Origin of the sequence: Actinoplanes sp. KI2, from assembly GCF_025630775.1 — a bacterium.
Classification (GTDB): domain Bacteria; phylum Actinomycetota; class Actinomycetes; order Mycobacteriales; family Micromonosporaceae; genus Actinoplanes.
In genome coordinates this window covers 56136-110909 of record NZ_JAOSZE010000021.1, presented here as the reverse complement: position 1 = coordinate 110909, position 54774 = coordinate 56136, and the positions used below count along the sequence as shown (strand labels likewise).

General features: G+C 72.5%; 58 protein-coding genes (2 of these 58 running past the window's edge). 34 read left to right on the top strand and 24 right to left on the bottom strand.

Annotation, left to right across the window (positions count from 1 at the left end):
• The 3 genes in view from ODJ79_RS22850 to ODJ79_RS22840 are tightly spaced (at most 17 nt apart) and all read right to left on the bottom strand, a layout consistent with a single transcriptional unit that may run on beyond the window.
• A protein-coding gene (locus ODJ79_RS22850; RefSeq protein WP_263025576.1) for an FtsK/SpoIIIE domain-containing protein crosses the window boundary here: on the bottom strand, positions 1-2007 show its 5' portion. It extends 621 nt beyond the left edge of the window; 2007 of the gene's 2628 nt are visible here — the first part of the coding sequence; it begins with the start codon at positions 2005-2007; the stop codon falls past the left edge of the window.
• Between the two features lie 17 nt (positions 2008-2024).
• Entirely contained in the window at positions 2025-2909 is an 885-nt protein-coding gene (locus tag ODJ79_RS22845) for a hypothetical protein (protein ID WP_263025575.1), read from the bottom strand.
• Position 2910: 1 nt separating this feature from the next.
• Positions 2911-3171 (bottom strand): hypothetical protein, encoded by a 261-nt coding sequence (locus ODJ79_RS22840; protein ID WP_263025574.1) that lies wholly within the window; start codon positions 3169-3171, stop codon positions 2911-2913.
• A 253-nt stretch (positions 3172-3424) separates the two neighbouring features.
• Between ODJ79_RS22840 and ODJ79_RS22835 the strand changes: the two genes are divergently transcribed.
• Together ODJ79_RS22835 and ODJ79_RS22830 are read left to right on the top strand one after the other, a co-directional pair.
• A complete protein-coding gene (locus ODJ79_RS22835) occupies positions 3425-4360 on the top strand; it encodes an oxidoreductase (protein WP_263025573.1) in 936 nt (311 codons plus the stop codon).
• On the top strand, positions 4357-5427 hold the full coding sequence (locus ODJ79_RS22830; RefSeq protein ID WP_263025572.1) for an AraC family transcriptional regulator: 1071 nt from the start codon (positions 4357-4359) through the stop codon (positions 5425-5427). Before ODJ79_RS22835 ends, ODJ79_RS22830 begins: the two co-directional genes overlap by 4 nt.
• A gap of 686 nt (positions 5428-6113) precedes the next feature.
• Here ODJ79_RS22830 and ODJ79_RS22825 read toward each other — a convergent pair.
• Both ODJ79_RS22825 and ODJ79_RS22820 read right to left on the bottom strand, forming a co-directional pair.
• On the bottom strand, positions 6114-7274 hold the full coding sequence (locus ODJ79_RS22825) for an MFS transporter (protein WP_263025571.1): 1161 nt from the start codon (positions 7272-7274) through the stop codon (positions 6114-6116).
• A 163-nt stretch (positions 7275-7437) separates the two neighbouring features.
• The gene (locus ODJ79_RS22820) at positions 7438-7821 is read right to left on the bottom strand and encodes a hypothetical protein (protein WP_263025570.1); all 384 of its coding nucleotides are present in this window, start codon (positions 7819-7821) and stop codon (positions 7438-7440) included.
• A gap of 133 nt (positions 7822-7954) precedes the next feature.
• Between ODJ79_RS22820 and ODJ79_RS22815 the strand changes: the two genes are divergently transcribed.
• Entirely contained in the window at positions 7955-10474 is a 2520-nt protein-coding gene (locus ODJ79_RS22815; protein WP_263025569.1) for an ATP-dependent Clp protease ATP-binding subunit, read from the top strand.
• Positions 10475-10492: 18 nt separating this feature from the next.
• Here the strand turns inward: ODJ79_RS22815 and ODJ79_RS22810 are convergent, their stop codons facing one another.
• The gene (locus tag ODJ79_RS22810) at positions 10493-11485 is read right to left on the bottom strand and encodes a LysR family transcriptional regulator (protein WP_263025568.1); all 993 of its coding nucleotides are present in this window, start codon (positions 11483-11485) and stop codon (positions 10493-10495) included.
• Positions 11486-11585: 100 nt separating this feature from the next.
• Positions 11586-12131 (bottom strand): hemerythrin domain-containing protein, encoded by a 546-nt coding sequence (locus ODJ79_RS22805; RefSeq protein WP_263025567.1) that lies wholly within the window; start codon positions 12129-12131, stop codon positions 11586-11588.
• A 63-nt stretch (positions 12132-12194) separates the two neighbouring features.
• Between ODJ79_RS22805 and ODJ79_RS22800 the strand changes: the two genes are divergently transcribed.
• Positions 12195-13502 (top strand): M20/M25/M40 family metallo-hydrolase, encoded by a 1308-nt coding sequence (locus tag ODJ79_RS22800; RefSeq protein WP_263025566.1) that lies wholly within the window; start codon positions 12195-12197, stop codon positions 13500-13502.
• Positions 13503-13520: 18 nt separating this feature from the next.
• The gene (locus tag ODJ79_RS22795) at positions 13521-14192 is read left to right on the top strand and encodes a hypothetical protein (RefSeq protein ID WP_263025565.1); all 672 of its coding nucleotides are present in this window, start codon (positions 13521-13523) and stop codon (positions 14190-14192) included.
• Between the two features lie 270 nt (positions 14193-14462).
• Here the strand turns inward: ODJ79_RS22795 and ODJ79_RS22790 are convergent, their stop codons facing one another.
• Positions 14463-14654, bottom strand: a complete 192-nt coding sequence (locus ODJ79_RS22790; protein WP_263025564.1) for a DUF5703 family protein — start codon at positions 14652-14654, stop codon at positions 14463-14465.
• Positions 14655-14659: 5 nt separating this feature from the next.
• Positions 14660-15682, bottom strand: coding sequence for an aldo/keto reductase (locus ODJ79_RS22785; protein WP_263025563.1), 1023 nt, complete (start codon positions 15680-15682; stop codon positions 14660-14662).
• 174 nt (positions 15683-15856) lie between these two features.
• Between ODJ79_RS22785 and ODJ79_RS22780 the strand changes: the two genes are divergently transcribed.
• The 4 genes from ODJ79_RS22780 (at position 15857) to ODJ79_RS22765 (ending at position 19095) form a co-directional block, all read left to right on the top strand.
• Entirely contained in the window at positions 15857-16909 is a 1053-nt protein-coding gene (locus ODJ79_RS22780; protein ID WP_263025562.1) for an LLM class F420-dependent oxidoreductase, read from the top strand.
• Positions 16909-17583, top strand: a complete 675-nt coding sequence (locus tag ODJ79_RS22775; protein WP_263025561.1) for a histidine phosphatase family protein — start codon at positions 16909-16911, stop codon at positions 17581-17583. The genes ODJ79_RS22780 and ODJ79_RS22775 overlap by 1 nt, the downstream gene beginning before the upstream one ends.
• Before the next feature lie 95 nt (positions 17584-17678).
• Entirely contained in the window at positions 17679-18272 is a 594-nt protein-coding gene (locus ODJ79_RS22770) for a DUF3090 domain-containing protein (protein ID WP_263025560.1), read from the top strand.
• Positions 18273-18279: 7 nt separating this feature from the next.
• Entirely contained in the window at positions 18280-19095 is an 816-nt protein-coding gene (locus ODJ79_RS22765) for an SCO1664 family protein (RefSeq protein ID WP_263025559.1), read from the top strand.
• Between the two features lie 592 nt (positions 19096-19687).
• Here ODJ79_RS22765 and mshC read toward each other — a convergent pair.
• Complete coding sequence (mshC, locus tag ODJ79_RS22760; protein WP_263025558.1) at positions 19688-20926, bottom strand: cysteine--1-D-myo-inosityl 2-amino-2-deoxy-alpha-D-glucopyranoside ligase; 1239 nt, start codon at positions 20924-20926, stop codon at positions 19688-19690.
• A 208-nt stretch (positions 20927-21134) separates the two neighbouring features.
• Here mshC and ODJ79_RS22755 point away from each other — a divergent pair, with 208 nt between their 5' ends.
• On the top strand, positions 21135-21509 hold the full coding sequence (locus ODJ79_RS22755; RefSeq protein WP_263025557.1) for a hypothetical protein: 375 nt from the start codon (positions 21135-21137) through the stop codon (positions 21507-21509).
• Positions 21510-21590: 81 nt separating this feature from the next.
• Here ODJ79_RS22755 and ODJ79_RS22750 read toward each other — a convergent pair whose 3' ends face one another.
• Together ODJ79_RS22750 and ODJ79_RS22745 are read right to left on the bottom strand one after the other, a co-directional pair.
• A complete protein-coding gene (locus ODJ79_RS22750) occupies positions 21591-22385 on the bottom strand; it encodes a GntR family transcriptional regulator (RefSeq protein WP_263025556.1) in 795 nt (264 codons plus the stop codon).
• A gap of 84 nt (positions 22386-22469) precedes the next feature.
• Positions 22470-23339 (bottom strand): PAC2 family protein, encoded by an 870-nt coding sequence (locus tag ODJ79_RS22745; RefSeq protein ID WP_263025555.1) that lies wholly within the window; start codon positions 23337-23339, stop codon positions 22470-22472.
• Between the two features lie 210 nt (positions 23340-23549).
• On the opposite strand from ODJ79_RS22745, the gene ODJ79_RS22740 reads away from it, so the two are divergent.
• The gene (locus ODJ79_RS22740; protein WP_263025554.1) at positions 23550-24134 is read left to right on the top strand and encodes a phosphoribosyltransferase; all 585 of its coding nucleotides are present in this window, start codon (positions 23550-23552) and stop codon (positions 24132-24134) included.
• Between the two features lie 37 nt (positions 24135-24171).
• Here ODJ79_RS22740 and ODJ79_RS22735 read toward each other — a convergent pair whose 3' ends face one another.
• Complete coding sequence (locus ODJ79_RS22735) at positions 24172-24675, bottom strand: GNAT family N-acetyltransferase (protein ID WP_263025553.1); 504 nt, start codon at positions 24673-24675, stop codon at positions 24172-24174.
• Positions 24676-24731: 56 nt separating this feature from the next.
• Between ODJ79_RS22735 and ODJ79_RS22730 the strand changes: the two genes are divergently transcribed.
• Positions 24732-25304 (top strand): BPS1 family protein, encoded by a 573-nt coding sequence (locus tag ODJ79_RS22730; RefSeq protein ID WP_263025552.1) that lies wholly within the window; start codon positions 24732-24734, stop codon positions 25302-25304.
• A gap of 14 nt (positions 25305-25318) precedes the next feature.
• Here ODJ79_RS22730 and ODJ79_RS22725 read toward each other — a convergent pair whose 3' ends face one another.
• The gene (locus tag ODJ79_RS22725) at positions 25319-26026 is read right to left on the bottom strand and encodes an SDR family NAD(P)-dependent oxidoreductase (RefSeq protein WP_263025551.1); all 708 of its coding nucleotides are present in this window, start codon (positions 26024-26026) and stop codon (positions 25319-25321) included.
• Positions 26027-26080: 54 nt separating this feature from the next.
• On the opposite strand from ODJ79_RS22725, the gene ODJ79_RS22720 reads away from it, so the two are divergent.
• Both ODJ79_RS22720 and ODJ79_RS22715 read left to right on the top strand, forming a co-directional pair.
• Positions 26081-26656, top strand: a complete 576-nt coding sequence (locus ODJ79_RS22720; protein ID WP_263025550.1) for a TetR/AcrR family transcriptional regulator — start codon at positions 26081-26083, stop codon at positions 26654-26656.
• Positions 26657-26732: 76 nt separating this feature from the next.
• A complete protein-coding gene (locus tag ODJ79_RS22715; RefSeq protein WP_263025549.1) occupies positions 26733-27671 on the top strand; it encodes a hypothetical protein in 939 nt (312 codons plus the stop codon).
• Between the two features lie 16 nt (positions 27672-27687).
• On the opposite strand, the gene ODJ79_RS22710 is transcribed toward ODJ79_RS22715, so the two are convergent.
• The 3 genes from ODJ79_RS22710 to ODJ79_RS22700 form a co-directional block, all read right to left on the bottom strand.
• A complete protein-coding gene (locus ODJ79_RS22710) occupies positions 27688-28167 on the bottom strand; it encodes an SRPBCC family protein (protein ID WP_263025548.1) in 480 nt (159 codons plus the stop codon).
• Entirely contained in the window at positions 28164-28607 is a 444-nt protein-coding gene (locus ODJ79_RS22705) for a metalloregulator ArsR/SmtB family transcription factor (RefSeq protein WP_317620690.1), read from the bottom strand. Before ODJ79_RS22705 ends, ODJ79_RS22710 begins: the two co-directional genes overlap by 4 nt.
• A 68-nt stretch (positions 28608-28675) precedes the next feature.
• Positions 28676-29431 (bottom strand): YqjF family protein, encoded by a 756-nt coding sequence (locus tag ODJ79_RS22700; protein ID WP_263025547.1) that lies wholly within the window; start codon positions 29429-29431, stop codon positions 28676-28678.
• Between the two features lie 126 nt (positions 29432-29557).
• On the opposite strand from ODJ79_RS22700, the gene ODJ79_RS22695 reads away from it, so the two are divergent.
• The 3 genes from ODJ79_RS22695 to ODJ79_RS22685 all read left to right on the top strand — a co-directional run bounded on the left by ODJ79_RS22695 (position 29558) and on the right by ODJ79_RS22685 (position 31615).
• Positions 29558-30220, top strand: a complete 663-nt coding sequence (locus ODJ79_RS22695) for an HAD family hydrolase (RefSeq protein ID WP_263025639.1) — start codon at positions 29558-29560, stop codon at positions 30218-30220.
• A gap of 63 nt (positions 30221-30283) precedes the next feature.
• Positions 30284-30775: a hypothetical protein gene (locus ODJ79_RS22690; RefSeq protein WP_263025546.1), complete on the top strand. Its 492-nt coding sequence runs from the start codon at positions 30284-30286 to the stop codon at positions 30773-30775.
• A 24-nt stretch (positions 30776-30799) separates the two neighbouring features.
• A complete protein-coding gene (locus ODJ79_RS22685; RefSeq protein ID WP_263025545.1) occupies positions 30800-31615 on the top strand; it encodes a DUF4097 family beta strand repeat-containing protein in 816 nt (271 codons plus the stop codon).
• A 711-nt stretch (positions 31616-32326) separates the two neighbouring features.
• Here the strand turns inward: ODJ79_RS22685 and ODJ79_RS22680 are convergent.
• The gene (locus ODJ79_RS22680; RefSeq protein ID WP_263025544.1) at positions 32327-33430 is read right to left on the bottom strand and encodes a RecB family exonuclease; all 1104 of its coding nucleotides are present in this window, start codon (positions 33428-33430) and stop codon (positions 32327-32329) included.
• A 75-nt stretch (positions 33431-33505) separates the two neighbouring features.
• Between ODJ79_RS22680 and ODJ79_RS22675 the strand changes: the two genes are divergently transcribed.
• The 3 genes from ODJ79_RS22675 to ODJ79_RS22665 all read left to right on the top strand — a co-directional run bounded on the left by ODJ79_RS22675 (position 33506) and on the right by ODJ79_RS22665 (position 36464).
• Positions 33506-34669 carry a site-2 protease family protein gene (locus ODJ79_RS22675; RefSeq protein WP_411267360.1) on the top strand — a complete coding sequence of 388 codons (1164 nt, stop codon included), beginning with the start codon at positions 33506-33508 and terminating at the stop codon, positions 34667-34669.
• A gap of 22 nt (positions 34670-34691) precedes the next feature.
• Positions 34692-35747: a tRNA (adenine-N1)-methyltransferase gene (locus ODJ79_RS22670; RefSeq protein ID WP_263025543.1), complete on the top strand. Its 1056-nt coding sequence runs from the start codon at positions 34692-34694 to the stop codon at positions 35745-35747.
• A 126-nt stretch (positions 35748-35873) separates the two neighbouring features.
• Entirely contained in the window at positions 35874-36464 is a 591-nt protein-coding gene (locus ODJ79_RS22665) for a hypothetical protein (protein ID WP_263025542.1), read from the top strand.
• Between the two features lie 89 nt (positions 36465-36553).
• On the opposite strand, the gene ODJ79_RS22660 is transcribed toward ODJ79_RS22665, so the two are convergent.
• Positions 36554-36841 carry a ferredoxin gene (locus ODJ79_RS22660; protein ID WP_263025637.1) on the bottom strand — a complete coding sequence of 96 codons (288 nt, stop codon included), beginning with the start codon at positions 36839-36841 and terminating at the stop codon, positions 36554-36556.
• 180 nt (positions 36842-37021) lie between these two features.
• Between ODJ79_RS22660 and arc the strand changes: the two genes are divergently transcribed.
• The 6 genes from arc to prcA all read left to right on the top strand — a co-directional run bounded on the left by arc (position 37022) and on the right by prcA (position 44089).
• Entirely contained in the window at positions 37022-38803 is a 1782-nt protein-coding gene (gene arc / locus ODJ79_RS22655; protein WP_263025541.1) for a proteasome ATPase, read from the top strand.
• A gap of 62 nt (positions 38804-38865) precedes the next feature.
• A complete protein-coding gene (locus ODJ79_RS22650) occupies positions 38866-40161 on the top strand; it encodes an acyltransferase family protein (RefSeq protein WP_263025540.1) in 1296 nt (431 codons plus the stop codon).
• 44 nt (positions 40162-40205) lie between these two features.
• On the top strand, positions 40206-41723 hold the full coding sequence (gene dop, locus ODJ79_RS22645; protein WP_411267359.1) for a depupylase/deamidase Dop: 1518 nt from the start codon (positions 40206-40208) through the stop codon (positions 41721-41723).
• 126 nt (positions 41724-41849) lie between these two features.
• Complete coding sequence (locus ODJ79_RS22640) at positions 41850-42059, top strand: ubiquitin-like protein Pup (RefSeq protein WP_263025539.1); 210 nt, start codon at positions 41850-41852, stop codon at positions 42057-42059.
• 300 nt (positions 42060-42359) lie between these two features.
• Positions 42360-43199, top strand: coding sequence for a proteasome subunit beta (gene prcB, locus ODJ79_RS22635; RefSeq protein WP_263025538.1), 840 nt, complete (start codon positions 42360-42362; stop codon positions 43197-43199).
• Positions 43200-43246: 47 nt separating this feature from the next.
• Entirely contained in the window at positions 43247-44089 is an 843-nt protein-coding gene (prcA, locus tag ODJ79_RS22630; protein ID WP_263025537.1) for a proteasome subunit alpha, read from the top strand.
• A 114-nt stretch (positions 44090-44203) separates the two neighbouring features.
• On the opposite strand, the gene ODJ79_RS22625 is transcribed toward prcA, so the two are convergent.
• From ODJ79_RS22625 to ODJ79_RS22615, 3 genes are all read right to left on the bottom strand, one after another.
• Complete coding sequence (locus tag ODJ79_RS22625; RefSeq protein ID WP_263025536.1) at positions 44204-45037, bottom strand: patatin-like phospholipase family protein; 834 nt, start codon at positions 45035-45037, stop codon at positions 44204-44206.
• Positions 44941-45366 carry a hypothetical protein gene (locus ODJ79_RS22620; protein ID WP_263025535.1) on the bottom strand — a complete coding sequence of 142 codons (426 nt, stop codon included), beginning with the start codon at positions 45364-45366 and terminating at the stop codon, positions 44941-44943. The genes ODJ79_RS22625 and ODJ79_RS22620 overlap by 97 nt, the downstream gene beginning before the upstream one ends.
• 78 nt (positions 45367-45444) lie before the next feature.
• The gene (locus ODJ79_RS22615) at positions 45445-46383 is read right to left on the bottom strand and encodes a dTDP-glucose 4,6-dehydratase (RefSeq protein ID WP_263025534.1); all 939 of its coding nucleotides are present in this window, start codon (positions 46381-46383) and stop codon (positions 45445-45447) included.
• Positions 46384-46522: 139 nt separating this feature from the next.
• Here ODJ79_RS22615 and pafA point away from each other — a divergent pair, with 139 nt between their 5' ends.
• Positions 46523-47881 carry a Pup--protein ligase gene (gene pafA, locus ODJ79_RS22610; RefSeq protein ID WP_263025533.1) on the top strand — a complete coding sequence of 453 codons (1359 nt, stop codon included), beginning with the start codon at positions 46523-46525 and terminating at the stop codon, positions 47879-47881.
• Between the two features lie 26 nt (positions 47882-47907).
• Positions 47908-48102 (top strand): hypothetical protein, encoded by a 195-nt coding sequence (locus ODJ79_RS22605; RefSeq protein WP_263025532.1) that lies wholly within the window; start codon positions 47908-47910, stop codon positions 48100-48102.
• Positions 48103-48109: 7 nt separating this feature from the next.
• Here ODJ79_RS22605 and ODJ79_RS22600 read toward each other — a convergent pair whose 3' ends face one another.
• Positions 48110-49189 carry a DUF3866 family protein gene (locus ODJ79_RS22600; protein WP_263025531.1) on the bottom strand — a complete coding sequence of 360 codons (1080 nt, stop codon included), beginning with the start codon at positions 49187-49189 and terminating at the stop codon, positions 48110-48112.
• An 11-nt stretch (positions 49190-49200) separates the two neighbouring features.
• Entirely contained in the window at positions 49201-50226 is a 1026-nt protein-coding gene (locus ODJ79_RS22595) for a cation diffusion facilitator family transporter (protein WP_263025530.1), read from the bottom strand.
• Between the two features lie 60 nt (positions 50227-50286).
• On the opposite strand from ODJ79_RS22595, the gene ODJ79_RS22590 reads away from it, so the two are divergent.
• From ODJ79_RS22590 to ODJ79_RS22565, 6 genes are all read left to right on the top strand, one after another.
• Positions 50287-51273 carry a helix-turn-helix transcriptional regulator gene (locus tag ODJ79_RS22590; RefSeq protein ID WP_263025529.1) on the top strand — a complete coding sequence of 329 codons (987 nt, stop codon included), beginning with the start codon at positions 50287-50289 and terminating at the stop codon, positions 51271-51273.
• A 52-nt stretch (positions 51274-51325) separates the two neighbouring features.
• Positions 51326-52297, top strand: coding sequence for a helix-turn-helix transcriptional regulator (locus ODJ79_RS22585; RefSeq protein ID WP_263025528.1), 972 nt, complete (start codon positions 51326-51328; stop codon positions 52295-52297).
• A gap of 9 nt (positions 52298-52306) precedes the next feature.
• Positions 52307-52549, top strand: a complete 243-nt coding sequence (locus ODJ79_RS22580; protein WP_263025527.1) for a hypothetical protein — start codon at positions 52307-52309, stop codon at positions 52547-52549.
• Between the two features lie 162 nt (positions 52550-52711).
• A complete protein-coding gene (tatA, locus tag ODJ79_RS22575; RefSeq protein ID WP_263025526.1) occupies positions 52712-53044 on the top strand; it encodes a Sec-independent protein translocase subunit TatA in 333 nt (110 codons plus the stop codon).
• Positions 53045-53053: 9 nt separating this feature from the next.
• Positions 53054-54016, top strand: coding sequence for a twin-arginine translocase subunit TatC (tatC, locus tag ODJ79_RS22570; protein ID WP_263025525.1), 963 nt, complete (start codon positions 53054-53056; stop codon positions 54014-54016).
• A 14-nt stretch (positions 54017-54030) separates the two neighbouring features.
• A protein-coding gene (locus ODJ79_RS22565) for a diacylglycerol/lipid kinase family protein (RefSeq protein ID WP_263025524.1) crosses the window boundary here: on the top strand, positions 54031-54774 show its 5' portion. It continues 156 nt past the right edge of the window; the window shows 744 of its 900 coding nt (coding positions 1-744); its start codon is at positions 54031-54033; its stop codon lies beyond the right edge, outside the window.

The window sequence follows — 54774 nt, the reverse complement described above, 5'->3', positions numbered from 1 at the left end:
AGATCGTGATTGGACGTCGATGGTGTCACCCAGCAGTACCACCGGCGCGGGCGAACCCTCGGCGGGGCCGAGCCGGCGGAAGTCCGGGCTGTCGGCGAGCCGGGGCCGGGCGTCGCCGTCGAACAGCCGGGGCGGCCCCTGGTCCCGCGGACGGCTGCGCCACAGGCGGTGCTGCAGCGCGTTCCACCGGTCGCGGTCGCCGGCCGCCGGGACCCGGACGATCTTGTTGGCCTCGGGGGTGCCGGAGTCGGCGTTGACCACCGCGTGGTAGCGCGGCAGCGAGTCGGCGGCGTTGTTCGTCTCGGGCAGCACGCGGCGGGCGCGGGGCAGGGCGAGCCGCAGCGAGAACTGCGCGACCAGCGCGGGCCGGCCCCACAGCGCCTCGATGCCGGAGACGTCCTGGCTGGCCAGGATCAGGTGGATGCCCTGCGAGCGCCCCCGGCGGGCGAGGTCCTCGAGCAGGTCGGCGGCCTCGCCGGTGACCGCGTCGCGGCCGGCCAGCAGCACCTGGAACTCGTCGACCACCGCGACGATCCGCGGCCACTGGCCCTCCGGGTCCTCGGCGCGCAGCTCGGCCAGGTTGGTCACCTCGTACCGCTTGGCCGCGTCGGCCCGGCGGCGCAGCTCCTCGCCGAGAAAACGCAGCAGCGCCAGCCCGAACTCCCGGTCGTTGTTGACGTTCACGCCGACCAGCCGCACGTGCGGCAGCCAGCTCGGGTCGCGCCGCCCCGGCGCGAACCGGGCGAACGACACCCCCTCCTTGAAGTCGAGCAGGTAGAAGGCCAGCTCGGCGGGGGAGTAGCGGGCGGCGAGCGCGCCCATCCAGGCGTAGATCAGGTTGGTCTTGCCGGTGCCGGACGGCCCGGCGATCAGCGCGTGCGGCGGGTAGTCGGAGAGCGTCACGGTCACCGGCACACCGAGCGGGCTGTCCCCGAGCGGCGCGGTCAGCCCGGTCGCCGAGCTCTCCTTCCACAGCTCCTGCGGGAGCAGGCTGTCCAGCGCCACCGGTGCGGGACCGGCCGCGACCGCCTCGGCGATCCGGCGGCAGGCCGCGGCCACGACCGCCTGCGGCGGGCCGTCGTCCAGCCGTACCGGAAGAGCGCCCGCGCTGCTCATCCCCGCATGATCGCCGTCCTGCGCGGTGATGAACTCGATGCCCGGCCCGGCCTGCACCGGCAGCCCCTGGATGATCAGGTGCACGCCGGCGGCGGCGCCGGTGCGCAGCAGCCGCTGCAGCTGGGTCTGCTCGGGCCGGCTCAGCTCGCCCGCGCCGAGCAGCACCGCCACCCGCCACGGCTCCGGCCGCCGGTGGGTGGCCGCCGCCAGCTCCCGCAGCGACGTGTACTCCCCGGCCAGGACCGTCTCGTTGATCCGGCGTACGTGGTCGACCAGCTCGTTCAGCAGCCCCGGCAACCCGCCCGGGCCGACGAAGGTCAGCACGCCGGCCGGCGCGAGCGTGGCGAACCGCGCCAGGCCCCCGCCGAGATGCTCCGGGTCGTACCCGGTGATGGTCAGCGCCCCCGGCGCGGCGGTGCCCAGCGCCCGCAGCAGCAGCCCGGCCACCACCTCATCGCCGGGCCGCCGCTCACCACGCACCACGATGTGCCCGTGGTCGAGGAACGGCACCAACGCCGGCACCTGCTCGGGGTGCGGCAGCAGCAGCCGGCCGATCCGCAGCTCGGCCGCGGTGTCCAGGGGGGTCGGCTGCCAGTCGCCCCACGGGTCGCCGGCCGCGCCCGGCGCCGCCCGGTCGGCCGCCGACGCGGCCGCCTCGGCGAACGCGGCGAGATCCTTGCGGTGCCGGTCGTCGATCTCGTGCAGCCGGCCGTCGAGGGTCTCGGCCACCTTCTTGCGGCGGGCGATCGCGGCGGCCACCACCCGCTCCCGGCGCTCGCCGGCGTTCGCGTACGCGTCCTGCGCCGCGGCGAGCGCGTTCTCCGCCGCGCCGAGCGCGTGCGAGAGCGCGGCCCGGATGTCCATCACCTGCTGTGCGGTCGAGTCAGCCATGGGGTGTCAGCACGCTCTCATCGGGCGTCGGCGGCCTCGGGGCGGCGCACCGGGTCGGGGGCGTCCGGCTTGAGCGAGGCCGCGTCGCGACCCAGCCGGGCGAGCAGCACGCCGGTCAGCACACCCGCCGTCACCGCGCTGTCGGCCGGGTGCGCGGCCTGCCCCGGCGGTTGCTTGACCGGGGCGCGGCAGATCCGGGCGAGCAGCGTGTCGAGCACCGCCGGGGAGGTGCCCGGCAGCAGCGAGCGCACCCGCCCGGCCGAGGCGGTGCGCAGCCGCTCCACGTCGTCCGGCCGGGGCTCGTGCCCGAGCAGGTCGCCGGCCAGCCGGTGCAGCACCGGCGAGGTCATCGCGGACAGCGCCAGCCCGGTCGCCGCGCTCGCACCGTGCAGGTCGCGCCCCACCTTCGCCTTGTCACCGGCGCGCACCCCGGAGGCGACCCGGCGCAGCAGCTCGGCAGTGTCCTCGGTGGCGGCCGCCTTGGTCCGGTCCTCCTTCGGGGCGGGCTCGCCGGTCAGCTGGGCGACCCGCTGCTGCCACCAGGGCCCGAGCTTCTCGCCCGGCGGTGGCGCCTCGCCGCCCGCCGCCTTGACCGCCGGCTGTTCGAGGCCCGCCTTCCAGGTCTGGTCGGGCGGGGCGGCGGCATCGGCGGCCAGCCCGAGGCCGGCCAGATAGGTCGCGAGGGAATCCTGCGTCACCCGCAGCGCGGCGGCGGCCCGCTCGGCGGCCTCCAGGGCGTTGCCCAGCTGCGGCACGCCCATCGGGTCCTGCGAGGTCTCGCGCACCCACATCAGCAGCTCGGTGGCGCTGCGCAGCTTTTCCATCGCCACCGTGACCAGCCCGGTGGGCAACTCGTCGGAGGCGGCGCGAACCTGCGCGCCGAGGTCCTGGATCAGCGACATCTCAGAGGTTGGCCGTGTAGGTCTGCGCCTGCTCGACGGCGGCCGCCGTCACGCCGATGCACTCCTCGAGCTGCTGGTCGGCCTGCGACAGTGAGGCATACGCCGAGGTCACCGCGTCGTGCCCGCTGCCGTCGAGCGCCGCGGCCAGGCTCTGCTGGGCCTCGCCCAGCTTCTCCCGGGCCGCCTGTATCGCCGCCTGCCCCTCGCTGACCTGCTGGAGCGCGGCGTCGACGGCCGCTTTGACCTCGGCGACACTGGCCACCCGTGCAGCCTCCTGCTGTGCGGAACCCGACTTCGGCCCTCAGCCTACTGCCCCCTTCCTGCCCTGCCGTCCCCGCACACCCCATTCGCGGGACAGGCCGGAACCCTTACCGAAGCACCGCCGCACACCCCGTCCGCCCGTCGAGTCCAAGATCCGACGGTGAGTGAAAGTGAGTGAGCCGTGGCGCCATCTGCCAACCAGTTGGCGCGATCGGCCACTGCATCGGGCCGGCCGGGACCGTAGCGTCATTGTCATGTCCTGGAGCATCGAAGACATTCCCCGGCAGAACGGCCGGGTGGCCGTCGTGACCGGCGCCAACGGCGGCCTCGGCGAGATCACCGCCGGCGCCCTGGCCGGCAAGGGCGCCCACGTCGTGATGGCCGCCCGCGACCAGGCGAAGGCGACCGCGGCCCGAGACCGGCTGCTCGCCCAGCACCCCGGCGCCTCGGTCGAGATCGTCGAGCTCGACCTCGGCGACCTGGCCTCGGTCGAGCGCGCCGCCGATGCCATCCTCGCCGCGCACCCGGCGATCGACCTGCTGATCAACAACGCCGGGGTGATGGCGATGCCGCAGCGGCGCACCGCCGACGGCTTCGAGTCCCAGCTCGGCATCAACCACCTCGGGCACTGGGCGCTCACCGCCCGCCTGCTGCCGGCCGTGCTCCGCGCCCCCGCCGCCCGGGTGGTCACCCTGACCAGCGGCGCGCAGCACCTGGGGCGCCCGCTCGACCCCGACGACCCGTTCCTCGACCGCAACTACAAACCCTGGCTTGCGTACGCGAACAGCAAGCTCGCCGACCGCCACTTCGCGCAGGGTCTCGACCGCCAGTTCCGGGCGGCCGGGGTGCCCGCCCGGGCGCTCACGGCCCACCCCGGCCTCTCCGACACCGGCCTCCAGTCGCACACCGTCCACGAGGGCGGCGGCGGCCGGCTGGGCCCGTTCTTCCTGACGCTCACCCGCCGGATCGGCATGACCCCGGCCCGCGGCGCCCTGTGCCAGCTACGCGCCGCCACCGACCCGCACGCCACCGGCGGCACGATGTACGGCCCACGCTGGAACAGCAGCGGCCCGCCGGTGCGCCGCCGCCTGATCCGCCCCGGCGCCGACCACGCGATCGCCGTGCTGTGGTCGGTCTCCCGGCGGTTGACCGGCCTCGACATCGACGTGTCCCGGGTGGTGGCCGCTTGACCGTCGCCCGCTTCGCGCTCAGCCCCGCCACCGTCGCCCTGCTGGCCGACCTGGGCGTGCCGGTCCCCGCCGTACTGCGGGTGGCCGGCCTGCCCGAGGACCTGTTCCTGAGCCCGCAGGTCAACCTGACTCCCGCGCAGTTCTACGCCTTGTGGACGGCGCTGGAGTCGGTCACCGGGGACCCGGCGATCGGGGCCAGTATGGCGGGCCACATCTCGGCCGAGATCTTCCAGCCGCCGCTGTTCGCTGCGCTGTGCAGCCCCGATCTGCGGCACGCGGCCGAGCGGATGGCCGTGCACAAGCGCCTGATCGGCCCGCTGGCCCTGTCCGTCACGGACGTCGCCGTTTCCGGCTCGGGCGTTGTTTCGGGTACGGGCGTTGTTTCGGGCTCGGGCGTTGTTTCGGGCTCGGGCGTGGACGGGGGCGTGCGGCTGACCGTGACGTGGCCGGAGAGCCCGCCGCCGCCGAACGGCCTGGTCGCCTTCGAGCTGGCCTTCATCGTGATGCTGGCCCGGCTGGGCACCCGCGCCCGCGTCCTCCCGACGGCGATCACCATGCCGGCCCCGCCCGGCGGTGAGGCCGGGAAGGCGTACCGGGAATTGCTGGGAATGCCCTTCACCGTCGGGACGTCGACCAGCGTGACCTTCTCGGCCGCCGACGCTTCGCGACCGTTTCTCACCGCGAACGACGAGATGTGGCGCGTCTTCGAGCCCGAGCTGCGGCGCCGCCTGGCCGACCTGGACCGCGTCGAGTCCACCTCGGACCGAGTCCGGGCCGCCCTCCTGGAGCTGCTGCCGGCCGGCCGCACCGACGCACCGGCGGTCGCCCGGCGACTGGCCCTGAGCCCCCGAACCCTCCAGCGCCGCCTGGCCGACGAGGGCACCACGTTCCAGACCGTCCTCGACCGCACCCGGCTCGCGCTCGCCCACCACTACCTGGACCGCCCGGACGTCACCGTCGCCGAGGTAGCGTTCCTGCTCGGCTACGACGAGCCCAGCTCGTTCTACCGGGCATTCCACCGCTGGTCCGGCACGACACCGCAGCAGGCCCGAGCCGCGGCGCTGTAAGCAGCGCCAACCAGCCCCGATGATCACGGATTCAAGGTCTGTCGTGCTCGTCTGTCGTGCCCGTTGCGCTCGCCTGTCGAGCCCGCCTGTCGAGCCCGCCTGCCGGGCCCGCCTGTCGAGCTCGCCTGTCGAGCTCGCCTGTCGAGCTCGCCTGTCGAGCCCGCCTGTCGAGCCCGCCTGCCGAGCCCGCCTGCCGAGCCCGCCTGCCGAGCCCGCCCACCAAGCCCGCCCACCAAGCCCGCCCACCAAGCCCGCCCTCCCAGGGGGTGCCCCCGTCGGTCATTCTGACGAAGAAATCGCGATGTTGCGCGGACGAGGCCGGGTGCTCTGTGGACAACGAGATTCTGTGGAAACGCCACGTGATCACCAGGACATGTGCTACGGCATCCGCGGCGAGGACGACGGCGCACCTCGGCCGGTGCGCGACGGCCCGGCGGCTACGCGAAGGGCCGCGATTGCCCGCGGCCACGCGGTGGGCCGCGATTGCCCGGCGGCCGCGCGGTGGGCCGCGATTGCCCGGAGCGGCGCGATTGCCCGGCGGGCACACGGAGAGCGCCAACCCCGGCGGCCGAGCGGAGAGCTGCCACTGCCCGACGTGCATGTGGACAGGCCCCCGAAGTCGTCCGGAGCGGGCGCCCAGCGGGCACGCCCCAGACCGCCCCAACCACACGGGCGGCCGACCCGTGTCAGGCCGGTACAGAGCGGGAGTAGGCGACCACCCCCATCGCGACGACCGCGAACAGCGCCGCGATCGGGGCGAACGCGAACCCCGTGCGCACGCTCACGTCCGTGAGCGGCCCCGCCACCGCCGCCCCCGTCGCGCTGCCGACCGTAAAAGCCGTGAAGATCCAGGCGAAGGCCTCGACGGCCGTGCCCGGTGGGGCCAGCCGGTCCGCCGCCAGGAAGCACGCCGTCAGCAGCGGGGGCAGCCCGACACCGCTGATCGCCTGCAGCAGGGCCATCCAGCCGGGCGCGGGCACCAGCAGCAACGGGAGGTAGCCGAGCGCGAAACACCCGGCCAGCAGCGGCAGGCGGGACGGGCCGCCGGGCCTGGCTCGGGTGTAGAGCAGGCCGCCGGCCAGCGCGCCCATGGCCTGGCAGGCCAGCAGCCAGCCGGTCAGGCCGCGGTCGCCGGACGCCTCGGCGTAGCCGGTCAGCACCACCGGAATGCTGCCGACGGCGGCGCCGGTGCAGGCCACGCCCAGGACCAGGACGACCAGGCGGGGGATCCGCAGCGGGCCGGCCCAGTGCCGGACGCCGACGTCGCCGCCGCGCCAGCCGCGTACGACGGGAGCGTTGGCGAAGGCGGCCACCCCGCCCAGCTGGAGGGCGGCCGCGGTGAGCAGGGCGGCCGTGGGGCCGGCAGCCGCCGTGGCGGCCAGGGTGACCAGGGGGCCGGCCACGAAGATGACTTCCTGCAGGGCGATGTCGAGCGCGTACGCGGCGGTGATGTCGGCGGCCGGCACCAGGTCGGGCCAGAGCGCGCGCAGGCAGGCCTCCAGGGGCGGGGTGCCGAGGCCCGCCAGGGCCGCGCCGGCCAGCAGCGGCGCGGGCCGGCCCGTGCTGAACGCGGCGATCAGGTAGCCGGCGGCGGAGAGCGACGCGGAGGCGTACAGGACGGGGGGTTGCCGCCACCGGTCGACCGAGCGGGCCAGGACGGGGGCGCCGGCGGCCATGCCGGCGGTGAAGACGGCGACGACGATGCCGGCGACGGCGAGGCTGACGGACTGTCGCGCGTGGAGCAGCAGGGCCAGGGGAGCGGCGGCGAGCGGCAGGCGGCCGATCTGGCTGGCGATGAGAACGACGGGCACCTGGGGTGCGCGCAGGACCGCGGAGGCGGTGGGCATGACGTGGGACTCCCGGCTGAGGAGAAGAGAAAGGGGGATGGGGTGGGGCCGGGAGCGGTCAGGGAGCGAAGTCGCCGCGATCGTGGTCGTTGCCGTAGAGCGGGAGGTCGGGCGTGACCCAGTAGGCAAGCGCCAGCAAGCAAGCCAAGGTCACCGCGACAGCCTATCGCCGGGGGACGCTGGACGGGCCCCGCACCTCGCCGCCGAGGGCGAGGACCCGTTCGCGCAGCCCGCGGTCGGCGGTGACGACCACGGTCCGGCGGGTGCGGGCGGCCACCCGTACGAGATCGGCGATCTTGTCGTCCCCGGAGCCGGTCGCGCGCTCCACCCGTACCCCGTTGTCGGCCTGCGGGATGTCCCTGGCCTTGCCCTCGACGACCAGGGTGACCTCGACGGGGCCCGGAATGTCCGGCAGGCCGGCCGGTGGCACCGCCGCCAGGCGGTCGCGGAGCCGGATCGCCGCGCCGGCCCGGTCGCGCCACCATCCGTCGGGGACGGATCCGACGACGTTGGCCCCGTCGACGATCACGAGCGGTACGGTCGTCATGAGAGTTGAGTCTCCCCATATCAAGTTTCTGTGAGATCTGGGAATCAATCTATGTCGAGGGTCGCTGATAGGGGGCGTGCGGGGCGGGTAAGCCGACCGCACACGAGCTAGGTATCAGGAGAGAAGAAGACTTATGAGCATCGGACCGATCGGCCCGGCCGGGCCCGGGAACTGGGACGACCTGTTCGCGCGCTTCTTCGGGGCGGCCGAGCCGCGCCGGCAGCAGCAGCAGCGCATCGACATCACGAAGTACATGAGCGGGGACGCCCGTGAGGTGCTCTCCGCCGCCGCCCGTCGTGCCGCCGAGCTCGCCGACCCCGACCGCCTGGTCGCCGACCTGGACACCGACCATCTGTTGTGGGGCGTTCTCCAGCAGGACGCGATGAAGCAGACCGTTCGCCGCGCCGGCGCCGACCCCGACCAGCTGCTGGCCGCCCTGGGTCGCCCAGCGGGGGTCCGGGAGAATCCGCCGGAGCAGGTGGCGCTGACCCCGCAGGCCAAGCGGGCCCTGCTGGACAGCCTGCAGATCTCCCGCGCGCTCGGCGCGTCGTACGTCGGCCCCGAGCACGTCCTGATGGCGCTCGGCCTCAACCCGGACTCCGCGGCCGGCCGGCTGCTGGCCGGCAAGCTGGACCCGCACAACCTGCAGCCGCAGGCCGCCGAGCCGCAGCCGGGCGGCCCGGGGCGCAGCGGCCCGACCGGTTCCAGCGGCAAGACCCCGACGCTGGAGCAGTACGGCGTGGACCTCACCGAGCTCGCCCGGCGCGGCGAGGTCGACCCGGTGATCGGGCGCGCCTCCGAGATCGAGCAGGCCGTGGAGATCCTGTCCCGGCGTACCAAGAACAACCCGGTGCTGATCGGCGAGGCCGGCGTCGGCAAGACCGCCGTCGTCGAGGGCCTGGCCCAGCGCATCGTGGACGGTGACGTGCCGCAGACCCTCGAGGGCAAGCGGGTCATCCAGCTCGACCTGGCCGGCCTGGTGGCGGGCACCCGCTACCGCGGCGACTTCGAGGAGCGGCTGCGCAAGGTCATCGACGAGATCCAGAGCGAGGGGGACGGCCTGGTCGTCTTCCTCGACGAGATCCACACGCTGGTCGGCGCGGGCGGCGGCGGCGAGGGCGGCGGCATGGACGCCTCCAACATGCTCAAGCCGGCCCTGGCCCGCGGGCAGCTGCGGGTGATCGGCGCGACCACGCTCGACGAGTACCGCAAGCACATCGAGAAGGACGCGGCGCTGGCCCGGCGCTTCCAGCCGGTGCTGGTCGGCGAGCCGAGCGTCGAGGACACCGTGGCGATCCTGCGCGGTCTGCGGGACAACTACGAGGCCCACCACCAGGTACGCATCACCGACGAGGCCCTCGATGCCGCGGCGGAACTGTCCGACCGCTACATCGCCGACCGGTTCCTGCCGGACAAGGCGATCGACCTGATCGACCAGGCCGGCGCGCGGGTGCGGCTGCGGGTCAAGACCCCCTCGGCGGACACCCGCGAGGACGAGCGGAGGCTGGAGCAGCTCTCCCGCGACCGCGACCAGGCGGTGGCGGCCGAGAACTACGAGAAGGCGTCGCAGCTGCGCGACGAGATGAACGAGATCCGGGCGCGCCTGCAGCAGGCCACCGTCAGCGAGGACGGCGTGCAGCAGGTGACCGCGGCGGACATCGCCGAGGTCGTGTCCCGGGCCACCGGCATCCCGGTCACCCAACTCACCGAGGAGGAGCGGGACCGCCTGCTGCGCCTGGAGGCGCACCTGCACGACCGGGTGGTCGGCCAGGACGACGCAGTCGAGGCGGTCGCCGAGGCGGTCCGCCGGTCGCGGGCCGGTCTGGGCGACCCCGGCCGGCCGGTGGGCAGCTTCCTGTTCCTCGGCCCGACCGGCGTCGGCAAGACCGAGCTGGCGCGTACGCTGGCCGAGGCGCTGTTCGGCGACTCGGACCGGATGATCCGGCTGGACATGAGCGAGTTCCAGGAGCGGCACACCGTGGCGCGGCTGGTCGGCGCCCCGCCCGGGTACGTCGGCTACGACGAGGCCGGGCAGCTGACCGAGGCGGTGCGGCGCCGCCCGTACAGCGTGGTGCTGCTCGACGAGATCGAGAAGGCGCACCCGGACGTGTTCAACATCCTGTTGCAGGTGCTGGACGACGGGCGGCTGACCGACAGCCAGGGCCGGACGGTGTCCTTCAAGAACACCGTGCTGATCATGACGAGCAACCTCGGCTCGGACATCATCAGCGGCACCCGGCGCAGCGTCGGCTTCGGCGCGGCGGACGCGAAGTCGTCGGCCGACGAGGAGCTGCGCGAGCGGCTCGACCGGCGGCTGCGCGAGCAGCTGCGGCCCGAGTTCATCAACCGGATCGATGAGATCATCATCTTCCGGCAGCTGGAGACCGCCCAGCTGCGGCAGATCACCGAGCTGATGCTGCAGGAGACCCGCCGCCGGCTGAGCAACCAGGACATCCACCTGGAGATCAGCCCCGAGGCGGTGGACTGGCTGTCGGACAAGGGCTTCCAGCCCGAGTTCGGTGCCCGGCCGCTGCGCCGGACGATCCAGCGCGAGCTGGACAACCGGCTGTCCAAGCTGCTGCTCTCGGCCGACCTGAAGAAGGGTCAGACGGTGAAGGTGGACGTCGCCGACGGCAAGCTGGTCTTCAGCTAGGACAAAGCAGGGCCCCGCTCAGCGACCGCTGAGCGGGGCCAGCGCGTCCGGCGTCTCGCCGAGCTGCGGGTGGTCGGCCATCCACTCCACGTACATCGGGTTGCGGTTGACGGCCTCGTGGTACGCCTCCCGCGCCATCTCGATCAGCCGTGGCGCGCTGCGCGCGGCGGGCGAGTCGGGGTGCCAGCCCAGCACCTGGCGCCAGCGCAGCGGCGCGCCGCGCATCGGCCGGTGGGTGAGCCCGGCCGGCGGGCGGAAGGTCGGCTGACACAGGCCCACGGCCAGCCCCGACTCGACCATGTCCACGCAGCTGCGCACGTCGGTCTCGAGCACCCGGCGCGGGGTGAAGCCGGCCCGGGCGCAGGCGGCCGCGAAGCAGTCGGCCAGGCAACCGTCGCCGGTCGAGCCGACCCACTGCTCGTCGGCCAGTTCGGCCAGGTCGACGTCGACGTCCTTGGTGTGCGGGTGGTCCTCGGGCATCAGCACGCTTACCGCGTCGACCGCGATGGTCTGCCAGAACAGGCCGTAGTCGGCCGAGGGGATCGCGTCGCCGCACACGCCGACCTGCGCGTAGTCGAGCTTGCCCGCGAGGACCATGGTGGCCAGCTCGTCGACCCAGTACGACGCGTGGGTGGTGATCTGGGCGTCCGGCTGGGCCATCGACAGCCGGTTCACCAGGCCGGCGAGGACCGGGCCGCCGATCGCGCCGATCCGGTAGCGGCTCATCTCCTCGGCGCCGGCCGCACCGGCCAGCCGCGCCGCCTCGTCCTGCAGGCCCTTCATGGCCGGCAGCAGCACGCGGGCGCGGGAGAGGACCAGCTCGCCGAGGGCGGTGGGGCGGGCGCCGCGGCGGTCGCGCTCGAACAGCGGGCCGCCCAGCGTGCGCTCGATCCGCTGCAGCTGCGCGGTCAGGGCCGGCTGGGCGAGTCCGAGCTGCGACGCCGCCTTGGTCACGCTGCCGGTCTCCGCGATGGCGACGACGACCTTGAGGTGACGCAGCTCCAGGTTCATAGCGTGACGTTAGGACCTTTACGACATCGAAGGCTAGCCCTGCTGCCTGGTGAAAGATCCAACACTTGTGACAAATCGGTTAACGAACCCGGCGGTAACGTCATAAATCGCTGAGGTACGTCGTGCGTCCGGTCACCGCGTCGCGCAATTTGTCGACCACCGCGACCGCCGGATCGACGACCTTGTTCCACGGCGGGGTGGACGGGGTCCTCGGGTGCGGCCGGGTCGGTGCGGCCTCCTCGGCGGTCTCCACCCGGTTGCCGAGGCGGATCAGGTCGTCGATCGGGACCATCTGCGCCAGCACGGGGAAGAGCTCCTCGGTGTCCGCCGCCACGTGCCGGCGTACGGCCGCGATCAGGTCCTTGCCGGGATTTTTCATCAGAAGCAGCAGCTGGTGGTCCTCGGCCAGCTCCCGCGCGGCAAGATCCTCCCCGCCGGGGACCGCCTGGCACAGGGCGGGGTAGAGGTACTGCTCCTCGGCCGACAGATGCCGGGACAGCTCGGCGACCAGGACGTCGGTCACCCGGGGGTCCTCGCCCAGCCGGTCGCACAGCGCGAGCAGGTCGCGATGCTGCTCGGACAGGACGTCCAGCACGTTGCGGCCGGTGGCCTCGCCGCCGACCGGGGGGAGCGGGGGAAGATTCACTGACGACACGGGCCCGCCGGTACCCGAGCCGGGGATTTATCAAACACCTGGTAAGAAGGGGCGATGGAGACCACCGCCGCCGACGAGGTCACGACCATCTGCCGTGACCTGCTGCGCATCGACACCACCAACACCGGCGACCAGGACACGACCGTCGGGGAACGGGTCGCCGCCGAGCACGTGGCGGCGCTGCTCGACGAGGCGGGCATCACCTACGAGCTGCACGAGTCCGCGCCCCGCCGGGCCAACCTGGTCGCCCGCATCCCCGGCGCCGACCGCAGCCGCGGCGCCCTGCTGGTGCACGGCCACCTCGACGTGGTCCCGGCCGATCCGCGGGAGTGGTCGGTCGACCCGTTCTCCGGGGAGGAGAAGGACGGCTACCTCTGGGGCCGCGGCGCGATCGACATGAAGGACTTCGACGCCATGATCCTGGCCGTGGTCCGGGAGTGGAGCCGGGTCGGCTACGTTCCCCCGCGCGACGTCGTGCTGGCGTTCACCGCCGACGAGGAGGCGGGGATGGCGTACGGGTCGGGCTTCCTCGTCGAGAAGCACCGCGATCTGCTCGACGGCTGCACGGAGGCGATCGGCGAGGTCGGCGGGTACTCGTACACGGTGAATGATGATCTTCGTCTCTATCTGGTCCAGACGGCGGAGAAGGGGCTCGACTGGCTGCGCCTGCACGCGACCGGCCGGCCGGGGCACGGCTCGTTCATCCACGACGACAACGCCGTGACGGCGCTCGCCGAGGCGGTCGCCCGGGTCGGCCGGCACCGCTTCCCGGTGGTGGTCACCCCGACCGTGCGCGAGTTCCTGCTGCGGGTCGGCGACGCGCTGCACATCGACATCGACCCGGACGATCCCGAGGTCGCGGTGGCCAAGCTCGGCCCGATCGCCAACCTGATCGGCGCCACCATCCGCAACACCGCCAACCCGACCCGGCTCGAGGCCGGCTACAAGGACAACGTCATCCCCGGGCGGGCGTCGGCCACCATCGACTGCCGTACGCTGCCCGGCCAGGCCGAGTCGTTCCTCGCCGAGCTGCGCGAGGTGATCGGCCCGGACGTCGAGATCGAGCACAACCACCAGCAGCCGGCCGTGGAGACGGAGTTCGGCGGCCCGCTGGTCGACGCGATGGGCGCCGCACTGCGCGCCGAGGACCCGGGCGCCCGCACGGTGCCCTACCTGATGTCCGGCGGCACCGACGCGAAGGCGTTCGCCACCCTCGGCATCCGCTGCTTCGGCTTCGCGCCGCTGCGCCTGCCGCCCGATCTCAACTTCGCCGCGCTGTTCCACGGCATCGACGAGCGGGTTCCGGTGGAGGGACTAAAGTTCGGCGTGCGTGTGCTCGACCGACTGCTTCGTACCAGCTGATCCCGGAAGGACCCATAAATGACCGACCAGAACGCCGAGCTCGACGCCGCTCTCGACGAGGTCGTGGCGGCGGCGCGGGCACACCTCGCGGCGGTCAAGGCGGCCGCCGGCCGCATCGACGACGACGACGTCTGGCAGGCGTACGTCGCCCTGAACAACGCCTCCTTCGCCTACGACGAGAAGCTGCTCGACGCGTACGGCGAGGTCACGCCCTGGGACGTGGAGTCGATCGACCCGGACGAGGCCGACCAGCGCTTCGGCCTGGGCGTGGACGGCTTCGACGCGGCCGAGTCGACCGACCCGTACCCGCAGGTGGTCTCGGTGCGGCAGCGCCGCGACTACCGGGTGCCCAGCGTCGGCGCGCTGCTGCGGGTGGCCGACGTGGCCCGGCGCAACTCGGTGCCCGACGATGAGGACGCCGGCCCGGTGGAGACGGTCGGCGAGGCCGTGCTCGAACTGCTGCAGGCCGGCGACGGCTCACTGGCGTCGCTGGACGTGCCCGAGCTGGAGCCGCTCGACGGCCTGCTGACCGTGAGCGAGATCGGCGAGCCGCTCGACCTGGAGGCCTTCGAGGACTCCGACGGCGACGGCCCGTTCCAGCCGCGCGAGGGTGACCTGCTGGTAGGCCGCCTCGACGAGCACCCGTTCCTCCCCGACGAGGAAGAGGACCACGCCGGTCACAACCACTGACCGCGACCACCGCACCGTGGGGTCTCCGGGGCTCGGCCCCGGAGCAGGCATAGCGGAGTGGTTCCGGTCCGCGCTTTCCGCGGACACACCCCGCTTGGGGTCTCCGGGGCTCGGCCCCGGAGCAGGCATAGCGGAGTGGTTCCGGTCCGCGCTTTCCGCGGACCCACCCCGCTTGGGGTCTCCGGGGCTCGGCCCCGGAGCAGGCATAGCGGAGTGGTTCCGGTCCGCGCTTTCCGCGGACACACCCCGCTCAACCACGCAGCCGGGTCTCTAGTAGCTGAGACCCGGCTGCGGGGTGGCCTGGATTCTGCGGCGGAGCATCACCTTGCGGGTCCCGTCCCGGAAGAGCTGGACCCGGGCGAGCTCCCAACCGGAGAACTCCGCCTGGATGGCGAGCTGCGCCGCCGCGGTCAACTTGTCGACATTCGAAGGCAACCGCAGCGGCGCGTATTCGTAGTCCATGGCGTCTAATATGCGCCGCTGACCGGCGTGTCGCCACCCTCCGGGCCGGGGTATCCCACGCCTTCTCGCTCCGGATACCCCAGGTCGAGGGCCGACACGTCGTCGAGCGCCACCGCGATCTCGGCCGGCAGCGTCAGCTCCTCGCTCAGCAGCGCCCCCTGCAGCTGACCGGCGGTGCGCGCCCCCAGGATCGGCGCCGCCACCCCAGGCCGATCGCGCACCCAGGCGATGGCCACCTCGAGCGGCGACACGCCGAGCCCGGCCGCCGCGGTCACCACCGCCTGCACGATGCTCGAGCTGCGCGGCTCCAGGTAGGTCTGCACGAAGGGCGCCAGGTGCTCGGTGGCCGCCCGCGAGTCGATCGGCCGGCCGTTGCGGTACTTGCCGGTCAGCACGCCCCGGCCCAGCGGCGACCAGGCCAGCACGCCTACCCCGAGGGCCGCCGAGGCGGGCAGCAGCTCGCGCTCGATGCCCCGCTCGAGCAGGGAATACTCCATCTGGGCGGCGACGATCGGCGCCCGGCCCGGGTAGGCCGCCTGCCAGGTCGCGGCCCGGGTGGTCTGCCAGGCGGCGAAGTTGGAGACGCCCACGTAGCGCACCCGGCCGCTGCTCACCGCGTGGTCGAGCGCGGCCAGGGTCTCCTCCAGCGGGGTGGCCGCGTCGTACCCGTGGACCTGCCACAGGTCGACGTAGTCGGTGCCGAGCCGGCGCAGCGACGCGTCCAGCGAGCGCAGCAGGTTGCCCCGCGACCCGTCCCGGCGGCGGTAACCGTGCGGAGTCAGGCCGGCCTTGGTGGCGATCACCACCTCGTCCCGCGGCACCAGGTGGTCGAGCAGCGAGCCGATCACCAGCTCGGCGTCCCCGTCGCCGTACACGTCGGCGGTGTCGATCGTGGTGCCGCCGGCCTCCAGATAGAACTTGAGCTGGGCAGCGGCATCATCGGGGTCGGTGTCACGTCCCCACGTCATGGTGCCGAGGGCGAGCCGGGAGACCGCCAGCCCGCTTCGGCCGAGCGGTCGCTGCTGCATGAGTGAACCTTATTCATCAGCCCGCCACGGCGAAATGCCATGAGCAGGTCAACCCGGTCGGATGCCGGACCGAAATCACGCTGCGTGGGTGGATAGGCTGCGACGAAGGATCAGGGGATCGTCTCCGGGCCGGTCGACGACGACCGGCGGGGCGGTCGGATGGGGGAGGACCACGTGCGGCTCGGACTCAGCCTCGGTTACCAGGCGGCATGGACCACACCCGCCGATCATCTGGCGATGGCCCAGGAGGCGGATCGGCTCGGCTTCGCGGTGGCCTGGTCCGCCGAGGCGTACGGGTCGGACACCGTCAGCATGCTCGCCTGGATCGCCGGCCAGACCCAGCAGATCGACCTGGGCGCGGCCGTGATGCAGATCCCGGCCCGCACCCCGGCGATGACCGCGATGACCGCGGCCACCATCGACACGCTCTCCGGCGGCCGGTTCCGGCTCGGGCTCGGCGTCTCCGGCCCGCAGGTCTCCGAGGGCTGGCACGGCGTGCGGTTCGGCAAGCCGCTGCAGCGCACCCGGGAGTACGTCGACATCGTCAAGATGGCGATCGCCCGCGAGCCGGTGTCGTACCAGGGCTCGTACTACACGCTGCCGCTGCCGGACGGGCCCGGCAAGGCGCTCAAGCTCGGCTTCCACCCGCCGCGTACGCAGATCCCGATCTACCTGGCCGCGGTCGGGCCGAAGAACCTGGAGCTGGCCGGCGAGATCGCCGACGGCTGGCTGGCGATCTTCTTCGCGCCGGACGCGGCGGGGGAGTACCTGCAGCACATCGAGCGCGGCCGGGCCAAGCGCGGGCTGGGCCTGGCGGGCTTCGACGTGGCGCCGACCGTGCCCGTGGTGATCGGCGACAACGTGGCCTGGTGCGCGGACGTGATCCGGCCGTACGCGTCGCTGTACGTCGGCGGCATGGGCAGCCGGGAGCAGAACTTCTACAACCAGCTCGCGGTGCGGATGGGCTACGCCGACGAGGCCGCGAAGGTGCAGGAGCTGTACCTGGCCGGCAAGAAGGCGGAGGCGGCCGAGGCGGTGCCGCAGGAGTTCATCGAGCGCACCGCGATCCTGGGCAACAAGATCCAGATCAAGGAACGGATCCGGCAGTACGCCGCGGCCGGCGTCGGGACGCTCTCGATCAGCCCGTACGTGGGCGACCTGAAGAGCGGGATCGACACGCTGCGGATCGTCGCCGAGGCGTACGAGGAATCGGGTGTGGCGGAGTAGTGGCCACTGTTCTTCTGCTCCGGCACGGGCGGACCACGGCCAACGCGAGCGGCCTGCTGGCCGGTCGTCAGCCGGTCGACCTCGACGGAACCGGCATCGACCAGGCAAAGCGGGCAGGAAGCCGGTTGACCGATCTGCCCTTCAAATCGGTGATTTCGAGCCCACTGCTCCGATGCCGCCGAACGGTGGAGATCGCCCTTCCGGACGCGGAGATCGTCGAGGACGAGGGCCTCACCGAGTGCGGGTACGGCGACTGGGAGGGCAGGCAGCTCAAGGACCTCGCCAAGGAGCCGCTCTGGCAGGTGGTCCAGCAGCACCCGAGCGCCGCGGCCTTCCCGAACGGTGAGGCCATGTCCGACATGTCGGCCCGGGCGGTCGCCACCATCCGGCGCTGGGACGCGAAGATCGGCGCCGAGCACGGGCCGGACGCGCTCTGGCTCGCCTGCAGCCACGGCGACGTGATCAAGGCGATCATCGCCGACGCGCTCGGCATGCACCTCGACCAGTTCCAGCGGATCGTCGCCGACCCGGCATCGATCAGCGTCATCCGGTACACCCCGACCCGGCCGTTCGTGGTGCGGGTCAACGAGGGCGGCGACCTGGCCTCGCTGGTCCCGCCGAAGGCGGAAGCGGCCGCCTCGGACGCCTCGGTCGGCGGCGGCGCCGGAGGGTGACCACCGGGTCACCGCAGGTCGATCCCATTGCGCCCTAGGCGAACCCGGGTAAGCGGGGTGAGCGATCGGTGCGGCGGCTCGATAGGGTTGTTGCCATGACCCACCAGGTGCACTCCTTCGAGCCGCCCGAGCGGTTCGTGGCCGGTACGGTGGGCGAGCCGGGCGACCGCACCTTCTTCCTGCAGGCTCGTGGCGGCGGCCGGGTGATCAGCGTCGCGCTGGAAAAGGTGCAGGTGTCGCTGCTCGCCGAGAAGCTCGAGGAGCTCCTTCTCGAGGCCAACAAGCGGTTCGGGGTCAACCTCCCCGAGGCGCCGATGGTGCACGGCCCCGACAACGAGCCGCTGGACACCCCGGTCGACGAGGAGTTCCGGGTCGGCACGCTCGGCCTCGCCTTCGACGTCGACAGCGGCACCGTGGTGATCGAGGCGATCGAGGCCGGTGAGGCGGAAGTCGAGATCGAGCTCGGCCCCGACGCCCCCGGCGAGACCGATGACGATGACGACGATGACGACGAGCCCGACGACGACCTCGACCGGCTCCGGGTGCGCCTGAGCCCCGAGGCCACCCGGGCCTTCATCGACCGCGCCCGGCGTGTCGTCGCCGCCGGCCGGCCGCCCTGCCCGCTCTGCGGCCAGCCGCTCGACCCGGCCGGCCACCTCTGCCCCCGGCACAACGGCTATCACCGGTGACCTGCGCGTGACCACCGAGCCCGCAGCCGCGCTCGCCGAGAGCGAAGCCCTCGACCTGCTCGCCCACGGGCAGATCGAGATCGAGGGCCGCCTCGTCGCCGCGTCCAACACCACGCTGCGGGCCGAGATCACGCTGGACGGCCTGACCCGCCGCTGCGTCTACAAACCGGTCCGCGGCGAGCGCCCGCTGTGGGATTTCCCCGACGGCACCCTGGCCGGCCGTGAGGTCTCCGCGTTCCTGGTCTCCCAGGCCACGGGCTGGGACCTGGTGCCGCCCACGATCCTGCGCGACGGCCCGCTGGGCGTCGGCGCTCTGCAACTCTGGATCGACGAGCCCGACGACGCCGAGTCCCTGATCGGCTTCGTGCCCGCCTACGACGTCCCGCACGGCTGGCTGCCGGTGGCCAACGCGCGCGACGAGGACGGCGACGCCTACGCCCTGGCGCACAAGGACGATCCCCGGCTGGCCCGCCTGGCCGTCTTCGACGCGGTCATCAACAACGCCGACCGCAAGGGCGGCCACGTCCTCTACCCCGCGACCGGCTCGATCCACGGCGTCGACCACGGCGTGAGCTTCCACGTGGAGAACAAACTGCGCACCGTCCTGTGGGGCTGGACCGGCAAGTCCCTGTTCGCCGATGCGGCCGACGTGCTGCGGGCGCTGGGCGCACAGCTGGACGCCGCGCTCGGCGCCACCCTCGAGGAGCACCTCACCCTCTCCGAGGTCCAGCACCTGCGCCTGCGCGTCCGCCGCCTGCTCCGCGCCGGCCGTTTCCCCAAACCCCCACAGGACTGGCCGGCAATCCCCTGGCCGCCCGTCTAAATCTTCGAGAGGGTACGAGGCCGAGGCGCCCCAACCGCACAGCCGCCGCCCCCGCCGCAGCGCACCGGCTGAGTGCGACTCACCCTCCGCGAGCGGCCGCCGGGTTGTTCCCGCCGGGTTGCGCAAGCAGCGTCCCCCGTGCGCCAGCCCGCCCCCATCCGCCCGCCCCTCGATCGCCAACGCTCCAGCTCGCCTCCGCGCAGGCCTGATCTTGGAGAGTTCCGGTGCGTGCGGAACGGCGGCGCCTCTAGATCGCCCGCGCGCCCCTGATCTTGGAGAGTTCCGGTGCGTGCTGAACGCCAGCGCCTCTAGATCGCGGCGGGGGAGGGGGAGGGGAGCACGGAGAGTGGGGGAGCAGCGGGTGGTGTGCCGCAGTGGCGGGGCAGGTGCTGGGGCAAGGGGAAGCCGGGCTTGGCCGCCCGGTCGCCGCGACCGGCTGCTCCCATCGTGAGCGGGCAGCTGCCGGGCCATGGGAAGCCGGGCTTGGCCACCCGCTCACCGCGACCGGCCGCTCCCACCGTGACCAGGCAGCTGCCGGGCCATGGCAGCCCGCCCGGCCGTCGACCAGCGCGCGCGGGACGCCGGGATCACCTCAGAGTTTGACGCCGAGCAGGGCGTCCACCGTGCGGGACATCAGCGCCGGGGCCGACTCGTCGTCGCCCGTGGCGGTCAGGGCCGCCTCGCACCAGGCGTCGACCACGGCCAGCACCGCCGGGGTGTCGAGGTCGTTGGCCAGGCTTTCCCGCACCGCCGCCAGCAGGCCCTCGCCGGACGGGCCCGCCGGGGCCGCGGCCGCCGCCCGCCAGCGGGCCAGGCGCTCCTCGCCCACCTTGAGCACGTCGTCGGTCCACTCACGGTCGGCGCGGTAGTGGCCGGACAGCAGCCCGAGCCGCACCGCCATCGGGTCGACCCCGTCGGCGCGCAGGCGGGACACGAAGACCAGGTTGCCCTTGGACTTCGACATCTTCTCGCCGTCCAGCCCGATCATGCCGGCGTGCACGTAGTGCGCCGCGAACGGCTGTGCGCCGGTCAGCACCTCGGCGTGCGCCGCCGAGCACTCGTGGTGCGGGTAGATCAGGTCGTTGCCGCCGCCCTGGACGTCGATCGTGTTGCCGAGCAGGCCCAGCGCGATCGCCGTGCACTCGATGTGCCAGCCGGGGCGGCCCGGGCCGAGGTCACCGCCGTCCCAGGCCGGCTCGCCGTCGCGGGTGCCGCGCCACAGCAGCGGGTCGAGCGGGTCGCGTTTGCCGGCCCGGTCGGGGTCGCCGCCGCGCTCGGCCGAGAGAACGGTCATCTCCTCGCGGGGCAGGTTCGACTCGTACCCGAAGCGCGGTGCCGCGGAGATGGCGAAGTAGACGTCGCCGGTGCCGTCGTCGAGGGTGTAGGCCGCGCCGGCCGCCAGCAGCTCGCGCACGTGCCCGGCGATCGCCGGGATGGACTCGACCGCGCCCACGTAGTGCTGCGGCGGGATGATCCGCAGTGCCTCCATGTCCTCCCGGAACAGGGCCGTCTCGCGCATGGCCAGGACGACCCAGTCCTCGCCGTCGCGCGCGGCCCGCTCCAGCAGCGGGTCGTCGATGTCGGTGACGTTCTGCACGTAGTTGACCTCGAGCCCGGCGTCCCGCCAGAGCCGGTTGATCAGGTCGAACGTGATCATCGTGGCGGCGTGCCCCAGGTGGGTCGCGTCGTACGGCGTGATGCCGCAGACGTACATCGTCGCGACGCCCTCGGGCGCGGTGGCTGCCACCGCCCGCCGGGCCGAGTCGAACAGGTGCGGCGCCACCGCGTCACCAGGCAGGGTCGGCACTTCGTGCCCGGTCCACGTGTCCATGGTCCGGAAGCCTATCCACCGGATGTGACAGAAACCCGAGCGTGAGGTTTACCTCACGCCGGAGTCGCGGACCGAAATACCCTAAGACATTCCCGACTTATTTGCGGGTAAAAAAATGACTTATCGGATTTTCCCGGAAACCGCCACTTTGATCCGCTCGGAGGCACAGACTTTCGGAGGTCCTATTTTCGTTCGAAAGGGATTTATCATGCGACGTCCTGCTTTGTACCTTGCTGGCCTTGTTCTGGCCGCCGGCGCGAGCCTTGCCGGGGCGGGACCCGCCTCCGCAGCGCCCGCAGCGCCCGCAGCGCCTGCGACGGTCGCCGCGCCCGCGTCCGCCTCGCACGGCGCCTGGATTCCCGGCGGCTGGTGTGGCGGCCTGGGCTGGGGCTGGGGCAACGGCTGGGGGCCCGGCTGGGGCAACGCCTGGAACGACAACTGGAACGACTGGGGCGACGGCTGGGGCAACGGCAACGGCTGGGGCCACGGCTGGGGCTGGCGAGGGTACTGCCACAACCACCGGTGGGGCTGGGGCCCCTGGGGTGGCGGCTGGGGTGGCGGCGGCTGGGGTGGCGGCTGGTGATCGGAGACCAAGCCGACACTGAGTAGACCGACGACATCGACCCGGGGTGCCCGCACAGGGCCCCCGGGTCCGTCGTTTTGCTCAGGCGAGCGCCAGTCCCGGGTCCGAGTCGGTGGCGGCCGGGACGGGCGCCGGGATGCGGTACTCCTCGGTGAGCGTCGTCATCGGGCCGGGCCAGGTCGCCTGGGCCACCTCGATCGGCTTGCGGGTCTCGTCGAAGGCCACGTGCAGCAGGTGCAGCACCGGCGTGTCCGGCCGGATCTGCAGGATCTCGGCCTCGTCCCGGCTCGGCTGGCGGGCGCTGATCGTGTCGGTGGCCGACGCGTACCGCTTGCCGAGCGCCTCCTCGGCCTCCTGGTAGAGCGGCCGGCCGAACGCCTCGGCCCGTTCGAGGGAGGTCCCGGAGGTCTCGGCCACCCGGAACCACGACGCGCCCAGCTCGACGGTCGCGTCGTCGGCCCGCACGACATGACGCCGCACCAGCAGCTCGGTGCCGTCGCGTACGCCGAACGCATCGGCCACCTCCGGCGGCGCGGGTTCGCGGCCGACCGAGACCAGCTGCTGCCGGTACCGGGCCGCGAGGTCGGCGTGGTAGCCGCGGTGCGCGCCGTACCGGCCGCGGGAGAGCCGGTTGAGCCGCCGCCGGGTGCCGCGGACGTACGTCCCCGAGCCCGGCTTCGTGATCAGGACACCCTCGACCCGCAGCTGGTCCACGGTCCGTTGCACGGTCTGCTTGGCCACCCCGAACATCTCCGCCATGGCCGGGATCGAGGGCAGCCGCTCACCCGGCTGCCAGTCCCCGCGCCGGATGCGCTCCTTGAGCTGCGTCGCGATCTGCCGATGCGGAAACTCCGCCGCGCCCGGATTGATGGTCATCGTCGACCTCCCGCAGAGACCCTAGGTTCCTAGGATGCCGTACGGGCCGTGCCGCGGGGCGCAGCGACACGCCCGGAGACGGGTCTACCAGGAACCGGCCGTGGGGCCGGCCGAGCCGCCCCGCCGCCGCAGGTACTTCTCGAACTCGCTGGCGATCTCGTCCCCGGTCAGCGGCTGAATGCCCTCGTCGCCGACCCGCTCCTCCAGCTCACGCACGTACTCGCCGAGCTCGGCGTCCTGCTCGGCCGCGGCACGGACCCGCTTCTCCCACTCGTCCGCCTCCTCGGCCAGCTCCGCCATCGGCACCGGCAGGTCGAGCACGTCCTCGAGCCGGCCCAGCAGCGCGAGCGTCGCCTTCGGGCAGGGCGGGTTGTTCGCGTAGTGCGGCACGTGCACCCAGAACGACAGCGCCTCGAGCTCGGCCCGGCCGGCGGCCTCGTGCAGCACGCCCACGATGCCGGTGGGCCCGTCGTACCGGGTAGGCACGACCTTGTACTTGTCCGCCATGTCGCTGTCGGTGGCCGATCCGCTGATCGGCAGCGGCCGGGTGTACGGCACGTCGGCGAGCAGGGCGCCCAGCAGCACGATCCGGTTGATCTCGAGGCTGTGGCACACCTCGAGAACCTGCTCGCAGAACGTCCGCCAGCGCATGCTCGGCTCGATGCCGCGGATCAGCACCACGTCCCGGTCGGCGCCGGGCGGGCTGGCCACGGTGAAGCGGGTGGTCGGCCACTCGATCTTGCGGGTCTCGCCCTCGGCCATCGTGATGGTCGGCCGGCTCACCTGGAAGTCGTAGAAGTCCTCGGGGTCGATCGTGCTGATCTCCCGGGCCTGCCAGACCTGCTCGAGGTGTTCCACGGCCGCGGTGGACGCGTCCGCAGCGTCGTTCCAGCCCTCGAAGGCGGCGATTGCCACCGGGGAGCGAAGCACCGGGAGGCCGTCGAACTCAGTCATGTCTGACAGCCTACGTGCGCCCCGCCTGCATCACCCGGCGGCCGTACCGCGCTCGGCCCGGGCGCGCGGCGATGAAACGCATCAAAACGAAGTGCCCGGAGAACGCCGCACGGGATTGCCGGAAATGCGAGGTTAAGGCGACGGCCGAATCCTCCACCGTTCACGCGGTCGTGACAGGATCACCGGCAACCGGCGCGGAGGGGGCACGACGTGGACGCGAGCCACGTGGCGGACGAGCTCGAAGCGGTGATCCTCACCGAGGACCAGATCCTGGCCCGGGTGGCCGTGCTGGCCGTGGAGCTGTACCAGGACCTCGCCGGGCGTACCCCGGTACTGGTCGGCGTCCTGGGCGGCGCGGCCACCTTCACGGTCGATCTCGCGCGGGCGTACCCCGGCCAGGTCGAGATCGGCTGGATGGCGATCAAGTCGTACAGCACCCGCAACCGCGCCTCCGGCTCGGTCCGCGTGCTCAAGGACCTCGACATCGACATCGCCGGCCGGGACGTGGTGATCGTCGACGGCGTCATCGACACCGGCCTCACGATGACCTGGCTGATCAGCAACCTGGCCCAGCGCAACCCGGCGACGATCTCGGTCTGCGCCCTGCTCCGCAAGCCCGACGTGGCCCGCTTCGACGACACCCCGACGCACATCGGCTTCGACGTCGGCCCGGGCCTGATCGTCGGTTACGGCCTCGATCACCAGGGCAGATATCGCAACCTGCGCTGCGCGGCCGTCCTGGCCGTCGAAACACCATCGAAGGGTACGAGGCTGACGCCGTCCCCGGCCGCATGACCGCCGTCCCCGCCGCGGCGCATCGGCCGGTTGCCACTCACCCTCCGCGTGCGGCCGCCGGGTTGGCCCGCGACCAGGGCTCCGGAAGCACCCGGTCCAGCACGGCCACCCCGGTCAGCACCTCGAAGCCGTGCCGCGCGTACAACTCGACGGCGTTCGTGTTGGCGGTCTCGGTCTGCAACGAGAGCCGGTGCGCCCCGGCCGCGCGGGCGTCGGCGGCGACCCGCGTCAGCAGCCGCCCCGCCACGCCCTGCCGCCGCACCGTGGGCGCCACGTAAAGGTCCCGCACCAGCCACACGGTCCGCAGGGTCAGCGCCGCCGGCGCCACCGCGGTCGAGCAGATCCCGTACGCCTGGTTCCCGTCGCCCGCCGCGTAGATCCGCCCCTTCCCGGACAGCACCAGCTCCCGCATCCAGGCGGCCACCGCCTCGGGCGCCGGGTTGGCCCCGTAGTGCTGCCGGTACTCGTCGAAGAGCGCCGCCGCCCCCGCGAACAGCGGATCGGCGAGCGCGGTGACGCTGACCACCCGCAGCCCGGCCATAGCGCCATAATTCCGTTCATCGACGCAGAGAGCGGCAAAAACTGCATACTGCAACGGTGACCGCCGCACGCGAGCGACAGCCGCACCTCGACCAGGTCCTGGGGCCGACCGACGACACCGTGAAGTTCTTCCAGCCGCGGGCCATGGTCTTCGTGACGATGCTCTGGGTCATCGCCGCGGTCTGGGCGACCGCCCTGGCCCTGCACCTGCTGGTCCGCGTCGCGACCGGCTACGTCCCGTCGGGCGGCACCATCGTCATCTACGTGGAGATCGCCCTGATCGTCCCGGTGGTGATGGCCTCCGTGATCCTCCTGGTGGCCTGGCGCCGCCTGGGCTGGCTGTACTGCTCCATCCGCGGCCTCGACTTCGCGGCCACCGGCCGCAGACCGGTCCACCTCCCGTGGGCCGGCGTGGCCGCGGTCTCGCTGCGCGGCTGGGGCCCGTTCACCGAACTGGTGATCACCCCGGTGTCCGAGGACTTCGCCGCGATCGGCACCACCCCCGGCCGCCGCCCTCGCATGCGCCGTCGCGGCGGACAGGTCGCCTACCTGGTGGACGTGGGCCTGATGTCGCCGGGCCCCGAGGTCCTGCTGGCCGAGCTGCACTGCCGCCTGCCCGACAAGACCTGAGCCCGGCCCGGCCGTCAGGCCGCGGGATGGACGACCTCCGGCTCGCGGGCCTTGTGCTGCATGGTCCAGAGCAGCTCCGCGAGGTCGGCGGGGTCGACCGACGGGATGGCCGGCACCGGCTCGCCGGCGGCCTCGGCGGCCGTCAGCCAGGCGTGGAAGGGCGTGTTCTCGATCGCCGCGCCGATGTACAGGCCGCCGACGTACACGCCCCGATCGGCCACCTCGGCGTGCCAGGCCTGCAGCAGGTTGCGCTGGGCGGCCAGGGCGAGGCCGCCGGCGATGGCCGGGTTGCCCCGCAGGGCGCTCGCGCCCTGGGCGCTGAGAATCGCACCCTCGCCCCGGGCGAGCATGGCCGGCAGGAACTCGCGGACCAGCGCGAGCAGCGCGTGGACGCCGAGGGTCATCAGCTCGTCGACCCGCTCCGAGGTCAGCTCGAGCACCGGCACGAAGCCGTCGGCGGCGGCGCCGTAGTAGAGCACCTCGGGGTCGCCGGCCGTGGCCCGGATGCGCTCGGCCAGCGCCGGGATGGCGCCGACGTCGGTGAGGTCGGCGGCGATCGGGTACGCCCGCGCGCCCTCGGCGGTCAGCTGCGCGGCGAGCCGGTCGAGCGGCTCCGGGCGGCGGGCGACGAGCGCGACGGCGTAACCCTCCCGCGCGTACCGGCGGGCGACCGCCTGGCCGAGACCGGGCCCCGCTCCGATGACAGCGATGGACTTCGTCATAACCTGACCCTAGGGTTAAGTTGACTCCAGGGTCAAGTTGGTATCGTTGCGTATGTGAAAGCCAGTGCAGCCGTGTCGTTGCGCGCCGACGCGGCTCGCAATGTCGCCCAGATCCGCGCCGCCGCCATCGCCGCCTTCCGGGGGCGCGGGCTGAGCACGCCGCTGGAGGAGATCGCCCTGGCGGCCGGGGTCAGCAAGGCGACGATCTACAACCGCTTCGGCGGGCGGGAGGGCCTGATCGACGCCGTGATCGGCGACCTGGTCGCCGCCGAGATGGACACGATCATGGGCCGGGCGCGGGCCGTCGGCGACCCCTGGCGGGCCCTGGTCACCTACGTCGGCGACCGGCGCGACCTGCAGTTCCGCGAGCCGGCGTTCACCGACGCGCTGCTGATGACCTACCCGAACTCGCCGCGGTTGGTCGCCCTCGCCAACGCGGCCACCGACACGACCGTCCACCTGCTCCGGCGAGGCCACGACGCCGGCGTGCTCCGGCCCGGCTTCACCGCCGCCGACCTGTACTACGCCGATGTCGCCAACGGGCTGGCGCTGCGCGCGCTGGGCGAGCAGACGCGCGAGGACTACGACCGCCGTACCCGCTTCTTCATCGACAGCCTGGCGTCCCGGTGAGGTGAGGGCGGAATCTTCAAGCCCGGCGCGGGGCGGCCGATGGGTGGCCTGGTTTCGGACGGGCGGGAGGCGGCGGGTGGCCGGCACGGTGCGGAGGCGCACGGCGGTGCGCTGCTCGGCGGGGTTCGCCGCCGTCGCGGTCGTGCTCGCCGCCGCCGGCTCCGCGCCCGCGCCGACCGAGGCGGACAGCGCCGTGGCCAGGTACCTGGCCTGCCTGCGCGAGGCGCGGAAAATCGCCGACCGGTATCGCGGGGACGGCATCAGGGTCAACGTGGCCTGCCTGTGGCCGGACGACGTTCCGATCGACCCGAAACTGTTCCCGCCCGTCGCGGTCAAGCCGGCACCGACCCCGGTGGTGACCGTGGGACACCGGGGTTGCGTCACCGGGCCCGGCCGGCCGGTGACCGCCACGGCCCTCACCAGCGCGTCGGCCACGGCGCCGGGCGAGGAGATCTGGTACGAGTGGCAGCCGCTCGGTGGCGTCGACAGCGACACCACCGGCACGGGCGGTCCCGTTCTGGAGTTCCGTCCCGGCGACCTCGCGCCGGGCCACAGTTACCGCTGGCGAGCCCGAGTCCTCGACACCGGGGAGGAGAGGGACGACTCGGACACTCCCTGGAGCATGGCCGACTACGAGCGGGGGTGGTCGCCCTGGTGCGAGTTCACCGTGTCCGCGGCCGCCGTCGACTACACCGGGATGGGCGACGTCAGCCTGGAAGCGCTGACCGAGCTCGGCCTGCGGCCCGACCGCACGTACACGGTCAGCCTGTCCGGCCGCCAGCAGCGCCTGCTGCGCGCGGGCACCGACGTCGGCCGGACCGGCGCCCGGATGACCCTGACCGGCCCCCGCTGGACCGACCTGCTCGTCCAGCTGAGCCAGTCGGCCGTCTTCCTGGCGGAAAACATCGACGGGGACGAGGACTTCACCACCCCGCCGGAGAGCATCGCCTACCGCAAGCTGGTGGACACCATCTCCGTCGAACTGGGCGGCCCCCGCCACCCCCGTCTGAGCTGAACCGCTGTCGGCCGGGTCAGCGCTGCGCTTCGAAGTGGTCCTTCATCGCCGGGTAGTAGTCGTCGAAGCTGGGCATCGGCGCGTCCTCGCGGGCGGCGACCAGCGCGTCCAGGTAGTACTCCCAGCCCGGCCCGATCTCGCCGGCGGCTTCCGTGCTGGTCAGGTGCTGGGTGAAGCGCAGCTCGGTGACGCCGGCCCGCTCGGTGAGGGTCAGGTCCAGGCGCCACCGGTCGGGCTCCTCGCCGGCGGAGACGGCCAGGTGGCTCGGCGGGTCGCAGGCGTCGACGGTGAAGTCCATCCAGGGCTTGCCTTCCTCCTGGGCCATCTGGACCTTGATGGTGCGGCCCGGGGCGGCGTCGCCCTCCCACGGGCCGAACCAGCGGGCGGTCCGGGACGGGTCGGTCAGGCTGGCCCAGACGTCGTCGATCGGGGCGCGGAACGTGCGGGTCAGCACCAGGTCGTTGCCGAACAGGCGGCCGGTCGGGGTCGGACTCATGCGGTCTCCTTGTGCGAAGCGGGTGATGCGTGTGAAGCGTGCGAAGGGTTCGAAGGGTTCGAAGGGTTCGAGGAGTGTGCGGGCTGAGCCGGGTCCGAGGGCCGGTGCCCGGCGGCGGCCTGCCGCTCGCGGCGGGTGCGATGGACCTCGGTCTCCAGCGCGTCGAAGTGGTGCTGCCAGCCGGCCGGGCGGGTCAGCCGGGTCAGCCAGCCGGCCAGCTCGTCGAGCGGGGCGGTGACCAGCTCGTAGACGCGGCGGCGCCCGTCGGCCGTGTCGCGCACCAGGCCGGCCTCGCGCAGCACGCGCAGGTGCCGGCTGACCGCGGGCCGGCTGATCGCGAACCGGTCGGCGATCTGGCCGGCCGAGAGCGGCGCGGCGCGCAGCATCAGCAGGATCTGCCGCCGCACCGGGTCGGCGATCGCGCCCGCCACCTCGTCCACGCCGGAAAGCGTAACCACTGTGTTACGCGTCAGGCAACGGCCCGGGCCGGATTGCGGTTGGGCGTCTGCTACCCGTACGAGGGAAGGGGTTTTCCGAAAGTGACCGGTACGCCGGGGGAGTACAGGACGCTGGCCGGCGGCCCGGCCGGAGCCGGCAGGCCGGTGGCCGCGATCAGGGAGTCGTCCAGCGAGAGCAGCTCGGCGCGGTGCAACGGCCATGGTGGATGGTCGTTGGGCAGGTGCACGGTGCGGCCCCAGGCGCGCGTGTGCAGACCCCAGCGGGCGGTGACGAACAGCTCGAGCGGAGTCGGGTCGGCAATGGCGTCGCCGACCCGCACGGACAGCGACGAGGTGGCGCCGCGCGGGGCCGGCCAGCGGCGCCGGGACGTGTAGGAGAGGACGTCTCCGGCGCGGCTTATCCGCATGCGGGACCACATGTACGGCAGGCGTAGCCAGGCGCGGGCGGTGAGGACCGGGAGCAGGCGCTCGGCGTCCAGCGACAGGAAGACGACCGCGCGGTGGCCGTTGCGGTCCACGCTGTACAGCCGGACGTTGGTCTCGGCGAACGTGCCGAGGTACGGCACACCGGGCCCGCGCAGGAAGCCGACGCCCTCCATCCGGAAGGCGATCAGACCGACGTACGTGACGCCGTCGAGAACGTCGGGCCGGCACCCGGCCGGCAGCAGCGGGGCGACCAGCGCGGGGTCGGCCGGCCAGTGCAGGAACGTCAGGTCCGCCCAGCGCTGCACCAGCAGCGACCGGCCCACCGGGCGGGGCGTGGTGGGGGTGACCTCCTCGGTGCCGCCGGGCGGGATGAGCGTCATGGCCCGAAGCTAGTCCGTTTCCCGGTCGGCACGATCGGGCAACTCTGCCACTTGCGTCACAGTCGCCCCGGGGACCCGCCGGTGCGGGGAGAATCGGGAGCGATGAACGGACAACAACCTGCTGCGGTGCTCTTCGACATGGACGGCACCCTGGTGGACAGCGAGAAGGTCTGGGAGATCGCCCTCCACGAGCTCGCCGCCTGGGCAGGCGGGAAGCTCTCGCCCGCGGCCCGCGCCGCGATGGTCGGCAGCAGCATGGCCGCCAGCATGCGGATCTTCCGGGAGGACCTCGGGCAGCCGGACCGCCCCGAGGAGCCCGACGTCAACTGGCTGACGTCGCGGGTGTTCAACCTGTTCCGCGAGGGACTGGTGTGGCGCCCCGGCGCCGCCGAGCTGCTGCGCGCGGTGAAGGCGGCCGGCATGCCGACCGCGCTGGTCACCTCGACCGGCCGGCTCCTGGTCGAGGCCGCGCTCGACACCCTGGGCCGGGAGAACTTCGACGTCGTGGTCTGCGGCGACGAGGTCACCATGCCCAAGCCCGACCCGGAGCCGTACCGGGCGGCGGCCACGCTGCTCGGCGTCCGGATCGAGGACTGCGTCGCGATCGAGGACTCGCCGACCGGCGTGGCCAGCGCGGTCGCCTCGGGGGCGGTGGTGCTGGCCGTGCCGGCCGAGCTGGAGCTGCCGGCGACCGACGGGGTCCACCTTCGCCGCTCGCTGGTCGGCGTGGATCCCGGCTATCTGGCGAACCTGCTGGTCACGCGGCGACTGCTGCCGTCCGAAAGCTGACCCGCCACGATTGGCGTCATGCTGACGCTTGACTGACGTCACTGGTGACGTCATAGTGGTGGCATGGACCTGACGCCGTACCTCGAGACCCTCCGGGCCGACCTCGCCACCGCCGCGGCGCCCGGCGGGTCCGAGATCACCCGCGCCGCCGAGCTGCTCGGCCACTCCCTGGAGTCGTCGGCCCGGCTCGCGCTGCTCGAGGCGCTCTCCGACGCGGCCGCCGAGATCACCACGCGGCTCTCCGACACCACCGTCGAGGTGCGGCTGCGCGGCCGCGAGGCCGACCTGGTCGTCACGAGCCTGGCCCCCGAGTCGGCCTCCGCCGCCCCGGCCGCGGCGCCGCCGCCCGTCGACGGGGGCGACCTGACCCGGCTCACCCTGCGCATGCCCGAGGCGCTCAAGACGCACGTCGAGCAGATCGCCGCGACCGAGGGCATCTCCGTCAACGCGTGGCTGGTCCGCGCCGTGACCGCGGCGATCAGTTACCCGCCCGCGCCGCCGGTGCCGCCCCGCGGCCGCCCCGGCAAGCAGATCAAGGGCTACTTCCAGGCCTGACCCCTCGAACCCAAGGAGATCATCATGTACGAGTTCGACCGCTCCACGCCCGTCACTGTCGTCCTGCGCGCCCACGGCGGCGCCGTCGAGATCGTGGCCGAGGACCGCCTCACCACCGAGGTCGACGTCCAGCCGATGAGCGCCGGCGGCGCCGAGGCCGCGCAGCAGACCCGGGTCGTCCTCGAGGACGACACGCTGCTGGTCCAGGTGCCCGGCGCCGAGGCCTGGTCCTGGCGGCGCAGCCCGAAACTGCGGATCACCGTCCGGGTGCCGACCGGCAGCTCGGTGGCCGGCAAGACCGCCTCGGCCGACGTCCGCGCGCTGGGCGTCTTCGGCGACGTGCGGCTCGACGTGGCCTCGGCCGACATCGACCTGGCCGAGGCGACCGGCGACGTCTCCCTCGAGGCCGCGAGCGGCGACCTGACGGTGGCCCGGGTCGGCGGCTCGCTGCGGGCCAAGTCCTCCTCCGGCAGCCTGCGCATCGGTGACGTCACCCGTGACGTCAATGCGGAGTCGGCAAGCGGCACCATCCGCGCCGGCGCTATCGACGGCTCGGTGCGCGCCTACACCGCGAGCGGGGACATCGAGATCGGCTCGCTGCGCCAGGGCAGGGCCGACGTCCGCTCCGCCTCCGGCGACATCACCGTCGGGGTGGCCGCCGGCTCCGCCGTCTGGATGGACGTGAACACCAGCTCCGGCAAGTCCATCACCGACCTGACCGCCCGCGGCGACGTCCCGCCCACCGACTCCCCGGCCGAACTGGAGCTGCGTATCCGCACCGCAAGCGGCGACATCCGCATCCACCGCGCCACCCCGGCCCGCCCCCGGGCCGCCGCCTGACCCCGCCCGGCCCTTCCTGCCCGGCCCTTCCCGCCTGGCCTGCTGTTTCCGGCCTTTGTCGCCGGGCCTGTCCCGCACAACCTGGAAGGAGAGCTCCCGATGCTCCCGGCCACCCACCACAGCCTCGAATCCCATGCTTCGCGAGCGTGCCGGCGCCTCCCCGGCCACGCGTGCGCCCGCCTCAGCCGGGCGAACTGGCCCCGGAGCCGCGGGCCGACGCCCAACCCCCGGCGTCGCTGACGTCACCCCTGCCGAGAGCCCGGTGCACCCGACCGGGCTTTCGGCGTGCCCGCCGCCGGGGGAGCACCCGGCCCGTCCCCGCCCGAGTGGCGTGACGTTGCCCGGCGTGCGGCGGCTGGCCTGTGACCGGCTCGTCGGGGCGGCAGCGCGATGTCCACGCCGGCCCACCGAGCGTAGTGGGCGTTGCCGTGTGGACGGTCCAGCCTGGCGCGCTGCGGGCCGGTACGCGGCCCCTCGGCGTGGTGGGCGCGCCCTGCGGGTCCGCGGGCGGCCGTGGGGCGTGAGGCATGGCGGGCGTTGCCGTGTGGACGGTCCGTCCGGCCTGCCACGCTGCGGGCCTGTGCGGGCCCCTCGGCGTGGCGGCGGCGCCCTGCCGGTCCGCGGGCGGCCGTTGGGCGTCGGGCGTGGCGGGCCCGCGGGAGGCCGTCGGGCGTGGCGGGGCGTTGGTTTGTGAGCGGCTCCTCGGAGGCATCACCCCAGGCGGTCGTCGTCGGCCGGGGTGAGGTCGATGCTGACCGGCTCGTCGGCCGGGAAGGGCGGGGGTGTGCCGCCGAACTCCGGGCAGTGCGCCTGGTGGCTGCACCAACCGCACAGCCGGCTGGGGCGGGGGCGGAAGTCCTGCTCGCGTTTCGCCCGCTCGATGGCCTCGGAGAGGGCGATCAGGGTGCGCTCGAAGCGTTCCAGCTCGTCGGCGTCGGGGCTGTAGTCGCAGACCTCGGCGTCCTTCAGGTAGAGCAGGCGGAGCACGCGGGGGACCACGCCCCGGGTGCGCCACAGGACGAGCGCGTAGAACTTCAGCTGGAACAGCGCCCGGCCCTCGAACGCCTCGCGCGGCGCGCCGCCGGTCTTGTAGTCGACCACGCGCAGGTCGCCGTCGGGGGAGACGTCGAGCCGGTCGATGTAGCCGCGGATCAGCAGGGTGTCGTCGACCGTCGTGGAGACCAGCGCCTCGCGCTCGGCGGGCTCGAGGCGCCGCGGGTCCTCCACCGCGAAATAGCCGTCGAGCAGGGCGGTGGCGCTGCCCAGGAACGCCGCCAGCCGGGCCGTCTCGCCGGGCGCAGGCACCTCGATCAGCGCCGCCTGGCCGGTGGGGTCGGCCTCGGCGAGCAACGTGGCGGGGTCGTGACCGGTGGGGTCGGCCTCGGCGAGCAGCGCGGCGGGGTCGTGACCGGTGGGGTCGGCCTCGGCGAGCAGCGCGGCGGGGTCGTGACCGGGGACCTGGCCGGTGGCGTCGGCCTCGGCGAGCAGGGCGGCGGGGTCGCGGCGCGGCGGCGGGGCGGTGGCGGCGGCGAAAATGCCGGCCAGCTCGGGCTCGGCCGCCAGCAGGGCGGCCCAGGACGGCTCGACCAGCGCGGCCGCGGCCGCCGGTGTGCGCTCGGCGGCGGGCAGGTCGAACAGGCGCTCCAGCACCGCGTGCACCAGGGTGCCGCGGACCTGGTCGGCGGACGGCTGCTCGGGCAACTTGTCGATGGTGCGGAAGCGGAACAGCAACGGGCAGGTCTTGAAGTCGGCCGCCCGCGACGGCGACAGCGAGGGGCCGGTGGTGGGCAGCGGGGAGACCGTCTGTGCCGTCATGCCAGAAAGGCTAGGGCAGGGGTATGACGAAACGGCGTGGCGACCCCGCGGCGGCGGGTCCGTAGCATCGTCGGCGTGGAGCAGAGCATGCCGCGGCCCCGAGGTCCCGGCCGGCCGGGACGGCCGGTGGGGCACGTGCTGGACATCCCGATCTATGTGAACGGGTCGATGCTGGCGCTCGCGGCGCTGGTCACGGCGGTCTACGGCAACTACGTCCGGGCCGAGCTGCGTCTCCCCGAGCCGTGGGGCTACCTGCTCGGCATCTGCTTCGTGGCCTGCCTGCTCGGCTCGGTGCTGCTGCACGAGCTCGGCCACGCGCTGACCGCCCGCAGGTTCGGCATCGGCGTACGCGGCATCACCCTGGAACTGCTCGGCGGCTGGACCGAGATGGACCGCGACGCACCCACCCCGCGGGTGGACGCGCTGGTCAGCCTGGCCGGCCCGGCCGTGTCGCTGGTGCTCGGCGGGGTGGCCACCGCCGCGGCCGTGGCGCTGCCCGACCGGACCCCGGCCGGGCAGATCGCCTTCCAGCTGGCCGCCAGCAACGTGCTGGTCGCGGTCTTCAACGTGCTGCCGGGGCTGCCGCTGGACGGCGGCCGGGCGCTGCGGGCCGGGATCTGGGCGCTGACCAAGAACCGGAACCTGGCCACCGAGGCGGCCGCCTGGGCCGGCCGGATCCTCGCGGTCGCCTGCATGGTCGTCGCGCTGTGGCTGTACCGGCTGCAGACGCTCACCCTGTTCGGGCTGCTGTTCGTGGTGCTGGTGGTGTTCACCCTGTGGCAGGGCGCCGGGCAGTCGATCCGGCTGGCCCGGATGACCCGCCGCTTCCCGATGATCGACCTGGCCCGGCTGGCCCGCCCGCTGCTGACCGTGCCGGCCGGCACCCCGCTCGGCGAGGCGCAGCGCCGCCGCTCGGAGGACCCGAGGCCGAACGTGGTGCTGGCGGTCGCCGACTCGGCCGGTAATCTCACCGCACTGGTCGACCCGGTGGCCGCCGAGCGCGTCCCGGTCGACCGTCGCCCGTGGGTGGCCGTGGACACCGTGTCCCGGTCGCGCGACGCGGTGCCCGCGCTGCCGCTCGGGCTCACCGGGGAGCAGGTGGTGCGCGCGCTGCAGGCCCAACCGGCCGGGCAGTACGTGGTCACCGCGGGCGAGGACGTGGTGGGTGTGCTCCGGGTCGGCGACGTCGCCGAGGTGCTGGAGCCGCGCCGCCTCGGACGACCGTACCGATCAGCGTAGATTTCGACCGGAGAGAAGCTCAGTGACCAGTTCGACCGCCCCCGACCGCGCCTTCCAGCCGGGCGACCGCGTCCAGCTCACCGACCCCAAGGGCCGGATGCACACGATCGTGCTGGAGCCCGGCAAGGCGTACCACACGCACCGGGGCGCCCTGGAGCACGACGAGCTGATCGGCCTGCCCGAGGGCAGCGTGGTGACCTCGGCCGGCGGCACCCCGTACCTGGCGCTGCGCCCGCTGCTGAGCGACTACGTGCTGTCCATGCCGCGCGGCGCCCAGGTGATCTACCCGAAGGACGCGGCGCAGATCGTCGCGATGGGTGACATCTTCCCGGGGGCCCGGGTGCTGGAGGCCGGCGTCGGCTCGGGCGCGCTGACCTGCTCGCTGCTGCGGGCCCTGGGCGACCACGGCGAGCTGCACTCGTACGAGCTGCGCGAGGACTTCGCGGCGATCGCCCGCAAGAACGTGGAGGCGTTCCTGGGCGGCCCGCAGAAGGCCTGGACGCTGCACGTCGGCGACGTCGCGGACAACCGGGAGACCGGCTTCGACCGGATCGTGCTGGACATGCTGACCCCCTGGGAGGCGCTCGACATGGTCGAGCGGTCGATCGTCCCGGGCGGCGTCTTCATCGGCTACGTGGCGACCACCCCGCAGCTGTCCGAGCTGGTCGAGGCGCTGCGCGAGCGGGGCGGCTGGACCGAGCCGCGGGCCTGGGAGTCGCTGGTCCGCGACTGGCACGCCGAGGGCCTCGCGGTGCGGCCGGACCACCGGATGATCGCGCACACCGCGTTCCTGGTCTCGGCCCGCAAGCTCGCGCCGGGCGTCCTGGCGCCGCCGCGGCGGCGGAAACCGAGCAAGGGCGCCGAGGCGTACGCGCTGCGGCGAGCCGCCCAGGCAGCGACGGCGGCGGCCGCGGCCGAACCGATCAACGCGGCCGCGCCCGAACCGATCAACGCGGCCGCCTCGGAACCGGTCGACACGACCGCGACGGAACCGGTCAAAGCGGTCGCCTCGGAACCGGTCCACACGACCACGACAGAACCGGTCAACGCTCCGGAAACGGGCGAAACGGATCGATGACCTTTACCCGGCCGAGCGATGTGACCAGACCCGGTCCGGTCGGGTAGCTTCCTTTGAGTCAGAAGAGCCTTCAGCCCGGTCAAAGGGTGGCGGCGGGGAGTCGGACGGGAGGATCGGGTGGGCACGATGAGTTCTCCGCCGTTCGGTGGCAGCAACGAGATGCCGGCGGTGTTCCCCGACTGGTCGCCGTACCAGGACCTCGACTCCGCCGCCCGGGCCTACCTGCGCGACCCCGAGGTGGCCCTCGATGCGCTGTTCGGCGTGCTCCGCGGCGCCTCGGTGCTCTGCTTCACCCTGGAGCGCTTCGTCAACGAGGTGAACGGCGTCTGGCAGGAGGTCGTGATCTGCGACGGCAGCCGCCTGGTGCTGTGGCACGGCGAGGACGTGGCGCCCGGCGACGGCCCGGTCGGCTCGATGACCTCGTCGCTGCGGGTGGTGCCGCTGTCCACGGTCACCGAGGTGGGCTGCCGGCGCCGGCTCACCCGCACCCCCAACGGCCAGGCCCGGGTCGACAGCATCGACGTCTACCTGCTGCTGAGCTCGATCGACGACGCGGCGCCGCCGCCCGGCATGGACGAGGGCGAGGGCCGGTCGGCGATGCGGCACGACGCGCTGCGCTTCGGCAAGACCCTGGACGACGGCGGTCCCGGGCAGATTGCCCGACTTGAGGAGTTTTCCAGGGTGGTGGCCTCTTTGGTGGGCCGGCCGACTTTGTAAACCCCTGTTTCGCCCTTGTGACATTTACCGCCAACTTGGGACGGCTCGCATTGCCTGGCGCGCGGAAAACGCGTACGGCAGAGGGGTTGTCAATCGGCGTTCGGACCGGCGACCGCGACCTCGTCCGACGCCCGCAGAACGTGGATGCAGTCCCCGGGGCACTCGTTGGCCGCGTCGATCACCTCGAGCCGCAGACGAGGCGGCACCGCCGTGCGCTCTCCGGGGGATCGCAGCAGCTCACCGCCCTGATCCTTGACGTACGCGAGGCCGTCGATGTCGAACTCGAAGACCTCGGGCGCGTACTGCACGCAGAGCCCGTCGCCGGTGCAGAGGTCCTGATCCACCCAGACCCGTAACTGGTCGGAGTCGGCCTGCATCGTCACCACGAACCTCCCGGAATTGGCCCCGGCCGACCGTACCGGATGCCTCCGACAACCTACTTGCGCCCATCGGCCTAATGGATCAAGACTCGGTGACGAGGGTGTTGCACCGGTCGAAATCCGGCCCGCAGCAGCTAGTGTTATCGCAAGACGTTCGAGCCCCCGGGGAGGTGGGACGTGGCACGTAGCGACGAGGCGGATTCACGCGCCGCACGTTGGGAGAAAGAGGCCAACGATCTCTCCAGCCAGGTCGCGTTCCTCCAGGAGGAACTGGCCCTGGTTCGGCGGAAGTTGACCGAAAGCCCACGACACGTCCGGCAGCTCGAGGAACGGCTCGCGGCAACGCAGGCGCAGCTGGCCCGAGTGACCGAGAACAACGACCGGCTCGTGGCGACCCTGAAGGAAGCCCGGGCCCAGATCGTCACTCTCAAGGAAGAGATTGACCGGCTCGCCCAGCCGCCCAGCGGCTACGGCGTGTTCCTGGCCGCACACGAGGACGGCACCGTGGACGTCTTCACCGGCGGCCGCAAGCTGCGGGTGGCGGTCTCGCCGTCGCTCGAGGTGGAAGAGCTGCAACGCGGGCAGGAGGTCCTGCTCAACGACGCGCTCAACGTGGTCGACGCGTTCGGGTTCGAGCGCAGCGGCGAGGTCGTGCTCCTCAAGGAGGTGCTGGCCGGCCCGCACGGCGAGGTCGGCGACCGCGCCCTGGTCGTCTCGCACGCCGACGAGGAGCGGATCGTCTTCCTGGCCGACTCGCTGGACATCTCGCGGCTGCGGGCGGGCGACTCGCTGATGATCGAGCCGCGCTCGGCGTACGCGTACGAGCGGATCCCGAAGAGCGAGGTCGAGGAGCTCGTCCTGGAGGAGGTTCCCGACGTCGACTACACCGACATCGGCGGCCTGCACAGCCAGATCGAGCAGATCCGCGACGCGGTGGAGCTGCCCTTCCTGCACGCCGACCTGTTCCGGGAGCACCAGCTGCGCCCGCCCAAGGGCATCCTGCTCTACGGCCCGCCCGGCTGCGGCAAGACCCTGATCGCCAAGGCGGTGGCCAACTCCCTGGCCAAGAAGATCGCCGAGCGCCGCGGCGAGGAGAAGCACACCAGCTACTTCCTCAACATCAAGGGCCCGGAACTGCTGAACAAGTACGTCGGTGAGACCGAGCGGCACATCCGCCTGGTCTTCCAGCGGGCCCGGGAGAAGGCCGGCGAGGGCACCCCGGTGATCGTGTTCTTCGACGAGATGGACTCGATCTTCCGGACCCGCGGCTCGGGCGTCTCCAGCGACGTGGAGAACACGATCGTCCCCCAGCTGCTCAGCGAGATCGACGGCGTTGAGGGCCTGGAGAACGTGATCGTGATCGGCGCCTCGAACCGGGAAGACATGATCGACCCGGCGATCCTGCGCCCCGGCCGGCTCGACGTGAAGATCAAGATCGAGCGCCCGGACGCCGAGGCGGCGAAGGACATCTTCGCCAAGTACATCCTGGCCGGCCTGCCGCTCAGCGAGGACGACCTCGCCGAGCACGGCGGCAACGCCGACGTCACGGTCGCCGCGATGATCGAGGCGGTCGTCCTGCGGATGTACACCGAGTCCGAGGAGAACCGCTTCCTGGAGGTCACCTACGCCAACGGTGACAAGGAGGTCCTGTACTTCAAGGACTTCAACTCCGGCGCGATGATCCAGAACATCGTGGACCGTGGCAAGAAGATGGCGATCAAGGAGTTCCTCACCTCCGGCCGCAAGGGGCTGCGCCTGCAGCACCTGCTGGACTCGTGCGTCGACGAGTTCCGGGAGAACGAGGACCTGCCGAACACGACCAACCCCGACGACTGGGCCCGCATCTCCGGCAAGAAGGGCGAGCGGATCGTCTACATCCGTACGCTCGTCTCCGGCGGCAAGGGCGCGGAGGCCGGCCGCTCCATCGAGACGGCGACCAACACCGGTCAGTACCTGTAAAAAGATCGATCGCAAACGCGGGCGGGGGGTCACCCTCCGCCCGCGTTCTCGTTGCACCTGGCGTGACCAGCCGCTCTCCCGTACGCCTGGCGTGGCTCGATGCCCTGCGCGGCTATGCCGCCCTGGTCGTGGTGATCTTCCATCTGAGCCCGGTGGTCCTCGGCAGCGAGCGGCACCTGGCCGTCTACCGGCACTTCGACCTCGGCAAGTACGGGGTGCTGCTGTTCTTCCTGGTGAGCGGCTACGTCATCCCGATGTCGCTGGAACGGCACGGCAGCCTGCGCCGGTTCTGGATCGGCCGGCTCTGCCGCATCTACCCGGCCTACCTGGCCGCGATCGCGCTCGTGCTGCTGCTGAGCTGGGCCGGTTGGCTGGCCTGGATCTCCAGCCTGCGCCACCAGCCGGCCACCGTGGTGCTGGCGCACCTGACGATGATGTCCGACCTGGTCGGCGTCCGCGGCGCGGTCCGGGTGTTCTGGACCCTGTCGTACGAGATGACGTTCTATCTGGTCGTCTCCGGGCTGTTCGTGTGGCGGCTGCACCGGCACAGCGCCTGGTGGGCGGCCGGCCTCGGGCTGACCGCCCTGCTCGCCGGCGCGAGGCTGCCGGACGACCTGCTGGGCGCGACCCTCGGCGCCCGCCGGACCACCGCCGCACTGCTCGCGGTGCTGGTCGGGCTCAGCGTCCTGGCGTACCTGAGGGATCGGCTCGTGCCCGCGGCCGGTGTCGCCGGCATCGCGCTGGTCCTGCTGCCCGCGGTGAACGCCCACCCGGCCAGGGAGAGCACCGTGATCGCCTCCTGGCAGGGCCTGCTGCTGCTGGCCGTCATGTTCGCCGGGACCGTCGTCTACCGCTGGCAGCACGGGCAGATCGGCCGCGGCGAGGCGGCCGCGGCGCTGACGGTCGTCGCGCTGAGCGCGGTCGGTGCGCATTGGACACACCTGGGCACCGGCGCGGCCTTGCAGCTCTGGTCGGCCAACGTCGGCGGGGTCGCGGTCACCTTCCTGTTCGCGTACGCCATGCGAAACCGAACTGTGCCATCCGCGTTCACCTGGCTCGGCCGGATCAGCTACTCCCTGTACCTGCTGCATGTGATCGTGCTGCTCGCGCTGCCGCACGTCGTCCCGGATATCGGGACGCACGGGATGGCGTTCCGGGCCGCGGTCGGCGTCGGATACCTCGTCGTGGCCCTGGTGGTCGCCTGGCTCGCGTACCGGATGGTGGAACGGCCGGGGCAGCGGCTCGGCCGGCGGCTCACCGCGCGGCTCGAGCCCCGCCCGGTCCCGGCGGCCGTTCTCGCCACCCAGCGTGCCGCGCCGAGCACGGGGCAGGGCGAGAACGAGCGCGAGAGCGTCTAGGCTCGATGCATGAGCAGCAGCGTGGCGGGCGGGATGGTGGTCGCATGAGCGTTCGACGGATCATGGGTACCGAGGTCGAGTACGGCATTTCGGTGCCCGGGCAGCCCGGCGCGAACCCGATGGTCACCTCGTCGCAGGTGGTGAACGCCTACGGCGCCCGTCCCGAGCTCAACCGGGGTGGCCGGGCCCGCTGGGACTACGAGGAGGAGTCGCCGCTGCGCGACGCCCGGGGGTTCACCTACTCCGGCGCCGCGTACGACCCGGCGGACGCCCTCGCCGACGAGGACCTGGGCCTGGCCAACGTGATACTGACCAACGGCGCCCGCCTCTACGTGGACCACGCGCACCCGGAGTACAGCACTCCGGAGTGCACCAACCCGCTCGACGTGGTCAAGTGGGACAAGGCCGGCGAGCTGGTCATGGCCGAGGCCTCGCGCCGCGCCGCGACCATCCCCGGCGCCCACCGCATCCAGCTCTACAAGAACAACACCGACAACAAGGGCGCCTCGTACGGGTCGCACGAGAACTACCTGATGCGCCGGCAGACCCCGTTCGCCGACATCGTGGCCCACCTGACCCCGTTCTTCGTCACCCGGCAGCTGTTCTGCGGCGTGGGCCGGGTCGGCATCGGGCAGGACGGCTCGGGCGCCGGCTTCCAGCTCTCCTCCCGGGCCGACTTCTTCGAGGTCGAGGTGGGTCTCGAGACGACGCTGAAGCGGCCGATCATCAACACCCGGGACGAGCCGCACGCGGACGCCGACAAGTACCGCCGGCTCCACGTGATCATCGGGGACGCGAACCTGTCGGAGATCGCGTCCTATCTCAAGATGGGCACCACCTCGCTGGTCCTCGCCATGATCGAGGAGAAGGTGTTCACCGGCGAGCTGGGCGTGGCCGACCCGGTCAGCGAGCTCAAGTCGGTCAGCCACGACCCGGCCCTGCAGCACCTGATCCGGTTGCGCGACGGCCGCCGGCTCACCGCCCTGGACCTGCAGTGGGCGTACTACGAGCGGGCCCGGGCGTTCGTCGAGGACCGGTACGGCGCCGACGCCGACGACCAGACGCTGGACGTGCTGGACCGCTGGGAGGACGTGCTCGACAAGCTCGGCCGCGACCCGATGCTCTGCTCGGACTCCCTCGACTGGGTCGCCAAGCTCCGGCTGCTCGAGGGCTACCGGGAGCGGGAAAACCTGGGCTGGTCCTCGCCGAAGCTCCAGCTGGTCGACCTCCAGTACGCCGACGTACGCCCGGAGAAGGGCCTCTACCACCGCCTGGTGGCGCGCGGCTCGATGAAGACGCTGCTGGACTCCGAGGACACCCACCGGGCCATGTACGAGCCGCCGGACGACACCCGGGCGTACTTCCGCGGCCGGTGCCTGGCGCAGTACGCGTCCGAAGTGGTCGCCGCCAGCTGGGACTCGGTCATCTTCGACGTCGGGCGCGAGTCGCTCGTCCGGGTGCCGATGATGGAGCCGGAGCGGGGGACCAAGAAGCACGTCGGGGCGCTGTTCGACAAGTGCGAGAGCGCCAAGGACCTGTTGGAGGTCATCACCGGGCGCTGAGACGCACCGGGGCAAGATTTTTCCTGGAAAGGGGCCCCGCCCCGGCGGGGCTTTTTGTCGCAGGGTCGAGGTAGGTTTTTGGTACCCGATGTTGTGCGACTTCGGGTGGCTAGAAGGGGGACATCCATGGCAACCCGAGACACCGGCGGCCAGTCGCAGAAGAGCCGCAGCTCTGAAGAGGTCGAGGACGTCACCGTCGAGGCCAACCCGGAGGTGGCCGAGCGCCACGCCGAGATCACCGAGGACGTCGACGACCTGCTCGACGAGATCGACTCCGTCCTGGAGGAGAACGCCGAGGAATTCGTGCGGGGCTATGTGCAAAAAGGCGGCCAGTAAGTCATTTGTCCGTTCCTAGGGAGCGGACAAGGCGGTTTCGCCCTCAGCCGAATCGGTCGGCGGCTCGGATCGACCGGACGCGGACAATCCGGGCAACAACCACAAATTGCGGGCCCTCGCGCGCCGCGTCAGGCAGGCTGGTCCTGACCGTGGACCGGCGTGCGCGGGCCGCATTTCGTCTTGCGGCGAACACGTCGATCACGATCATCGCACCGGTCGCGCGGGCGGGATATCGTTCGTCAACTGCGGCGGCGCTCCGGGGGTGGACGCCGGTGCGATCACGTATCTGAGAGGAACCACGTGGCCAAGGACTTTGATCCATCCGGGCGACTGCCGGATCTCTTCATGAACGTGGGGACGTCCTCCTTCACGCAGTTCCTGACCCAGGCGTCCCCCGAGCTGCTGCCGGGTCGCCGGCCGCTGCCGCCGGGGATGGCGGCCGACCTCGCGCCGCACGGCACCACCATCGTGGCGATCGCGACGGCCGAGGGCGTGGTCATGGCGGGCGACCGCCGGGCCACCATGGGCAACCTCATCGCCAGCCGGGACATCGAGAAGGTGCACCCCGCCGACTCGTACTCGCTGATCGGCATCGCCGGCACGGCCGGCATCGGCATCGAGCTGATGCGGCTGTTCCAGGTCGAGCTCGAGCACTACGAGAAGATCGAGGGCATCATGCTGTCCCTCGACGGTAAGGCGAACCGGCTGGCCGGCATGGTGCGGGGCAACCTCGGCGCGGCCATGCAGGGCCTCGCGGTGGTGCCGCTGTTCGCCGGCTACGACCTGTCGCCCGCCGACTCGTCGCGGGCCGGGCGCATCTTCAGCTTCGACGTGGCCGGCGGCCTCTACGAGGAGACCGGGTACGACTCGATCGGCTCCGGCTCGCTGTTCGCCAAGGCGGCGCTCAAGAAGAAGTACCGGCCGGGCGTGAGCACCGAGGACGCGATCCGGCTGGCGGTCGAGGCGCTGTACGACGCGGCCGACGACGACACCGCGACCGGCGGCCCCGACGTGACCCGCAAGATCTATCCGGTGGTGATGACGGCGACCGCCCAGGGCACCCACCGGCTCACCGAGGAGCAGATCACGGCGGTGGCCGAGTCGGTCGTCGCCGGCCGCATGGAGAACCCGGGCGGCTGAGCCCTTTTAAACCACGCTGAATCCGGGACGAAAGGGAGTAGCCACCCGTGGCCATGCAGTTCTATGCATCACCCGAGCAGGTCCAGCGCGACCGCTCCGAGTACGCCCGCAAGGGCATCGCCCGCGGCCGCTCCGCCGTGGTGCTCACCTACGAGGGCGGCATCCTGCTGGTCGCCGAGAACATCACGACCCTCCGGAAGATCAGCGAGATCTACGACAAGATCGGGTTCGCGGCGGTCGGCCGGTACAACGAGTTCGAGAACCTGCGCCGGATGGGTGTCCGGATGGCGGATCTGAACGGGTACAGCTTCGACCGGCGGGACGTGACCGGCCGGGGGATGGCCAACGCGTTCACCCAGACGCTCGGCGCGATCTTCTCGGAGACGCAGAAGCCGTACGAGGTGGAGATCTGCATCGCGCAGGTCGGCGCCACCCCGGAGGCCGACGAGCTGTACCGGATCACGTACGACGGTTCGGTGATGGACGAGCCCGGCTTCATGGCCATGGGCGGCCAGGCCGAGGCGATCTCCAACGTGCTGCGCGAGCGGCACGACACCGCGGCCGACCTGCAGAGCGCCCTCGCCCTGGCGGCCGAGGCGCTGGGCAGCGTCGGCGGCGAGAACGGCCAGACCCGCCGGCTCGACGCCAAGCAGCTCGAGGTGGCGGTGCTCGACCGGCGGCGCAAGGGCCGCGCGTTCCGGCGGATCGCCGGGGCGCCGCTCATCGAGCTGCTGGCCGGCAGCACCGACGTGGCCGAGGCCGACCTCGGCGAGGTGGACGCGGCCCCGCCCAACCCGGGCGAGGACAAGCCGACCGTCTCGGCGGCGCCGGTGGTCGAGCCCGAGACCGCGGACGATCCGGCCGACGAGGTGAACGGCGACGGTTCCTAGGTATTGCTTCCGCCGCTGAGGCGCGGCCCGAGCGTCGACGCCTCAGCGGTCTCCGGCGGCCGCACCTCGGTGATTTTCGGCGGCCGCGGCTCGGCGGTCTCAGATGGCCGGGGTTCAGCTTTGCCAGACGGCCGCGACCTCGGCGGCGATGCCGGAGCCCTGGGCGATGCCGGCCTCGATCGCGGCCTCCCAGCGGCCGGCGTCGAAGACATTCGGGCCCAGCGCCGTCAGGGTGGCCTCGTCGGGGGCGACCAGGGCCACCTTCGACCCCTCCCGCAGCGCCTCGATCTCGGCCGCCGGGGCGCCGTGCATCCGGATCGGGGCGAGCGGCGCCAGCACCACGATCCGCCCGCAGGCGGCGGCCAGGTCGGCGTTGGTGCCCGAGCGCACGCCGCCGTCCATGTAGCGCCGCCCGCCGACGGTCACCGGCGGGAAGACGGCCGGCACCGCGCAACTGGCCGCCACCGCCAGGTCGAGCGGGACGCCCGAGTCGCGGTCCCAGGCCACCGGGTCACCCGACTCCGCGTCCACCGCCGCGATGACGAACGGCCGCTCCGGCCAGTCGTGCCGGGGGAGCCGCCGGGTCAGCGAAGCCACGTAGCGCTCCTGGCCCACCACGTTCGCCTCGAGGGCGAGCCGGCCGACCGTACGCCGGATCGCCGCCGGCTCCAGCGAGTCGTCGGTCAGCGCCGCGAAGGCCGCCGAACCGCGTTCCCAGTCCGGCTCGATCGGCGGGTCGCCGGCACCGAGCCGCGCCTCCATCAACCGGGCTTCGTCGAGATCCAGACCGGACGTGAGCAGGGCGCCGGTGACCGAGCCGGCCGAGGTGCCCACGACGAGGTCGGCGCCGGTCAGATCCACGCCCGCGGCCCGCAGGCCGGTGAGCACGCCGAGATGCCAGGCGATGCCGGTGATCCCGCCGGCACCGAGGACGAGAGCGTTCTCCATGGATCAATGGGTAGCACGCGGTCGGCGCCGGCCGGAAAGCATGCCGAGGTGTGCGAGCCGGGCGAGCTACGCCTCTCGTGAGCCGTGGTGAGCGACGCCGCCCAGTGGGTTGGGTGGACCGGCCAGCCGTTGCCGCCGTACTGGGCGTCCACGATCGCGGCGCAGGCGGTCACCGCGGCCAGGCCGGCGACGCGGACCAACCGGGTCCATCGGGGCTCGCCGGACGGACCGGCGACCAGGGCGATGGCGAGCACGGAGGCGGTGGCGAGGGTGCCGCCGAAGGGGAGCGGGCGGCCGGCGACCAGGCCGGTCACATAGAGCAGACCCATCACACAAAATGATGATATTGCCGACTTCTGCGCTCGGACCCTGGCATTCTGCGCGGATCACGAAGGGAGCGGCACCGGTCAGGTGGGCAGCAACGGGCGCCACCAGGACGGGTTGGCGCGGTACCAGCGGATCGTCGCGGACAGGCCCGCCGTGAACTCGACCCGGGGGCGCCAGCCCAGCTCGCGCCGGATCTTGTCGTCGTCGAGGGCGTGCCGGTGGTCCTGGTCCTTGCCGTTGCCGGTCAGCTCGATCGCGTCCCAGCCGGCGCCCAGTTCGGCCAGGATCATGCCGGCCAGGTCGCGGTCGGCGAGTTCGACGCTGCCGCCGATGTGGTAGATCTCGCCGGGGCGGCCGTCGAGCAGGGCCAGGGCGATGCCGCGGCAGTGGTCGTCGACGTGCAGCCAGTCGCGCACCCGGGTCCCGTCGCCGTGCAACCGGGCCGTCCTGCCCTCCAGCAGGGCCGTCACGAGCCCCGGAACGGTCCGCCCGGGGTCCTGGTAGGGCCCGTAGTTGTCGCTGCCCCGGGTCACCACGACCGGCAGCCCGTGGGTGCGGTGATAGGCGAGGGCCATCAGGTCGGCGCCCGCCTTGGCCGCGGCGCGGGGCGTCGTCGGGGCCACCGCCGAGCGCTCGGTCCAGGCGCCGGTGTCGATCGTCCCGTACACCTCGCCGGTAGAAATATGGATAAAGCGCGATATTTCGCAAGTCAGTGCGGCGTCGAGGAGGACCTGCGCGCCGTGCACGTCGAGGCCGGTCCGGGAGCCGGCGAAGTGGATCACCGCGTCGTGGCCGCGCATGGCGTAGCCGGCGACCGAGTCGTCGGCCATGTCGGCGGGGACGAAGTCGAGGCGTTCGCTCTCGGCCACCGGCGCCAGGTTGGCGAAGCTGCCGGCGTACGCAAGGTTGTCGAGGACCGTGATCGACGCGCCCGCGAGGCCCGGCAGGCGGTCGGCCAGGACCGCTCGCACGAAGTGCGAGCCGATGAACCCGGCGCCGCCGGTGACCAAGAGCCTCATCGCTCCGCGAGTGTAGCCGCGGCCATCGCGGCGGCCACCCGATCCGGTGACCAGCGGCGGTTCCGGCCGCGACTGGTAGTGCCCGGGAATGCGCGAGTGGTGACTGCCAATGGGTGGCCGATGCGGCTAGTGTTTCGTCATGGAACGGCGAATTTTCGGCCTCGAGACCGAGTACGGAGTCACGTGTACTTATCGGGGGCAGCGGCGGCTGTCGCCGGACGAGGTGGCCCGCTACCTGTTCCGCCGAGTGGTGTCCTGGGGGCGCAGCAGCAACGTTTTCCTACGCAACGGCGCCCGTCTCTACCTCGATGTCGGTTCCCATCCTGAGTATGCGACCCCCGAGTGCGACTCCGTCACCGACCTGGTCGCGCACGACCGGGCCGGCGAGCGGATTCTGGAGGGTCTCCTGGTCGACGCCGAGAAACGGCTGCACGACGAGGGGATCGCGGGGGAGATCTACCTGTTCAAGAACAACACCGACTCGGCCGGCAACTCGTACGGCTGCCACGAAAACTACCTGGTCTCCCGCCACGGTGAGTTCGGCCGGCTCGCCGACGTGCTCATCCCGTTCCTGGTCACCCGGCAGCTGATCTGCGGGGCCGGCAAGGTGCTGCAGACGCCGCGCGGCGCGGTTTTCTGCCTGTCCCAGCGCGCCGAGCACATCTGGGAGGGCGTCTCCAGCGCCACCACCCGGTCCCGGCCGATCATCAACACCCGGGACGAGCCGCACGCGGACGCCGAGCGCTACCGCCGGCTGCACGTGATCGTCGGCGACTCGAACATGAACGAGGTCACCACCCTGCTCAAGGTGGGCAGCGCCGACATCGTGCTGCGGATGATCGAGGCGGGCGTGGTGATGCGCGACCTCTCGCTGGAAAACCCGATCCGGGCGATCCGCGAGGTCAGCCACGACGTCACCGGCCGCCGCAAGATCCGCCTGGCGAACAACAAGGAGGTCTCGGCCCTCGAGATCCAGCAGGAGTACCTGGCGAAGGCGACCGAGTTCGTGGAGCGGCGCGGCGGCGACCAGACCGCCAAGCGGGTCGTCGAGCTGTGGGGCCGGGTCCTGAACGCGATCGAGAGCGGCGACCTCGACCCGGTGTCCCGCGAGATCGACTGGGTGTCGAAGTACAAGGTGATCGAGCGCTACCAGGCAAAGCACGAGATCCCGATGTCCCACCCGCGGATCGCCCAGCTCGATCTGGCCTACCACGACGTGCGCCGCGGCCGCGGGCTGTACGCGATCATGGAGAAGCGCAAGCAGGTCGACCGGATCGCCAACGACCTGGAGATCTTCGAGGCCAAGGAGACGCCGCCGCAGACCACCCGGGCCCGGCTGCGCGGCGAGTTCATCAAGCACGCGCAGGAGAAACGGCGCGACTTCACCGTCGACTGGGTGCATCTCAAGCTCAACGACCAGGCGCAGCGCACGGTCCTGTGCAAGGACCCCTTCCGCGCGTACGACGAAAGGGTCGAACGTCTGATCGCCAGTATGTGAAACAGCGGCGCTACGCTGGTCGGGTCATGAACATCGAGCCCGACCAGCGCGAGCGCACCGCCGAGGACGTCCTCTGGGGGCGGGCGCAGCGCAAACGCGACCGCATCCGGGCCGAGATCGCGCGCAACCGCGCGGGCGGGCACAAGATCCCCACCTGGGTGCTGGCGGCGATCCTCGGCCTTGTTCTACTCGGCTGGCTCGTGCTGATCGTGCGAGGTTGAAAATCCTCTAGATCAGCGAGGCCGCGTGCCGGCCGGCGGCCGCAGCGGTCAGGAAGTAGGCGTGGTCCTGGTCGAGGCCGCGTCCCATCGTGGAGAGCCCGACCGGGCTGGCCCGCAGCGCCTCGTCCAGGCCGTCGGTCCGGACGCGGACCAGGCGGTGCCTCGCCGCCAGCGGCGCGAGCGCCGCGTCGATCTCGGCGGCCAGGCGGGGCTCGAGGCCGTCCGGCACCGGCAGGTCCGCGGGCAGCAGGGCCACCTTCCCGTACGCGGTGAGCGAGTGGTGCGACACTCCCCGGTGGCGGGGGCGGCCGTCGCCGTCCGACACCCGCAGCGAGCCGACCGGCCGGCCGCCGAGGGTCGCGATCGCGTTCACCGCCTCGCCCAGCGCCACCCCGGAGAACCCCCAGGCGGTGCCGGTGCCGAGGTTGCCCGGCCCCTGCGCGACGACGGTGATGTCGGCAGCCAGCACGTGCCGGGCGGCGAGCAGTCCGGTGTGCACGGTGCTCGCCTCGAGGTCGCCGCCGAAGGCCTGGCCGGTCGTGATTGTGCCGGCCAGGTGGTCGCGCAGCCCGTCCAGGGTGCGGGAGAACCACGCCGGAAGCGCCCCGCCGTCGGTCATCACGTACGCAATCGTGGCTTGTGGCTTGTCTGCCTTGATGCCCGCGAGCACGGCGGGCAGCGCGGAGTGCAGATCGGCCGTCACCACCGGCATGCCGTCCAGCGAGTCGGCGGCCGCCATGACCGCGCGGTGCGGGGAGGCCTCCTCGTCGACGCCGAGCCGGATCGCCTGCAGCGGCGTGTACCGGGCCTTGACCAGATGGCCGGCCTCGCGGGTGGCGCCGTCCGCGGAGGGATCCGGGGGCAGCCGGTCAGGGATCGCCACGACCAGCGCGTAGCCGCCGGTGCCCAGGCCCATGACCAGGGCGCCGACGTTGAGCAGGACCCGGTCGTGCTCCTGCGGATCGCCGACCAGCTCGGGGTAGGCGAGCGCGCGCAGCACGCCGTCGGCGGTCTCGACGTCCAGTTCGACCGCGCCTCGCCACCTGCGGCGAATTGCCCGGACCGTCCCCGACCGCCAGCGCACCATGACCGGCGAATCTACTCGACGCCGCCCTCCAGGTGATGGCGACCGGCCGTGCCGCGGGTCGGGTCGAGGAACACGTAGTGGATCATCGGGAACCGCGCCCGCAGCCGGCGCTCGGCCTCGTCGCAGGCCGCCTCGATCTCCCCGCCGGGCACCTCGTCCTCGAAGTCGACCTTGGCGGCGACCAGGATGTCGCCCGGTCCCAGCTGCATGGTCAGCAGGGTCGGCACCGCCACCACGATCGGGATGCCGGCGATGTCGGCGGCGATCTGCTGGTGGATGCGGCGCGGCACCGCCCGGCCGACCAGCAGCGACACGTTGCTGCGGGCCAGGATCGCGGCGACCGCGAACAGCAGCAGGCCGATCGCGATCGAGCTCAGCCCGTCCCAGACCTCGTCGCCGGTCAGCTGGGTGAGCCCGAGGCCCAGCGCGGCCAGGACCAGGCCGACCAGCGCCGCCGAGTCCTCGAAGTAGACCGCCTTCACCGTGGTGTCGGGGGTCAGCCGCAGGAACCGCGACCGGGTCACGCCCCAGCGCCGGGACTCGCCGGCCACCTGGCGCTGGGCGCGCCGGAACGAGGTGCCCTCGGCGACGAACGAGATCGCCAGCACCACGTACGACCAGCGGAAGTCGCCGGTCTTCTCGTCCGACAGGATCGCCGTGACGCCGTGGTAGATGGAGAAGCCGGCGCCGCCGACGAAGGTGAACAGCGCCGCGATGAACGCCCAGACGAAGCTCTCCTTGCCGTGCCCGAACGGGTGCTGGTCGTCGGCCGGCTGCCGCCCGCGCACCAGCGCCACGTACAGGAAGACCTCGGTGATCGTGTCGGCGAACGAGTGGGCCGCCTCGGACAGCATCGCGGACGACCCGGAGACCAGGCCCGCGACCAGCTTGGCGACCGCGATCGCGAGGTTGGCGGCGCCGGCCAGCAGCACCGTGCCGATGCTGTCGGTGCCGTCCTGCTCGCCGTCCCCGGGGACCGGCAACGGCTCGGCGGCCTCCAGACCGACCGGGCCCTCCTCCGCTGTCACGGGGATCATCCTTCCCCCGCCGGTTACGAAATAACAGTGCGGGCCGGTTGGCTGCTAGCGTTGCCTGCTGTGTCGCGGACCCGCACCGAGCGCCTGGTCAATCTAGTGATCTGCCTGCTGTCCACGCGACGGTTCCTCACCGCCGCGCAGATCGCCGCGACCGTCCCCGGCTACGAGCACGACCCCGAGGACCCCCGCGACCACGAGGCCTTCCAGCGCAAGTTCGAGCGGGACAAGGCCGAGCTGCGCGAGCTGGGTGTCCCGCTCGAGACCGGCACCGCCAGCGTCTTCGACCAGGAGCCCGGCTACCGCATCGCGCACCGCGAGTACGCCCTGCCGGACATCATCCTGGAGCCGGACGAGGCCGCCGCGGTCGGCATCGCGGCCCGCCTCTGGCAGCACGCCGGGCTCGCCGCGGCCGCCTCCTCCGGGCTGGCCAAGCTGCGCGCGGCCGGCGTCGAGGTCGACCCGCAGGCCACCCTCGGGGTCGAGCCGGTGGTCACCGTCGACCCGGCGTTCGGCCCGCTGACCAGCGCGGCCCGCGATCGGCGCGCGGTCACCTTCAGCTACCGGGTGCCCGAGGTGGACGAGCCGGCCACCCGCCGGCTCGAGCCGTGGGGCGTGGTCTGCTGGCGGGGCCGGTGGTACGTGGTCGGCCACGACCGGGACCGGGCCGCCACCCGCTGCTTCCGGCTCTCCCGGATCGTCGGCAGCGTGCGCCCGGTCGGCCGGGCCGGCGCGTTCGTCCCGCCCGGGAAGGTCGACCTGATCAGTCACGTGGCCGGCTTCGACGGCCCGATCCAGCGCACCGGGCGGGCCATCGTCGTGGCCCGGCACGGCCGCGCGGCGGGCCTGCGGCGCTGGGCGGTCTCGACCCAGCCGGGCCCGGACGGCGACACGCTGACCCTGCCGTACGGGGATGCCGAGCGGCTCGGCGCGACCCTCGCCGGGTACGGTCCGGACGTGTACGTCGAGGGGCCGCCGGAGGTGCGGGACGCGGTGATCCAGCACCTCAAGGAGGTCATGGCCCGCCACGACGGCGTGGTGGCCGCATGACCGCCCGCACTGGTCGGCGCCCGGCCGCACCGGCGGACGGGGTGGATAGCGCATGACCGGACCTCGGACCTCGGTCGACCGGCTCGGCCGGCTGCTCAACCTGGTGCCGTACCTGCTGGCCCGCCCCGGGATCCTGATCTCCGAGGCGGCCGCCGACCTGGACGTCAGCGAGCGGCAGCTGCGGGAGGACCTGGAGCTGCTCTGGGTGTGCGGGCTGCCCGGGTACGGCCCGGGCGACCTGATCGACATGGCGCTCGACGGCGACCGGGTGACGATCAGCCACGACGCCGGCATCGACCGGCCGCTGCGTCTCACCCAGGACGAGGCGCTCGCCCTGGTGGTGGCGCTGCGGATGCTGGCCGAGACGCCCGGCACCGGCAGCCGGGACGTGATCGAGCGGGCCCTCGCGAAGATCGAGAATGCGGCCGGCGATCTCGCCGACGCGCCCGTCGCGGTCAAGCTGCCGGCCAACGCCGAGAAGCTCGACAAGATCAGGGCGGCGGTCGAGGGCGGCAACGCGCTGCGGATGACCTACTACACGGCGGCCCGGGACGAGACCACCGAGCGGGTGGTCGACCCGATGCGGGTGCTGATGGTGGCCGGCCGGGCGTACCTGGAGGCCTGGTGCCGGCGTGCCGAGGCGACCAGGATGTTCCGGGTCGACCGGATCGACGCGTTCACCGAGCTGGACGAGCCGTCCGCGCCGCCGCCGGAGGCCGCGCCGCAGGACGTCAGCGAGGGCGTCTTCCGGCCCACCGCCGACCTGCCGCTGATGACCTTGCGGATCGGCCGGCACAGCCGATGGATCACCGAGTACTACCCGGTCGAGGAGGTCCGGCCGTCCTCCTCGGGCTTCCCCGGGGCATGGATCGTGACGATGCGGATCACCGACCTCGGCTGGGCCCAGCGGCTGCTGATGGGCCTCGGCCCGGACGTCACCGTGATCGGCCCGCCCGAGCTGCTCGAACGGCTCCGGGAGCAGGCGACGGCGGCGCTCGACCAGTACAGCTCGCCGGCCCGGTAGGGTGGGCCCGTGCTGCTCTGGATCTGGATCGCCGTCGTGGTGATCGGCCTGGTCGTCCTGACCGCTTCGACGGTGCCGTTGCTCGGCCGGCTCGGCGAGCTCCGGCGCGCCGCGGCGAAGCTGCAGCGCCGCCGGCAGGAGGCGACGAAGCTCCAGGCGAAGGTCCAGGTGCTCCAGGAAACCGTCCTTGAAGTGCAGCAACGCGCCGAGACGACGCAGTCCCGGCTGGCCGGCATCACCAACCGTCAATAATCTTTACAATTCGGGTGGGCGGCGGTAGCGTGCGGCGTTCCTTCCCCGTTGTCCAAGACTTCGGGGCGGGAGCAGAATCCGCAGGGGTCCGTGGGCTACTTCACCGGATTTGCCACGTACGATGGACCCCGCACACCTGATCCGACCGACTGGAGTTTCCCCATGGGTGCCCTCAAGCCATGGCACATCGCCATCTTCGTGGTCGTCCTCGTGCTGTTGTTCGGCGCGAAGCGACTTCCGGACGCCGCCCGGTCGCTCGGCCGGTCGCTGCGCATCATCAAGGCGGAGACCAAGGGTCTGATCGACGAGAACAACGACGTCGCGGAGAAGGCCGAGCCGCAGTACGGCCGCCAGCCCCTCCAGGGCGAGGTGCAGGGCCAGGGCTACCAGCAGCCGCAGGGCTACCAGCCGCCGCCGGCCCAGCCGCAGCAGCAGTACCAGCAGCCGCCGGCGCAGCCCTTCGTCGACCCGGTGCAGCGCACCAACGACCGCTGATCGCCGGTCATGGCGCTGACCCTTCGCCGTCGAGGGCGCCCCACCAAGTTCCAGATGGCCTCCGACGGCTCGATGACGCTCATCGATCACATCCGTGAGCTTCGGAACCGCCTGTTCATCGCCTCGCTGGGCCTGCTGGTCGGCATCATCGTCGGGTTCGTCCTGTCCGACCCGGTCTTCCACCTGCTCAGGGAGCCATACTGCAATCTGCCGTCGTCGATAACCATCGTCAATGGCAAGGAGCACTGCGACTTCATCCAGCTCGGTGTCGGCGACGGCCTGATCCTCCGGCTCAAGATCGCGCTGTGGGTGGGCGTGATCGTCGGCGCGCCGATCTGGCTCTACCAGCTGTGGGCGTTCATCGCGCCCGGCCTGCACCGCCACGAGCGCAAGTGGGCGTACGTCTTCGTCTCGATCGCCGCGCCGCTGTTCGCCACCGGCGCCGTGCTCGCTTACGAGGTGGTCGGCCACAGCCTGTCGTTCATCATGTCGGCAGGTGTGCTGGGCGAGCCGACCAAGCTCGAGGTCGGCAGCTATCTGAACTTCGTGACCAGCATGCTGGTGCTGTTCGGCGGGGCGTTCGAGTTCCCGCTGATCCTGCTGATGCTGAACTTCGCCGGCGTGGTCACGGCCCGGCGGCTGCTCGGCTGGTGGCGGCCCGTGGTCTTCCTGAGCTTCGCGTTCGCCGCGATCGCCACCCCCGACCCCGGTCCGTTCGGCATGACCCTGCTGGCCACCTGCATGGTTCTGCTGTACCTGATCGCGGTCGGCATCAGCTTCATCAACGACAAGCGCCGGGGCCGCGGCCGGGAGATCTACGCCGACATCGACGACGACCAGATCTCGCCGCTCGAGGACGACCGTGTCCCGGTCGGCGCCGCCGACCCGATCGCGGCGCCCAGCCCGGTCGACGGGCCGACACCGGTGCAGAGACCGCTGCCGCTCGAGGGTCGTTTCGACGACATGACGTAGTAAGGTCGCCCGCCATGACGAGCGGTGACATCGCGGTGCTGGCCAACCCCCGCGCGGGGCGCGGCCGGCACCGCGGTCTGCTTTCCGGGGTCGTGCAGCGGCTGGAGTCGGCCGGGCATCCCGTGCGGCTGCTGGCGGCGACCGGCGCCGAGGAGGCGGAGAAGGCCTGCCACCGCGCGGTCGCCGAGGGCTGCGCGGCGCTGGTGGCGGCCGGCGGGGACGGGACGGTGCATCTCGCGCTGCAGGCCGCCGCCGAGCGGCCGGTCGGGTTCGGGGTGGTGCCGATGGGCACCGGCAACGACTTCGCGGCCGGCGTCGGGGTGTCGCTCGACCCCCTCGCCGCCGCCTCGGGCATCGCCGCGGCGCTGGCCGGCGCCGGGCCGGTCCCGATCGATCTGGCCCGGGCGGTCGGCACCGACGAGGAGGCGCGCTGGTTCGGGGCGGTGCTGGCGGCCGGGTTCGACGCGATCGTGAACGAGCGGGCCAACCGGATGCGCTGGCCGCGCGGGCCCCGGCGCTACGACCTGGCCATCTTCCTGGAGATGGTGCGGGTGCGGCCGCGCCTCTACGCCCTCGAGATCGACGGAGTGGACCTCGGCTTCGAGGGCACGCTGGTCGCGGTCGGCAACTGCCCCAGCTACGGCGGCGGGCTGCGGATCGTGCCGGCCGCCGACCCCGCCGACGGGCTGCTCGACGTGCTGACGGCGCTGCCGCTGAGCCGGTCCGCGATGACCCGGCTCAAGCCCCGGCTGCGGCGG

Coding starts and splice junctions, on each gene's coding strand:
- ODJ79_RS22680 (WP_263025544.1), bottom strand. CDS start 33,430: ATGACGGCACAGACGGTCTCCCCGCTGCCCACCACCGGCCCCTCGCTG.
- ODJ79_RS22750 (WP_263025556.1), bottom strand. CDS start 22,385: ATGACCATCAATCCGGGCGCGGCGGAGTTTCCGCATCGGCAGATCGCG.
- ODJ79_RS22820 (WP_263025570.1), bottom strand. CDS start 7,821: ATGACGACCGTACCGCTCGTGATCGTCGACGGGGCCAACGTCGTCGGA.
- ODJ79_RS22605 (WP_263025532.1), top strand. CDS start 47,908: ATGAACATCGAGCCCGACCAGCGCGAGCGCACCGCCGAGGACGTCCTC.
- dop (WP_411267359.1), top strand. CDS start 40,206: ATGAGCGTTCGACGGATCATGGGTACCGAGGTCGAGTACGGCATTTCG.
- ODJ79_RS22785 (WP_263025563.1), bottom strand. CDS start 15,682: ATGCAGCAGCGACCGCTCGGCCGAAGCGGGCTGGCGGTCTCCCGGCTC.
- ODJ79_RS22825 (WP_263025571.1), bottom strand. CDS start 7,274: ATGCCCACCGCCTCCGCGGTCCTGCGCGCACCCCAGGTGCCCGTCGTT.
- ODJ79_RS22735 (WP_263025553.1), bottom strand. CDS start 24,675: ATGGCCGGGCTGCGGGTGGTCAGCGTCACCGCGCTCGCCGATCCGCTG.
- ODJ79_RS22625 (WP_263025536.1), bottom strand. CDS start 45,037: ATGGAGAACGCTCTCGTCCTCGGTGCCGGCGGGATCACCGGCATCGCC.
- ODJ79_RS22665 (WP_263025542.1), top strand. CDS start 35,874: ATGAGTTCTCCGCCGTTCGGTGGCAGCAACGAGATGCCGGCGGTGTTC.
- ODJ79_RS22815 (WP_263025569.1), top strand. CDS start 7,955: ATGAGCATCGGACCGATCGGCCCGGCCGGGCCCGGGAACTGGGACGAC.
- ODJ79_RS22615 (WP_263025534.1), bottom strand. CDS start 46,383: ATGAGGCTCTTGGTCACCGGCGGCGCCGGGTTCATCGGCTCGCACTTC.
- ODJ79_RS22755 (WP_263025557.1), top strand. CDS start 21,135: ATGCGACGTCCTGCTTTGTACCTTGCTGGCCTTGTTCTGGCCGCCGGC.
- ODJ79_RS22685 (WP_263025545.1), top strand. CDS start 30,800: ATGTACGAGTTCGACCGCTCCACGCCCGTCACTGTCGTCCTGCGCGCC.
- ODJ79_RS22585 (WP_263025528.1), top strand. CDS start 51,326: ATGACCGGACCTCGGACCTCGGTCGACCGGCTCGGCCGGCTGCTCAAC.
- ODJ79_RS22790 (WP_263025564.1), bottom strand. CDS start 14,654: ATGGACTACGAATACGCGCCGCTGCGGTTGCCTTCGAATGTCGACAAG.
- ODJ79_RS22710 (WP_263025548.1), bottom strand. CDS start 28,167: ATGAGTCCGACCCCGACCGGCCGCCTGTTCGGCAACGACCTGGTGCTG.
- ODJ79_RS22600 (WP_263025531.1), bottom strand. CDS start 49,189: ATGGTGCGCTGGCGGTCGGGGACGGTCCGGGCAATTCGCCGCAGGTGG.
- ODJ79_RS22800 (WP_263025566.1), top strand. CDS start 12,195: ATGGAGACCACCGCCGCCGACGAGGTCACGACCATCTGCCGTGACCTG.
- pafA (WP_263025533.1), top strand. CDS start 46,523: ATGGAACGGCGAATTTTCGGCCTCGAGACCGAGTACGGAGTCACGTGT.
- ODJ79_RS22745 (WP_263025555.1), bottom strand. CDS start 23,339: ATGACTGAGTTCGACGGCCTCCCGGTGCTTCGCTCCCCGGTGGCAATC.
- tatA (WP_263025526.1), top strand. CDS start 52,712: ATGGGTGCCCTCAAGCCATGGCACATCGCCATCTTCGTGGTCGTCCTC.
- ODJ79_RS22835 (WP_263025573.1), top strand. CDS start 3,425: ATGTCCTGGAGCATCGAAGACATTCCCCGGCAGAACGGCCGGGTGGCC.
- ODJ79_RS22660 (WP_263025637.1), bottom strand. CDS start 36,841: ATGCAGGCCGACTCCGACCAGTTACGGGTCTGGGTGGATCAGGACCTC.
- ODJ79_RS22845 (WP_263025575.1), bottom strand. CDS start 2,909: ATGTCGCTGATCCAGGACCTCGGCGCGCAGGTTCGCGCCGCCTCCGAC.
- ODJ79_RS22700 (WP_263025547.1), bottom strand. CDS start 29,431: ATGACGCTCATCCCGCCCGGCGGCACCGAGGAGGTCACCCCCACCACG.
- ODJ79_RS22640 (WP_263025539.1), top strand. CDS start 41,850: ATGGCAACCCGAGACACCGGCGGCCAGTCGCAGAAGAGCCGCAGCTCT.
- ODJ79_RS22725 (WP_263025551.1), bottom strand. CDS start 26,026: ATGACGAAGTCCATCGCTGTCATCGGAGCGGGGCCCGGTCTCGGCCAG.
- mshC (WP_263025558.1), bottom strand. CDS start 20,926: ATGGACACGTGGACCGGGCACGAAGTGCCGACCCTGCCTGGTGACGCG.
- ODJ79_RS22690 (WP_263025546.1), top strand. CDS start 30,284: ATGGACCTGACGCCGTACCTCGAGACCCTCCGGGCCGACCTCGCCACC.
- ODJ79_RS22620 (WP_263025535.1), bottom strand. CDS start 45,366: ATGGGTCTGCTCTATGTGACCGGCCTGGTCGCCGGCCGCCCGCTCCCC.
- ODJ79_RS22595 (WP_263025530.1), bottom strand. CDS start 50,226: ATGATCCCCGTGACAGCGGAGGAGGGCCCGGTCGGTCTGGAGGCCGCC.
- ODJ79_RS22795 (WP_263025565.1), top strand. CDS start 13,521: ATGACCGACCAGAACGCCGAGCTCGACGCCGCTCTCGACGAGGTCGTG.
- tatC (WP_263025525.1), top strand. CDS start 53,054: ATGGCGCTGACCCTTCGCCGTCGAGGGCGCCCCACCAAGTTCCAGATG.
- ODJ79_RS22810 (WP_263025568.1), bottom strand. CDS start 11,485: ATGAACCTGGAGCTGCGTCACCTCAAGGTCGTCGTCGCCATCGCGGAG.
- ODJ79_RS22770 (WP_263025560.1), top strand. CDS start 17,679: ATGACCCACCAGGTGCACTCCTTCGAGCCGCCCGAGCGGTTCGTGGCC.